Below are 57671 nucleotides of genomic sequence, written 5' to 3'. Positions count from 1 at the left end.
ACGCAGCCGCTGTGCCCGCCCTCTCCGTCCTCGCCGACGGCAGCGACCACCACAGCCTCAACCCGATCGTGACCGGCGGCGGCGCGCTTCTCCTGCTGCTGATCCTGCTGTTCCTCACCACCCGCTTCAACAAGGACCGCTAGCAGCCCCCAGGGCTGTCCGGCCGCTCCCGGCCGTGCCGGAACCGTCCGGCCCGCGGCCGGGGCACTCGTCCGCAACGCGGACCACGTAGGGTGAGCGCTCATGGGAGAGCAGCCTGAGCCCGGAGACGGGCCAGCGAAGAAGCGTATCGGTGTCATGGGCGGGACCTTCGACCCGATCCACCACGGCCACCTGGTCGCCGCCAGTGAGGTGGCCAGCCAGTTCCACCTGGACGAAGTGATCTTCGTGCCCACGGGTGAGCCGTGGCAGAAGGACGGCCGGCCGGTGTCCCCGGCCGAGGACCGCTATCTGATGACGGTCATCGCCACCGCGTCCAACCCGCAGTTCTCGGTCAGCCGCATCGACGTCGACCGCAAGGGCCCGACCTACACCACGGACACCCTGCGCGACCTCCGTGCCGAGCACACCGACGCGGACCTCTTCTTCATCACCGGCGCCGACGCGCTGAGCCAGATCTTCTCCTGGCGGAACGCCGAAGAGCTCTTCGACCTCGCACACTTCATCGGAGTGACCCGTCCGGGGCACACTTTGTCGGACCCGGGACTGCCCGAGGGCGGCGTTTCGCTGGTCGAGGTGCCGGCGCTGGCCATCTCCTCCACCGACTGCCGCGACCGGGTCGCCGCCGGCGAGCCGGTCTGGTACCTGGTCCCGGACGGCGTCGTGCGCTACATCGACAAGCGCAGGCTCTACCTCGACCTGTGAAGCACGAGCACCAACTGAAAGGGGCTGGGTCGCCGTGACCGGAACCGCAGACCGCCGGGGGCCGGAGGGCGAGCCGCAGCCGCAGTCCTACGGCTACGAGCAGCAGGCGTACGGCTACGGTCAGTACCAGGACTACCCGCCCCAGCAGCAGGAGCCCCAGGAGCACCAGGAGCACCAGGAGCCCGTCTACCAGCCGGAGTACGGCTACGACAGCTACGGCCGGCCGATCCAGCAGCAGGGGTACGCCGACCCCGGGTACCAGGACCCGGCCTATCAGGACCCCGCGTACCAGGGCTCCGGTTACCAGAACGCCCCTTACCAGGACCCGGCGTACGGTTACCAGCAGCAGGGCTACCAGCAGCCGCAGTACCCCGACCCGGCGGCGTACCCGTCCCAGTACGGGCAGCCGCAGCAGACCGGGCAGGCGCAGCAGACCCAGCAGTACGGCGCCGACCCGTACCCGATCCCGCAGCAGCAGCCGGCCCCGTCGGTGGAGTCCGTCCCGACCGCCAGGACATCGCCGGCCTCGGGAGCGACGGGTGCGGCTCCGGCGCCGACCTCGGAGGAGTTCGCCTTCGTCGACGACGCGGAGGAGTCCGACGACGTCATCGACTGGATGAAGTTCAGCGAGACCCGCGGCGAGCGCCGGGACGAGCGCCGCAAGCAGCTGCGCACCCGGCTGATCGCGCTCGCGGTGGTGCTGGTGCTGCTGGCCGCGGGCGGGGCGGGCTATCTGTGGCTGCGCGGCAGCTCCTCCTCGGGGGCCGTCGCCGCCTCGACCAAGCGCACCGTCATCGCCGTCCACCTGCACGACCTCAACAAGAACATCTACACCGCGCTGCTGGTCTCCAACCCGGCCACGGGTCAGGGCAGCACGCTGCTGCTCCCCGGCACCCTGGCCGTCCCCACCGACAGCGGCGGCGCCTCGGTGAGCCTGGCCTCCTCGGTGAACGCCCAGGGCAACGCCGCGACCCGGGACGGGCTGCACGCGCTGCTCGGCGCGGACGTCTCGGCCACCTGGTCGCTCTACACCCCGTTCCTGCAGAACCTGGTCGACCTGCTGGGCGGTGTCAGCATCGACTCCAACACGACGATCACCCAGAACGGCAAGACCCTGGTGAAGCCGGGCAAGGCCATCGTCAACGGCGCCGCGGCGATCGCCTACGCGGACTACCAGGCCGCGGGCGAGAGCGCCGGGGCCCAGCTGGCCCGCTACGGGCAGGTGCTGGCCGCCCTGGTCACGGCGATGCCCCAGGACGCGACCTCGGCCGCGAGCGACATCACCAAGATGGGCGCGGTCGCCGACCCCTCGCTCCCGGACGCCACCCTCGGCGCGCTGATGGCGGCCCTGTCCAAGGACGCCGCGGCCGGCAAGTACGACACCCGGACGCTCGCGGTGAACGCCAACGGGACGCCGGCGAGCAGCGCGGCCGACATGGTGAAGCAGTTGCTCGGCGGCACGGTCACCTCCAGCAGCGGGGCGACTGCGGCGCGGGTGGCGATCACCGACGCCACCGGCAGCGGCAACAAGGTCAACCTCGCCGAGGCCGCGGTGGTCAACGGCGGCTTCACCCTGGTCCCCGGCAGCTCCAAGGCCCCGTCGACGCAGAGCACCAGCAGCATCACCTACAGCGACGACACCCGAGCCGCCGACGCCAAGCAGCTCGCCCAGGACCTCGGCCTCCCGGCCACGGTGGTGACGAAGGTCACCAGCTCCCAGTCGGCAGACCTGACGGTGGTCCTCGGCAAGGACTACGAGGGCTGAGCAACCCGGGGGTCTGCCGTCGATGAGATCGTGGAGGGCTGCGATCTCCCGGGGGGCGACCCCCCGTACCCCTGCGTGAACCCGTGGGGGTTCTCGTCCGGTGGGGTGGGAAACGCCGGAGCGGGCCCTCTGCCGTCCATGAGATCCTGGAGGGTACCTGTGTCCCCGAACCGAGAGCATCCTGTGACCGCGACAGACCGGGCCGTAGCACTTGTCACCACCGCCGCCCAGGCGGCAGCCGACAAGCTGGCCCAGAACATCATCGCCTTCGACGTCAGCGACGTGCTGGCCATCACCGACGCCTTCGTGATCGCGTCCGCGCCCAACGACCGACAGGTCAAGGCCATCGCGGACGCCATCGAGGAGCAGTTGGCCGAGCAGCACCAGACCAAGCCGGTGCGCCGCGAGGGCGAGCGTGAGGGCCGCTGGATCCTGCTCGACTTCCTGGACATCGTGGTCCACGTCCAGCACTCCGAGGAGCGCTCCTACTACGGCTTGGAGCGGCTGTGGAAGGACTGCCCGGAGATCGCGCTGCCCGAGGACGCCATCGCCAGCCGGAACCGTCCCGGCGACGAGGAGTACGTGCGCGAGCCCAACGAGTTCGACCACGTCGAGGCCGTGCTGCAGGCCGAGGCTGATCGGAGCATGCGCTGAACGGGAGCACCCGCGGTCACGGCAGGCGTGTCGTCTTCTGGCGGCACGGCCAGACCTCCTGGAACCTTGAAGGCCGCTTCCAGGGCAGTACCGACATCCCGCTGACGGAGACCGGCAGGTCGCAGGCGCAGCGCGCCGCCCGCCTGCTCGCGGCCCTCAGGCCGGACGCCGTCGTCTCCTCCGACCTCCAGCGCGCGGCGCACACCGCCGCCGAGCTGTCGGCGGTCACCGGGCTGGATGTCGCGCACGACGCCGGGCTGCGTGAGACGTACGCGGGCAGCTGGCAGGGCCTGACCAACGAGGAGATCCAGCGGCAGTACGGCGAGGAGTACCGCGCCTGGAAGCTGGGCGAGCCGGTCCGCCGGGGCGGCGGCGAGCTCGGCACCGAGGTCGCCGACCGTGCCGTGCCGGTGGTGCTGGACGCGGTGAAGCTGCTTCCGGACCGCGGCACCGTGGTCGTGGTCAGCCACGGCGGGACCATCAGGATGGCCATCGGCCGGCTGCTCGGTCTCGACCCCGCGAACTGGGAGGCCCTCGGCGGCCTCAGTAACTGCTGCTGGTCGGTGCTGGGAGAGGGCGCCCGCGGCTGGCGGCTGCTGGAGCACAACGCCGGGACCCTCCCCGAGCCGGTGATCGGGGACGACACCTGAGTGGTCCGGACCGGTTCGCCGCCCGGGGACAGGGGCCGGAGTGGGGCCGGATTTCGCAGTTCGGCCCTTCTGCCGCTAAAGTTTCCTTCGTTCGCACCGCCGGAAACGGCCGGGGGAACAGCGGGGCTGTAGCTCAGTTGGTAGAGCGCTTGCATGGCATGCAAGAGGTCCGGGGTTCAATTCCCCGTAGCTCCACGCAGTACAGAGCAGCATCGGCAAGACAACGTCATACGGGGCTGTAGCTCAGTTGGTAGAGCGCTTGCATGGCATGCAAGAGGTCCGGGGTTCAATTCCCCGTAGCTCCACAGCAGTTCGAGAGGGCCGCCCCATCGGGGCGGCCCTCTCGGCATTCCGGGCCGGGTTCTCAGTGGGTGTGGTCGACCACCGGGAGGCCCGGGTTGGCCAGCAGCCACTCGATCCGCTGCCGGCTCTCCTCGTCCTGCGGGGTGTAGACGACGATCCGCCCCTCGGGCATGCCCATCGCGTTGAGATTGGTCGCCGACATCCGCACCTCGCCGACGGCCGCGTGCCGGAAGATCTTGTGGCGGACGGAGTGCCCGGCCACGTCCTGCTGGGCCCAGAGCCGGGCGAACTCCGGACTGGCCGCGACCAGGTCGCGGATGAAGTCCTCCCAGTACGGTTCGCCGACGTGCTTCCCGTAGCCGGAGCGCAGCACCGCGACCATCCTCGGCAGCTCCTCCGCCCGGTTGACGAAGGCGTTGCAGCACTCCGGGACCGTCGCGGTGCACCACATGCTGTTGTGCCGCCCGGCGTCGGTGAGGGTGGCGCCGGGGAACAGCGCCTCATAGGCGGCGTTCCAGCGCAGGATGTCGAAGCGGGCGCTGCTGACCGCGGCGGGGAGCGGGGAGAGAGCGTCCAGGATGGTCTGGATCTCCGGGGTCAGCGGGCAGAAGTCGTTCGCGGGGGTGACGGGCTGCAGACCGGCGAGGACGAAGAGATGGCTGCTCTCGGCCGCGTCCAGCTTGAGGGTGCGGGCGATCGCACCGAGCACCTGTTCGCTGGCGTTGATGGGGCGCCCCTGCTCCAGCCAGGTGTACCAGGTGACACCGACACCGGCGAGCTGCGCGACTTCCTCGCGGCGCAGCCCGGGCGTGCGACGGCGCAGGCCGGGGGCCATGCCCACGTCCTCGGGGGTGACCCGGGCCCGGCGGGCCTTGAGGAAGGCGGCGAGCTCGGTGCGGCGCGGGGCGGCCGCCGAACGGTTGCTGAGAGGTGCGTCCATCACGCTCATGGACCCATGCTGCCGCATCGGCGCATCCGCTGACAGGTACTCCCAGTACCAGCATCGGCAGGCTCTAACTACCTGTACCAGGCGGCCGCCACGATAGTCGCATGGCCGATACGCAGATCACTCACGCAGCGACAACCTCCGTCTCCACCAAGTCAGTTGGCTCCAGCAGCCGCGGTGCGGCGCCACCGGGGACGGCGACCGCCCGTCCTGGACGGCTGCTGGCGCTGATCCTGGTCGGGCAGTTCATGGCCGTCCTGGACGTCTTCATCGTCAATGTCGCGGCGCCGGTCATCCGCACCGATCTGCACGCGTCGGGGGCGGCCCTGCAACTGGTCATCGCCGGCTACACGATCGCCTACGCCGTGCTGCTGATCACCGGCGCCAGACTGGGCGAGCGGCACGGCTTCAGCCGGATCTTCCGGTTGGGTGTGGCCGGCTTCACCCTCGCCTCGCTGGCCTGCGGGCTGGCGCCCGGCGCCGATACGCTGATCGGCTTCCGGGTGCTGCAGGGGGTCGGCGCCGCGCTGATGGTGCCGCAGGTGATGAGCCTGATCCAGCGCACCTTCGAGGGCCCGGCCCGGCTGCGCGCCCTCGGCGGCTACACCGCGGTGATCGCGGGGGGCGGGGTCGTCGGCCAGGTGGTCGGCGGGATCCTGGTCAACGCGAACCTCTTCGGCTCGGGCTGGCGGCCGGTGTTCCTGGTGAACGTCCCGGTGGGGGTGGTGCTGCTGGCGGCCGGGCGCAAGCTGCTCCCGGAGATCCCCGGCAACCGCGAGCGCAAGCTGGACCTGGCCGGCCTGGTCACCCTGGCGGCGGCGCTGGGCCTGCTGGTGGTGCCGCTGGTGATGGGGCACGAGGAGCACTGGCCGGTGTGGGGCTGGCTGATGCTCGGCGCGAGCGTGCTGCTGTTCGCCCTGTTCGGACTGGTCGAACGCCGGGTGGCGGCCGGTGGCGGCAGCCCGCTGATCCGCGGCCGGGTGCTGCGCTCGCCCGGACTGCTCACCGCGGGCACCGCGCTCTTCCTGATCATGTGCTGCGTCGGCAGCTTCATGTTCGCCATGGCGATGCACGTCCAGGCCGGGCTCGGGCTGAGCCCGCTCAGCGCGGGGCTGGTCTTCCTGCCGATGTCGGTCGGGTTCGGGGTCTCCGGGATGTACTGGCAGCGGCTGCCGAAGCGGCTGCACCAGCAGCTCCCGATCGCCGCCCTGGCCCTCTGCGCAATCGGCTACGCCTCGGTCGGCCTGCTGCTCCGGGACGGCCAGCGGGTGGGCGCCGCCGTCGAGATCGCGCTGCTGCCGCTCGGCCTGATCGGCGGCTGCGCGTACGGCCCGCTGATGGGCCGGGCCCTGGGGCGGGTCGCCCCGGTCGACGCGGCGGACGCCAGCGGGGTGCTGGTCACCATGATCCAGCTGGGCAGCGTGGTCGGCGTGGCCACCCTGGGCACGCTCTTCCTCAGCCGGGTGAGCTACCCGGCCTCCGCCTCGACCTCCGGCCACGCCCTCGCGACCACGACCGCAGGGGTCGGCATCCTGATGCTCGTCGGAGCGGTCCTCGCAGGTCGGAGGCGTGACAAGTAATTGGTGGGGCGCCTTCCCGACCGTGTACAGTGAGAGTCGTCGCCAGGGGAACCGGATTCGGGACTCCGACGCGGCGATCCGGGGCTGTAGCTCAGTTGGTAGAGCGCTTGCATGGCATGCAAGAGGTCCGGGGTTCAATTCCCCGTAGCTCCACAGCAGATCCCGCCCGGTCCACGGACCGGGCGGGATCTTTGCGCTGCGCTCAGGACGCCCGCGAGGCGGGGGCAATCTCACCCTGCCCTGATTCGACGTCGGAGGCGGCAGCAAGGCTCTGCTCCAGATGACCGATTTCAGCCTCGTTCAGTCCCAGCCCCATGACCCGCGCGATGCTGGCCGGTGCCGCGCCGGCCTGGAACGCGCGAAGCGCGAGCTCCCAGAGTTCCTGCTTTTGCTCGCGAGCGCGCGTGTGAATCTGCGCCAGCAGCGGGATGGCTTCGGAAGCGTCGATTGGCATGTCCCCATCTTCCCCGGTCGGTGGTTGTGAGGGAAGTAGCTTCGTACCCGAGTCTTGCTGCAAACCCCGGATCGTGGTGGCACAGTGGCAACTGCTGAAGGTACATCAGTCACCAGTGGAAACCCGGTCCCTGTACCGAATTGTCACTGTTCCTCGGACCTATCGGCTGCGTGCGATCATGGGCTATCGTTGTGCGCGTACTGGCATGATTGTCGGATTAGAGCCGACATGACGGGGCGCCCTCGGCCCCACCGAGAGGAGTCAAGCACGTGAAGCGCAGCCGAATTGGGATGAAGGTCGCATCACTACTCATGGTCGGCGCTGCTGTCGTCGGTGTTGGGATTGGGGTAGTTGCGCCAGGCGTGAGCGCGCAAAGTGTCAAGTCGCAGAGCCACAGCACCGTCCAGGCCGACTCGTCCTGGCCGACGGAAGCAGGGCGGCTCACCCAGTAGACGTACGCAGATCTTCGGTGGGGCGGCGAGTTGGTGGCCGCCCTACTTGATTCCATTGGGGTAGCGCTCGCGAAGCAGCCAGCCGAGGCGGACCGCCGAATCGGTGTCGTACTCGTCGCTGATCTCTGCACGAAGACGCGTGACCATTCGCTCGCTGAGTCCAAGCTCTCTCGCGATCTGTCGAGTGCTGGCCCCTTCGACCAGCATGCGCATCACGGTGAGCAGTGTCTCCTCCACCTGCTCCTCGCGGCTTGTGCGTGGCGTGAAGTCCTCACCGAGAGTCCACAGCAGTTCGAAGACCTCGACCATGGCGGCGACGGTTGAGGGGTCCTGAATGAACACGGCTGCGCTCACGTCACCCTGGTAAGGGACGATCACGACGTTGTCGATGACGAACTGGCGCAGCGGCAGGCGCGGAAGTGTCCGTACCCGGGCCCCGACGGCGGTCACGGCTTTCACATACGCCTGCACGGCGACCTGGCGTCGCACCGGGGCCAGATAGAGGATTCTGACATCGGCACCGCGTTGGATCACATCCAGATCGCGCCCCAGTACTGACTCGATCTCAGGCGCCCTACGGCTCGCTTCGGGATGGACCGTGAGCATTCGAGTTCGGCAACTGTCCAACAACAGTTCCAGCCGCTGGCCGATGGCCGGAGCACCTCTGACTACTTCAATCAGACCGCTCTGCGCCTTTTGGGCCGTCCAGTACTGCTGGGCAAGCGTGGCAGTGTTCTGGGGTAGCCGAGATACCCATCCCAGGTCGCGAGCGATTTCCTCCAGGACCCGCGATGACTGGCGGGCGACGGCAAGCGCCGGATCAACCGCGACGACAACATCAGGGTAGAGGGGATTGGTGGCCAGCAGCCCGAAGGCCATCAGATGCGTCAGGGCCTCTTCCCCGTTCGGCTGTGACTTGACCTCGGCCACGGGAACTTTGCCCTGCTCGAGTACCAGCCCGTAGACCGCCTCTTCCTGGGGCGTCAGATCACGCCGCTCCACCGCCAGCTCTCCCCAACCTTCGCTGCCGGCCAGTGCCAGGCCGCGTAAGCCAGACCTTAGCTGGTCGGAGCGGAAGTCGCACCCATCTCGTCGGCGCTCGGCCAGATGGTGTTGTCCGCCCAGTCCAGTGCGGTGACGAGGATCTGCTGGAGCGCCGTGGCCGACCAGGAATTGTCGTAGGCGAGGGGGAAGACCGGGCAGACCTCCTCAAGGGATTCCACGAGGGGGTTGTGCTCGACGGCGCGGTCGACCAGCAGGATGATCGGCTTGCGCATGGCAGAGGCCCAGCCGAGTTCGAGGGCCACGCCCGACGACAACGGCGAGCCGACACAGGCGACCACCACGTCGGCGGTCATCACCGCACGGTGCGTGGAGGGGACCCGGGGGCTCTCGGCGGCGCCGCGGGCGACCCAGGACTGGTCGTGATGCGAGGAGAACACCCGCACGCCGCTGCCCAGCAGCGCCTCGCGCAGGGCGGTGACCCGGGCCCGGAGGGCCAGGGGGAAGACGCCGTCGGCAGGACCGGTCAGGCGCAGCGAGGGGGTGGCCAGAAAAACCCGCAGGAGCTGTGGCTCCACAGCTGCGGTCCTGTCGGCTGTGCCGTCCTCGACCAGGTACTCACTCATGCTCAGCTCCGTCGAGACAGCCGACAGCCCCGACCGGGTACGAAGTACCGAGTCGGAGTGTCGGTGGGACTGGGTAGAGCGGCCGGCGCCGGCGGCCCTTCGGGGGGATGAGCAGATCCTCGCCCGGATCTCGCACGTGTGTCCAGATAATCCCACCGGCCACCGATGGCATGGCAAGCAATGGCCACAGCCGCCCCGCCAGTGCCCTCGACCTCGCCCCTGCCGTCACGGGGGGCGGGAGTGACTGTGGTGACTGGCAAATGTTGGCCTGGCACATGCTAGCCGTTCAGAGGGCATGGACGCGCCAAGTTGGCGTACGCAATTATCGAGTCACACCCAGGGCCGACCCTCCTCGGCGGTCCAGGTACGAGGCGCCGCGTCACCCCCGGTCGCGGCGCCTCGCTTTCAATCGGCGTCGGCGTCGGCGGCCCCCGGGTCTCGCGGCCCCGGGATGGATTGGCTGTCCTGCAGGGCCTGCCAGCGGCTGCCCAATGCGTACAGACTGGTCACGTTGAACTTGCCCTTCAGCTGGGCCAGCCGGTTGCTCAGCGTGCGCTCCGAGACGCCGAGACGGTTCGCGATGGCGTCCATGGTCAGCCCCTGGTCGAGGAAGCGCAGGATCGCCAGCTCCTCGTCGTCCAGGGTGATCGGTAGGAGGTCGCCGGACGTCGCTGCCCCGTCCCAGTGCTGCCCCATGGCCCACAACAGCTCAAAGTGGTCGACGAAGTGAGCCACGATGTTGGGGTTGGGGATTTTCAAGTGGCGTCCTGCCGAGCCGGTCGGCCCTGACCTGTCAGGTACCTGAGAGGCAACGGCTTCCGGCAGGAAGGCGATGTGGCGATCGATGATCAGTGCCTGAGTGAACAGCCAGGGGACAGTACGGACTTGCGCGCCTCTCCGGGTCACCGCCTCGATATGACTGCGCAAATGGTCCTGTTGGCGTGCCACATTGGGATAGATCGCCCGGACCGGGAGCCCCCTTGCCAGTGCAGTGCGCACGCCCGTGGCTACCTGGGATGCGGCGATGTCTGGTGGCCCTTGGGGGAGGCAGGCGAGGATCTCGTGTCCTACGCCGTTGAGAGCCTCGGCGATTGCCTGCTCCATCGATTGCGCCTCGTGCAGGTACAGGACTTCTCCGCGCTCTCTGGTGAGGCGACGATGCTCGCGCGTGAGCCTTTGAAGAGCCGTCAGTAGAGGTGCGGCTTGGTGAATCAGAGTCTCGGCGGTGGCAGTGTTGCGCCCGCTCAACTCCGCTGCAACCATGCCGGGATCCACCGGTGACAGCCCCGAAGCGGCCGAATTGGAACGCCGCGTGAGGCCGAAAGCCAACAGTTCTTCCACGTCCGAGGCCCTGGCCTCCAACTCTGACGTGAGGAGAGGATGCCAAGGCGCCAGCAAGCGCGAGAACAACTCCTCGGCCCCGGCGCCGAGGATGGACTCCGGCTGACCCTCAGTCACTCGTGCACGCTCCCTCTCAGCTCGGAGGATTCGGGTACCGGAGCAGGGAAGGGCTGCTTCTTCAACCCCTGCCACTTGCGGCCGAGGCCGTAGAGCGAGTTCACCTCCATCTTGGCCCTGAGAGCTGTAAGGCGTTTTCCGAGAGTGCGTTCGGAGATCGAGAGTCGTGCTGCGATCGCTTCCAGGGACAGGTCCTGGTCCAAGTACTCCAGGATCAACCGCTCCCACTGATCCAGAGGCGGGGCGGCGTGCTCTCCGGTTACTGCCCCGTCCCACTGCTGCCCCAGCGCCCAAGAGAACTCGAAATGCTCGACGAAATGTGCAACGAGCAACGGATCATTCACACAGAGTGCTGAACGGTAGGGGTCCCTGCGGATCCCCGTGTCCTGAAAGACGTCGCTGAGTCCGGTGTTCGGCATGAAGGCGACTTTGCGATCGATGATGATGGCTCGAGTGAACGGCCAGGGCACTGTACGCACGAGCTCGCCGGCCTTCGTTGAGCGCCGGACGTGGTCACGCATCATCGGCTTCTGCCGTTGGTTGGTCTGGTAGATCGTACGGATGGTCACACCCCGGTCCAGGGCAGGCTTGTCACGCCGGTAGGAGAGATCCAGGTTCTCCTGGCTGCGCGTGCCATGGGGTTGGGCGCAGAGCATCTCGAACTCGATCTTTCCGACGGCGTTCCCGATGGCATCGTTGATCACTTCCAGGCCGTGGAGGTAGGTCACCGGTCCGGCAGAGTCCCTTTGCGCCTCATGGAATTCGTCGCTGATGTCAGCCAGGCGTTGCTGTACTGCTGCGGCCTCCTGCAGCAGCGTGCTGACCTCCGAGGACAGGCGTAGGCTCAATTGGAGGCTGACGGATGCCGGATCGTTCAGCACGAGACCGCCCTCCGCGTGCCTGCTCACGAGTCCCAGCTCCAGCAGCTCTTCGAGCGCCTCGGACGGGGCGGGCTCCTGCCCCGCGACGCCGTTGCGGACCAGCTCGGCGTACAGCAGTTCCGCGTGCTCGCTGACGCCCGACGTACCAGTCTCCACCGGCGTTCTCCCCGATCGATCGGCTGCCTTCCCCGGAAAGGCGTTGCCGATCCTAGTCATGTCGCCTGTGTGCGTCCGATCGGACGGGGAGGCAGGTGCGTTCTGGTTCCCGCAGTTTCCGATTCAGGCACCCGTCAATCACTTGTTCGAGGCCGCTTTGATGATCATTGTTGGCGGCACGGCGCGTGCCGGGGGCAGTGGCACCAGCGACCCGCTGCCCCCGCGCGCTCGGCGTCCTGCCGGCCCGCCGCCTCGCCTTTCGGCCCTCCAGCCGTCACCGCGGCTTGCGGGCCTCGATCAGGAAGCGCGCGGCGGTCGCCACGAACGGGCCGTCCCGGCGGATCTGCTGGTCCAGTTCGCGCAGCCGCTCGCGGTACTGGTCGACGGTGAAGCCGGGGACCATCCAGATCACCTTGCGTAGGAAGTAGACGACCGCGCCGATATCGAAGAACTCGGTGTGCAGGGTCTCCACTCGCAGGTCCACCACCTCGAGGCCGGCCGCCTCTGCGGCCTTGCGGGCGTCCTCCGGGTGGCGCCCGCGACGTGACTCCTGGGGCTGCGGGCCGAGGAAGTACTCGACCACCTCGAACACACTGGCGGGGCCCACTTGCCGGGAGAAGTAGCTGCCGCCGGGCACCAGCACCCGGGCGATCTCGTCCCACCAGGTACGGACCGGGTGGCGGCTGGTCACCAGGTCGAAGGCGGCGTCGGCGAAGGGCAGCGGGGGCTCGCCGCTGTGGGCGACGACCACGATGCCGCGCGGGTTCAGCAGCCGGGTGGCCTTCTCGATGTTCGGCGGCCAGGATTCCGTGGCCGCCGCCGCTGGCGGCACGGCGGGCGCCCCGGCGAGGACCTCGCCGCCCCCGGTCTCGATGTCGAGCGCCGCGCCCGCCCGGGCCCAGCGCTCGCCCATGGCGCGCTGGTAGCCCCAGGAGGGGCGCTGCTCGGTGGCCCTGCCGTCCAGCCAGGAGAAGTCCCAGCCGTCCACGGACACTGCGTCGGCCTCCGCCACCAGCTCTTCGAAGTTTCGCATCGCGGTCATGGTTGCGATCGTCGCCCAGCGACCCGCCGATGGCGAAGCCATTTACGTCAGCACGAACCCCCGAACCCGAACCCCCTACCCCTACCCCTACCCCAGGCTGAACCTGGCCCCGGCCCCTACCCGGCCCGGCGGCTGAGCCGCAGCGCGAGCGCGGGGCACTGGCTGACGGCACGTCGGGCGCTGTGCTCCAGCCAGGGGGCGATCGGGGTGGTGCCGATCACCGGGTAGCCGTGCGGGCCGAGGGCGACCAGTTCGGGGGCGACCGCCGCGCACAGCCCGTGGCCGTCGCAGCGGGACCAGTCCACCTCCAGCGTCGCCTCCGCGTTCGCCCCGCCCGCTGCGGGCAGCGCCGAGGCGGTCTCGCCGGGCAGCGGCAGCAGCCCCCGGACCGGGCGGCCGCAGCCGCGTCCCGACTCGTGCACGGCCAGATCCTCGGCGAAGACGGTCAGCGCCGACAGCACGAAGCGCGCGGTGCCGTCCGGGTGCGCGCAGGCGCCCCGGCCGCGGACCGCCGCCACCGTGCGTCGGGCCTGGTCCAGGGCGGACGGACCGCCGCCGCCGGTGGCCAGCTGGGTCAGTGCGTCGGCGGTGTTCGGCAGGCCGAGGCGGCAGGGGCCGCACTGCCCGGCCGACTGCGCCGCCAGCCACGCGGCGATCCGGGCCACCTCGCCGATCGGGCAGGTGTTGTCGGGCAGTGAGGCGATCGCCCCGGCACCGAGGGTGCCGCCGACCCCGGCGAGCCCGGCGCGCGACAGGGGCGTGTGCGCCGCGTCCTCGGGCCGGAGCCACGCGCCGTGGTAGCCGCCGACCAGCAGCCCCTGGCCGGGCGGGATGCCGCAGGTGTCCAGCACCACACCCATCGGAGCGCCCGCCGGGACCTCGACCACCAGCGGGGGGAGCGCGGTGCGGGTGAGCGTGAGCAGCAGCGTCCCGGGTTCGGCCGGGGTGCCGACCACGGCGTAGGCGTCGGGACCGAGCCGTCCGGCGACCGCGAGCTGGGCGAAGGTCTCGGCGTTGGACAGCAGCGTGGGCCTGCCGCGCACACCGCCCCTGCCGCCGTCGCTGGCACGCGCCTTGCGCTCGGGGGGGACGGCGGGCAGGCCGGAGATGCCCCGGATCAGCGCGCCCGACTCCCCGGCGACAAAGCGCTCGGGCAGGCAGACGGTGCGGATCCGGCAGGGGAGCAGCGACTTGGCGCCCTTCCGCTGCCGCTCGTCCACGGCACGCGGGATCGCGGTCTCGCCGGGCCCGCCGGCGCTGACGCCGACGACGATCTCCTCGGCGCCGAAGGCCTCGGCGGCCAGGCAGGCGCCGTCCAGGATCAGGTGCGGGGTGCGGGCCAGCAGCATCCGGTCCTTGGCGCTGGCCGGCTCGCCCTCGGTGGCGTTGACGACCACCACCGGGCGGTACCCGGTGCGGTCGGCGGTGGCCAGCACGGCCCGCGCCTTGCGGGCGAAGGGGAAGCCGGCCCCGCCGCGGCCGCGCAGGTCGAGGCGGTCGGCCAGGGCGAGCAGATCGTCGCGTTCGTAGCGCGGCAGCGGTCCGTGCGCGGTGCGGTGGTCCTCCAGGCCCAGTCGTACGTGCTGGTCGAGGCCGGCGGTGAGTCTGGCCGGTCCCAGCCGCATGACCTCGGGGGCCGTCACCAACCGCCTCCGTGCTCGCGGCCGGGGGCGGCCTGGACCGGGACGCCGTAGGGCGGGGTGTCCCAGGTGAGCGCGGACCAGGCGCCGCTGTCGTCGATCGAGTCGGGGACGTAGTAGGGGGTGGCGAAGAGGTTGGTGGGGACGGCGAAACCGTGCGGCGGGGTCTCGGCCAGCGCGGGGTGCGGGCGGGCGTTGCCGTCCCCGGCCCACGGGGAGGGCGCCGAGGGGTAGCCGTAGCCGCCGACGGGGCCGTAGCCGCCCAGGGCCGAGTAGGCGTCGGCGTACTCGGGCTGGTACCCGTACTGGTCCGGCCCGGGGTACTGCACATGCTCGGCGTAGGCCACGGGTTGCGGGTACGGGACCTGCTCGGCGTAGGGCACGTACTGCGGCTGAGGCTGAGTCATGTACTGCTGCTGATACTGGTCCGGAACGTACTGCGGCTCCGGCATCGCGACGGGCACGGCGACCGGCATCGTGGCGGTGACCGGCTCCGGTACGGCCACCGGCTCGACCAGCGGAACGGTCACCGGCTCGGTCACCGACTCGACCGGATCCTTCGCGGCGGACGGCAGTTGGGCGTGGACCGCGAGCGTCAGCTCCTCATCGGCCGCGCCGCTCCAGGCCGACCGGGACGGCTCGTGCGCCAGCAGCGTCCGGTCCGTGCGCTTCCGGGCCGAGCGGCGCTCGGCCGAGCTCAGCACCCGGACCATCAGCGCCAGCGCGACCAGTGCCGCGCACGACCCGTAGCTCCAGAGCACGTAGGTCGCTGCCGCCCGGCCCGCGGTCAGGCCGTGGGCCAGGGCTATCGGCCAGCAGGCGTAGGCGCCGCCGTGCAGCAGCCGCCAGAGCCAGGGCCGCCGGCTGTTGGCGAAGCGTCCGCGGACCGCGCCGGTCGCGGCGGTCAGCACCAGCAGGTCGGCCGAGATCGTGCCGATGCTCACCGCGAAGGTGGCCCCGCCGCTGAACGGCAGCAGCACCACCAGCGGCGAGGCCTCCTGCTCGGCGACCTTCACGGCGATGTGGACGACCAGGAAGCCCAGTGCGGCCACCGCCGTCGCCCGATGGACCGACTGCATGGCCACCCGCTGCTTGATGCTGAGCACCAGCCGGTCGGTGGCGGCGAGTCCGCAGACCACGGCGGCGGTCAGGGACAGCAGGCAGAACACCCCGGCGAAGTAGTCCAGGAAGGCCATCACCCGTCCGGCCGTTCCGGCGAGTGCGCTGGTCATGCTGGGGGCGCCCGCACCACCGCCGAGCGCCCGCAGTGAGGTGGCGCCGATGGTCACCGCGGCGCAGACCATGAGCAGGAACAGCGGGAAGGGGATCGAGCGCGCAGTTGCGGTGCGCTTCTTACGGGCGGTCATCGTGATTGCCTCCGACTCGTCCAACTCTCGTTCCAGGTCGTGCCGGTCCACGGCCCACCCGGAACACGCGTCCCCCGATTCGCTTGCGTGGCCGTGATGCTACCGAGATGTTCGGGTCGCTCCGGGGTGTCCGTCGAAACCCATACCGAGGTGAGTGTCGTGGCCTACCGTTCGCGCACCCGGGTCATCGCGATGACCGAGCGAGGACCGATTGAGGACGGTGACGATGACCCGATCTGATGATTATTCAGCTGATGATCCGCCAATCGGATGCAGTCAGACGTTAGAGCGGACCCCTGGTGCACATCGTCATGAGGACACGCCCCTGCCAGAGAGGTCCCCATGCGTCCCCCCAGAGAACGATCGCTCCCGTCCGGATCCCCCCGGCGTCCGCGCTTCCGTACCGCCGCCCTGCTCGCGCTGCCGCTGGTCATGGCGGGCGCGGTCGTGCCCGCCGCTGCGGCGCAGGGTCGCCAGGACCGGGTGGTGCTGCCGGCCACCCTCCCGTCCTGGGCCGCGCCCTCCGCGGACCGCGGCGAGGTGGCGCCGGCGGCGCCGGTAACCGTGCGGGTCTACTTCGCCGGGCGGGACCGGCGCGGTCTGGAGGCGCTGGCCACGGCGGTCTCGGACCCCCGATCGCTCTCCTACGGCCGCTATCTGACGCCGGCCCAGATCAAGCAGCGGTTCGCGGCGACGCCCAAGCAGGTGCAGGCCGTCCGCGGCTGGCTCACCGGGGCCGGGTTCCGGGTGCTGTCGACCACCCCGCACTTCCTCTCGGTGCAGGGAGACGCCAAGTCGGTGCGGCAGGCGTTCGGCACGCAGCTGCACTCCTACCGGAAGGACGGCAGGACGTACCGCGCGCCCGCCGCGGCGGCCACCGTTCCCGCTGCCGTCGCCCCGTCGGTGCTCGCGGTGACCGGTCTGGACGACGCCCCGCACATGGCCGGCCCGGCGAGCGCCGGCGTGAACCCCCGCACGGGCGCCCCCTCCGGTGTCTCCGCCACCACCCCCACCAAGGTCCCCACCAAGGTCCCCGCCGGGGCCTCCGCCGTGCCGCAGACCGGGCACGACCGGCGCGACCTGCTGCCCCCGCCCGAGGCGGCGTTCGCCAACTCCGGTCCGTTCTCCGACTACTTCGGCGCCACCCCCGCCACCGGCACCCCCGCCGCCTACGGCAAGGTGCAGCCCTACGCGCTGCGCGGCTACACTGGCAAGCAGCTGCGCCACGCCTACGGTGTCGACAACAGCAAGCTCACCGGCGCGGGCGTCACCGTCGCCATCGTGGACGCCTACGATTCGCCGACCATCGGCTCGGACGCCGCCACCTACGCCGCCGCCCACGGCGACCCCGCCTACCGCCCCGGCCAGCTGAGCCGCACCGGCCCGGAGACCTGGACCGACACCCAGGACCCCAGCGCCGCCTTCCCCAACGGCTGCGGCGCCTCCGGCTGGTACGGCGAGCAGTCGCTGGACGTGGAGGCGGTGCACGGTGTCGCACCCGGTGCCGACATCCTCTACGCGGCGGCCGCCTCCTGCCAGGACCCCGACCTCAGCGACGCCCTGGACCGGATCGTCGACGGCCGGCTCGCCGACATCGTCAGCAACTCCTGGGGCGAGCCGGAGAGCGGCAGCGACCCGTCCTCGGACCCGGTCTACGACGACATCTTCATGCGCGGTGCGGCCGAGGGCATCGGCTTCTACGCCGCCACCGGCGACGACGGCGACTACAAGGCCAAGACGGGTGTGCGGGAGACCGGGATGCCGGCCTCGCTGCCCTGGGTGACCGCGGTCGGCGGGACCTCGCTGGCCACCGCCAAGAACGGTGACTACAGCTTCGAGACCGGCTGGGGCACCGACAACGCGGCCCTCGCCAAGGGCGGCCGCAGCTGGGTGAAGCTACCGGGAACCTTCAGCGGCGGCGCCGGCGGCGGCACCAGCGGCCGGGTGGGCGAGCCGCTCTACCAGCACGAGATCGTCCCCTCCACCCTGGCCCGGGCGAAGGGCAGTCGGCACCGGGTGGTCCCGGACGTGTCGGCCGTCGCCGACTCCGGGACCGGCTTCCTGGTCGGCCAGACCGAGACCTGGCCCGACAACAGCGTCCACTACGGCGAGTACCGGATCGGCGGCACCAGCCTGGCCACCCCGGTGATCGCCGCCATCCAGGCGCTGGCCCAGCAGGCCCAGGGCGGGCTGCCGCTGGGCTTCGCCAACCCGGCGCTCTACGCCCGCTACGGCACCCCGGCGTTCCACGACGTCACCGACACCCCGCTCGGCGCGAACACCACCCTGGCGATGGTCCGCAAGGACTTCCGCAACGGCGCCGACGCAGCCGACGGCATCGTCACCACACTGCGGACCATGGGCCACGACACCTCCCTGCACGCCGTGGCCGGCTACGACGACGTGACCGGCGTCGGCACCCCCACCGGCCAGTACCTGGCGTCCTTCCGGCCGGGCTTCCCCGGCTTCGCCAGGACCCACGGCGGCGTCATCGGCGCGCCCCAGCGCTAGCCGGGACGGGCCGCAGGAGCGGCAGGGGCTCCGGCAGGCCGACGCGGACGCGGACGGACGCGGACGGACGCGGACAGAAGCGGATAGAAGCGGACAGGAGCAGACGGGACGCAGACGACAGCGGACGACAAGGGGCGGGCGGGCGGATCCGGCACTGCGGTACCCTGTGCCCATGCGATCCGTGCGCCTGCTTCTTAGCCGGCCGCGCTGACGAGGACCGGCTTCAGGCCGGAGTCAGCGTGGCGACCCCTCATGTAGAGGGGTCTTTCTGCGTTCTGCTCCGATTTTCCGGGGAGCGACCCCCGTACCCCCACGCAGACCCCAGGTGGGCGGCGCGCAGCGGGCCGTGACTCCGCGGAGGACGGGAGCGGAACCGTCGGCCGTCGGAACAGTAGGCAGCGAGCAACCCCTGATGGAGTCTGAAGACGATGAGCGAGACCACACCCGAGGCGCCCGAGGCGTACCGCTACACGCCCGCACTGGCTGCGAGGATCGAGAGCGACTGGCAGGACCGCTGGGAGCGCGAGCGCGTCTTCGAGGCCCCCAACCCGGTCGGCGACCTGGCCGGTGACGGCGGCGCCGCGGAGGTCGGGTCCCGCCCGCACGCCTTCATCATGGACATGTTCCCGTACCCCTCGGGATCCGGCCTGCACGTCGGCCATCCGCTGGGCTACATCGCCACCGACGTCTACGCCCGCTTCCTGCGGATGACCGGCCACAACGTCCTGCACACCATGGGCTTCGACGCCTTCGGGCTGCCGGCCGAGCAGCACGCGGTGGCGACCGGCACGCACCCCCGGGTGTCCACCGAGGCCGCCATGGAGATGTACCGCAGGCAGCTGCGCAGCCTGGGACTGGGTCACGACAAGCGCCGTTCGATCGCCACCATCGACCCCTCGTACTACCGCTGGACCCAGTGGATCTTCCTGCAGATCTTCAACTCCTGGTACGACCCCGAGGCGGGTGCTGTCGGTCCGTCGGGCCCGGTCGGTGCCGCGCGTCCGATCACCGAGCTGGTCGCCCGCTTCGAGCGCGGCGAGCAGGCGACCCCGGACGGCCGCCCCTGGGCGGAGCTGAGCGCGGTCGAGCGCGGCGAGGTGCTGAGCGACTACCGGCTGGCCTACATCAAGCAGGCCCCGGTCAACTGGTGCCCCGGGCTGGGCACGGTGCTGTCCAACGAGGAGGTCACCGCGGACGGCCGCTCCGAGCGCGGCAACTTCCCGGTGTTCAAGTCCAATCTGCGTCAGTGGATGATGCGGATCACCGCGTACGGGGACCGGCTGATCGAGGACCTGGACCTGCTGGACTGGCCGGACGCCATCAAGCTGCAGCAGCGCAACTGGATCGGCCGCAGCGAGGGCGCCAAGGTCGACTTCGCCGTCGCCGGGCACCCGGATGCCGCGGTCACCGTCTTCACGACCCGTCAGGACACCCTGTTCGGCGCCACCTACATGGTGCTGGCCCCCGAGCACGAGCTGGTCGACGCCATCGTCCCGGCCGCCTGGCCCGGTGCCGACCTGCCGCAGGAGTGGACCGGCGGCCACGCCACCCCGGCCGACGCCGTCACCGCGTACCGCAAGCTGGCCGCCAGCAAGTCCGACGTTGAGCGCCAGGCCGACGCCAAGGCCAAGACCGGCGTGTTCACCGGCGCCTACGCGGTCAACCCGGTCAGCGGCGAGCAGGTCCCGGTGTTCATCGCCGACTACGTGCTGATGGGCTACGGCACCGGCGCGATCATGGCGGTCCCGGCGCACGACGCCCGTGACTTCGCCTTCGCCCGCGCCTTCAGGCTGCCGGTGCGCTGTGTGGTGCAGCCCTCCGACGACCGCGGCACCGACGCCTCCAGCTGGGACGAGGCCTTCGTCTCCTACGACGCGGCGCTGGTCAACTCCGCCAACGACGAGATCTCGCTGGACGGTCTGGGCGTCGCCGACGCCAAGCGGGTGATCACCGAGTGGCTGGCGGGCCGCGGCATCGGCGAGGGCACCGTCAACTTCAAGCTGCGCGACTGGCTGTTCAGCCGCCAGCGCTACTGGGGCGAGCCCTTCCCGATCGTCTACGACGAGGACGGCGTGGCGCACCCGCTGCCCGACTCGATGCTGCCGGTCGAGCTGCCGGAGATCGACGACTACTCCCCGCGCACCTTCGACCCGGACGACGCCGACACCTCCCCGGAGACGCCGCTGTCGCGCCGCGAGGACTGGGTCACGGTCGAGCTGGACCTGGGCGACGGTGCGGGCCTGCGCACCTACCGCCGCGAGACCAACACCATGCCCAACTGGGCCGGCTCCTGCTGGTACGAGCTGCGCTACGTCGACCCGGACAACGCCGAGCAGGTCGTCGACCCGGTCAACGAGCAGTACTGGATGGGCCCGGACGCGGCCAAGCCGGCGGGCGGCGTCGACCTGTACGTCGGCGGCGCCGAGCACGCGGTGCTGCACCTGCTGTACTCGCGGTTCTGGCACAAGGTGCTGTTCGACCTGGGGCATGTCAGCTCCAAGGAGCCGTTCCACAAGCTGTTCAACCAGGGCATGATCCAGGGTCAGGTCTACCGCGACGCCCGCGGCTTCCCGGTCCCGGCGGCCGAGGTCGAGGAGCGCGACGGCGCCTGGTTCTACCAGGGCGAGCAGGTCAGCCGGGAGATCGGCAAGATCGGCAAGTCGCTGAAGAACGTGGTCGCGCCGGAGGAGGTCACCGCCGAGTACAGCGTGGACACCCTGCGGCTGTACGAGATGGCGATGGGCCCGCTGGACGTCTCCCGCCCCTGGGACACCCGGGCCGTGGTCGGCTCCTACCGCTTCCTGCAGCGGCTGTGGCGCACGGTGGTGGACGAGGAGTCCGGGGCGGTGGTCGTCACCGACGAGGTGCCGGACGAGGCCACCCTGCGGGCGCTGAACAAGGCCATCGACGGCATCCGCACCGACCTGGCCGGGCTGAAGTTCAACACGGCGGTCGCCAAGGCCACCGAGCTGAACAACTTCCTGGTCAAACGGGGCTCAACGCCGCGGGTGGTGGCCGAGCAGGCGGTGCTGCTGGTCGCGCCGCTGGCCCCGCACATCGCCGAGGAGCTGTGGCGCCGACTGGGCCACGACACCTCGCTGGTGCACCAGCCGCTGCCGGTCGCCGACCCGGAGTACCTGGTGGACGAGACGGTCACCTGCGTGGTGCAGGTCAAGGGCAAGGTCAAGGCCCGCCTGGAGATCCCGCCGGCCATCTCGGACGCGGACCTGGAGGCGCTGGCGCTGGCCGACCCGGCCGTGGTCGCCGCGATCGGCGGCGCCGACGTGCGCAAGGTGATCGTCCGGGCGCCGAAGCTGGTGAACATCGTCACCGGCTGATCCGCAGCATCGGCCGGTTCATCAGCCGGTTCATCAGCGCCCGGCTCAGGGGGACCCCGTTCGGGGTCCCCCTGAGCTTTCCCTGGCTTTCCCCGCCTTCGGGGCGGATCGGGTAGGCGGCCGGTCGGTCGCGGCTTACCGTGGGGGAGAGCCCCTTGGGAGGAGACCGCGGTGGAACTGCTGCTCGTACTGATCGGACTGCTGGTGCTGGTGGCGGGCACGGTCGTCGGTGTGGCGGCGCTGGCCGTCGTCAAGACCAAGCGCGCTGTGGTGAAGGCCGCCCCGCAGGCCCGGCGGGCCGTCGAGGACGTCGGGATCAAGGCCAGATCGCTGACCAGGGGCGGGGTGCAGGGACAGGTGTCCGCGCTGCGGGCCGAGGTCAGGGGAGCGCTGGCGGCCTCACGCCGGGTGCTGGAGGCCGGCTCGGCCGATGACCCGCAGCTGGTCGACGCGATGGCACTGCTCGGCCGACTGGAGGGGCACGCCTCCGTCCTGGACGGGGAACTGCGGTTGCTGGAGCGGGAGCCCGAGCCGGGAAGGGTCGAGGCGAGGTTCGCGGTGGCGAAGGAGCGGGGCGAGCGGATCGTGCATCTGGCCTCCTCGCTGCGCTGGGCCGCGCAGGACCGGCTGCACCGGTTCGCGGACGAGGACCTGCTGCGGTTGGGGGAGGAGTGCGAGGCCGAGGCCGGGGCGCTGCGGCACTGGGCGCCGGTCGAGGACGCGACGGCGAAGCGCCTTCCGGGCTGAGCTGTCAACAGGGGTTTCGGCCCTGTCCCTGGTAGGTCCTGGCAGGTAATCTCCCCGATATGCCCGTCGCTCTGGTCACCGATTCCACCGCCTATCTCTCCGACGAGGTGGTGGCGCGGCACGGCATCGACGTGGTGCCGCTGAGCGTGGTGGTGGGCGACCGGGTGCTGCAGGAGGGCGTCGAGGTCAGCCCAGGCGACGTGGCGGAGGCCCTGCGGAAGAAGGTGCACGTCACGACATCGCGCCCGAACCCGGAGGCCTTCGCGGCGGCCTATCGGGCCGCAGCCCGACGGGGTGCCGAGGGCGTGGTGTCGGTGCATCTGTCGGCGGAGCTGTCCGGCACCTACCAGGCGGCGGTGCTGGCGGCGGAGGCGGCGGACATTCCGGTGCGGGTGGTGGACACCCGGATGGTCGCCATGGCACTCGGGTACTGCGTGCTGGCCGCCGCCGAGGTGGCCGAGCGCGGCGGCGGCGTCGACGAGGCCGCCACCGCCGCGGAGAAGCGGGCCGGGGCGACCGCCGGGTTCTTCTACGTGAACACCCTGGAGTACCTGCGGCGCGGCGGACGGATCGGCGCGGCCCAGGCGATGCTGGGGTCGGCGCTGGCCGTCAAGCCGCTGCTGCACATCTCCGGTGGCCGGATCGAACCGCTGGAGAAGGTGCGCACCTCCAGTCGGGCGATCGCGCGGCTGGAGGAGATAGCGATACGGCACGCCGGGACCGGCGAGGTCGATCTGGCGGTGCATCATCTGGCGGCGGAGGCCGGGGCGCAGCAGCTCGCGGAGCGGCTGCGGGAACGGGTGCCCGGTCTGGGCGAGCTGTACGTCGGCGAGGTGGGCGCGGTGATCGGGGCGCATGTGGGGCCCGGACTGCTGGCGGTCGTCGTCTCTCCCCGCTGATTCCAGCCTGGGTGTTCACCCCTGCGGGTGAGCGGCTTTTCCCCATCCCCCGGTTTGTCCACAGGGCGTCAGCAACCGTGCGGCGGGCGGCCTCCGCAGGTCTAGCGTCGGCGCCATGAGGACCTTGACGCGGGACCGGGACACCACGACACAGCTGGTGCGACAGCGGATGGACACGCTGTTCGAACCTGCGCCCAGGGGGCGCGGACGGGAGGACGAGACAACGGCGCGGGCGCCGGTGGCGGCTGCGACGGCGACGCCGATGGCGGCGGCAGGACCTGGGCCGGTGCCTTCGCCCGGGCCTTCGCCCGGGCCGGCGCCCGGGCCGGTGCCGGCTCGGCGTCGGCTGCCGCTGGCCGTGCAGGAGCGGCTGGACCTGGACCGCCGGGCCGTGGTCGGCCTGTCGGTGCTGCTGGTGCTCGGTCTCGGCTACGGCGCGCAGCAGTTCTGGGCCGGGCGCCCCGAGCCGGTCGCCGTGCCGACGGCCGAGGCGAGCGCCGGGGCCTCGCTGTCACCGCCGCTCTCGTCCGAGCCGTCGGCGGCGGCACTGTCGCCCTCGGCAGCGGCCGGCGGCGGGGTGATCGTGGACGTCGCCGGGCGGGTCCGGGAGCCCGGCGTGCGGACCCTCCCGGCCGGGGCGCGGGTCCAGGACGCGCTGAAAGCCGCCGGGGGAGCGGCACCGGGCACGGATCTGACCGGTCTGAATCTGGCGCGCCGGCTCAACGACGGCGAGGAGATCATCGTCGGCGCCGCCCCGGCGGCCGCCGCCGGCGGTTCCGCGGGCAAGCCGGCCGGTCCGCTCAGCCTGAACTCGGCCACGGTCGAGCAGTTGGACCAGCTGCCCGGCATCGGACCGGTGCTGGCCCAGCGGATCGTCCAGTACCGGGACCAGCACGGCGGGTTCACCTCGGTCGACCAACTGCGCAAGGTCAGTGGCTTCGGCGAGCGACGGCTGGCCGATCTGCGCGCCAAGCTCCAGCCGTGAACGGGGGCGGGGGCGGGGGCGGTGGCGATGGCGATGGCGATGGCGCCGCAGCGGAGCAGCAGCAGCGGCCGCTGCCCGACCTGCGGTTGGTCGGCCCGGCGCTGGTGGTGTGGGCGACGACGGCCGTTGTGCTGAAGACGGCTCCCGCCGGCGCGTTGTGGCTGGTCGGCGGGGTGCTGGTGACCGCCTGCGGGGCGGTGCTGCTGCGGTGGCCGGGGCACGGTCCGCGGGGCCGTCAGGCCGCCGCGCTGCTGCTGAGCGTCGGCGCCGCCGGGCTGGCCTCGACCCTGGCCACGGCCGACCTGCACCGGGGGCCGCTGCCGGGGCTGGCGAGGCGTCAGGCCGCGGTGGCGGTGCGGCTGACGGTCACCCGGGATCCCCGGGAGGGCGCGGGCGGCGGCGCGGCGCCGTATGTCGTGGTCCGGGCGACCGTCGACCGGGTCGAGGGCATGTCGGTGCGAACACCCGTCACGGTGCTGGCCGAGGGCCCGGACTCCGGTCGCTGGTCGGCGCTGCTGCCGTCCACCCGGCTGGTGGTCTCCGGACGGCTGCGCGCGGTGGACGGCGGGGACGTCGCGGCGCTGCTGGTGGTGCGCGGACCACCGGAGGTGGTGGCCGGCCCGGACGCGGTACAGCGGGCGGCCGGGTCGCTGCGGACCGGCCTCCGCTCTGCGGTCCGGCCGCTGGACCCGGACCCCAGGGCGCTGCTGCCGGGCCTGGTGGTGGGTGACACCAGCGCACTGCCGGCGGAGCTGCAGGAGGCCTTCCAGGCGACCGACCTGGCGCACATCACCGCCGTCTCCGGCGCCAACCTGTCGATCGTCCTGGTGCTGCTGGTCGGTGCGGCGGCCCGGGCGAGGACGGCGGAACGCGGCGGGCTGGCCGCCCGGGCGGGGCTGCCGCTGCGGTTCACGGCCGGCTGCGGTGCGGCGCTGACGGTGGGGTTCGTGATCCTCTGCCGGCCGGACCCCAGCGTGCTGCGCGCCGCCGCCACCGGCCTGATCATGCTGCTGGCGCTGGCCACCGGCCGCAGGGCGGCCCCGCTGGCCGCGCTCGCGGGGGCGACACTGCTGCTGATGCTGGTCGACCCGTGGCTGGCGCTGTCCTACGGCTTCGCCCTCTCGGCCATGGCCACGGCCGGACTGCTGACCCTGGGCCCGCGCTGGGCCGAGGCCCTGACCAGGCGCGGCTGGCCGCCCCGGCTCGCCGAGGCGGTGGCCTGCGCGGCGTCCGCGCAGGCACTGTGCGGCCCGCTGCTGGTGGTGAAGGCGGCGCGGGTGAGCCTGGTGGCCGTCCCGTGCAATCTGCTGGCCGAGGCGGCGGTCGCCCCGGCCACTTTGCTGGGCTTCGCCGCGCTGGCCGTCGCCCCGGTATGGATGGCAGCAGCCGAGTTCCTGGCCTGGCTGGCCTCCTTCCCGGCGGACTGGATCGTCTCGCTGGCCCGCTTCGCCGCCGCGCTGCCCGGCGCGGAGCTGGCCTGGCCCGGCGGCTGGGGCGGTGCGGCCCTGCTGGTCGCCGTGACCTGCGCCGCGGCGGCCTGCCTGCCCGTACTCCGCAACCGCCTGGTCGCCGCACTCCTTGCGCTGTCGCTGCTGGCGGTGCTGCTGCGACCGGCGCCGCTGACCCGGCTGGTCACCGGCTGGCCGCCGGACCACTGGCGGGTCGTCATGTGCTCGGTGGGGCAGGGCGACGCGGTCGTCGTCTCGGCCGGCCCGGGCACGGCGCTGGTCATCGACACCGGCCCGGACCCGCGCCCGGTCGACCAGTGCCTGCGCGACCTGGGGGTGGTCCGGGTCCCGCTGCTGCTGCTGACGCACGATCACGCGGACCACGTCGAGGGCCTGCCCGGGGTGCTCCACGACCGGCAGGTGGGCGCCATCGAGGCGACCCCCAGCCAGGACCCTCCCGGCGAGTGGGCCAGGGTCCGCCGCTGGGCCGGCCAGGCGCGGGTCCCGCTGCTCACCGCGGCGGTCGGCGAGCGCCGCAGCCTGGGTGAGCTGCACTGGCAGGTGCTGTGGCCGGACGGCCCGACGGACTCCGCCGTCCGCGGCCCCAACAACGCCAGCGTCGCGCTGCTGGTGACCGCCCCGGGGCTGCGCATGGCCTTCCTCGGCGACCTGGAGCCCCCGGCCCAGTCGCGCCTCCTGGACCACCTCGACGCCTACCCCGGCCTGCGCCACGTGGACGTCCTCAAGGTCGCCCACCACGGCTCCGCCAAGCAGGACGCCGACCTGCTCCGCGCTCTCTCCCCCCGCGTCGCGCTGATCTCCTGCGGCGTCGGCAACTCCTACGGCCACCCGGCCCCGGCCACCCTCTCCCTGCTCCACACCCTCGGCGCCACCGTCCTGCGCACCGACCTCCAGGGCGACCTCGCCGTCCTCGACACCGGCGGCCACATGTCCGTCACCACCCATGAGCGATAATTCCGGGGTGCAGAACGATCACGACCCCTTCGTCCTGGTGCTTCCCGACCGCGATGCCGCCGAGGCCGTCGCCGAGCGGCTGAGCGAGGAGCACCCGTCGTTGCCGGAGCCCGAGCTGCACCGGGAGGCGCTGGCGGGGGAGGACGACGCGGAGGACGCGCAGTGGCTGGTGGTGCTGCAGCCGCCGCTGCCCGCGGCGCTGACTGCGGCCGGGCTCGACGCACTGGCGTCGGCCGAGGACGGGTGGCTGGAGGGGTATCAGCCGGAGTGACGGCCGGGAGCCGAGCGGGGCTGTCGGTGGCGGCCGATAGTCTGGTCCGCGATGGCCAAGAAACCGACTGAAGACCTGCTCGCCCCGCTGACGGTAGTCGTCGGCCAGGAGGAGCTGCTGCTCGACCGCGCCGTCGCGCAGGCCACGACCGCCGCCCGCCAGGCCGACCCGGACACCGACGTACGGGACCTGCAGCCCGGGGCGCTGCAACCCGGCATGCTCAGCGAGCTGACCAGCCCGTCGCTGTTCTCCGAGCGCAAGGTGATCGTCGTCCGGGCCGCGCAGGACCTCGCCGCCGACACCGTCAAGGAGGTCAAGGCCTACCTGGACGACCCGGCCCCCGAGGTGATGCTGGTCCTGGTGCACGCCGGCGGGGCCAAGGGCAAGGCCCTGCTGGACGCGGCCAAGAAGGCGGGGGCCCGCGAGGTCACCTGTCCCAAGCTCACCAAGCCGGCCGAGAAGCTGGCCTTCGTCCGCGCCGAGTTCCGGGCGACCGGGCGCTCGGCCAGCGAGGACGCCTGCAAGGCGCTGCTGGACGCGGTCGGCAGCGACCTGCGCGAGCTGGCCTCGGCCTGCAGCCAGCTGGCCGCCGACACCGAGGGCACCATCGACGAGACCGTCGTCGCCCGGTACTACACCGGCCGCGCCGAGTCCTCCGGCTTCCAGGTCGCGGACCTGGCCGTCACCGGCCGCACCGCCGAGGCGCTGGGCCAGCTGCGCTGGGCCCTGGCGGTGGGGGAGAAGCCCACCGGCATCGTCTTCGCCCTGGCCTCGGGAGTCCGCTCGATCGGCCGGGTCGCCACCGCGGACCGCGGCATGCGCCCCGGCGACCTGGCCCGCGAGCTGGGCATGCCGCCGTGGAAGATCGACCGGGTCCGCCAGCAGCTCCGCGGCTGGAGCGGGGACGGCGTCGCCGCAGCCCTCCGCGCCATCGCCGACGCCGACGCCGCCGTCAAGGGCGGCTCCGGCGATCCGGCCTACGCCCTCGAACAGTGCGTCGTAGCGGTCTCCCGCGCCGCCCGCTCCCAACGCTGAGCAGCACCCACCGCACCGGGCCGCACACCACAGCACGAAGGCCCCCACCTCGATGAGGTGGGGGCCTTCGTGTCGTCTGAAGCCTTCAAACGGCACCGCACCCGCGTGGCGAACGCAGGCCGCGTGCGGTGCAGATGTCGTACGGGGTCCGGGTAGAGGGCCGGACGGGTTCCGTGCGACGGGTCGGGACGGTGCGGTTGAGAGGGACCGCTGGGCCGTTCCGGCCTTTGCTGATCAAAAAAGGCAGATCAAAGCAGGGAGTGTCAGCCCTGGAGAGCCGAGACCTTGGCGCTGAGCGCCGACTTCTTGTTGGCGGCCTGGTTCTTGTGGATGACACCCTTGCTGGCGGCCTTGTCGAGCTTCTTGTTGGCCTCACGGGTCAGCGCGGTGGCCTTCTCGAAGTCGCCGGCCTCCACGGCCTCACGGGCCTTGCGGATCGCGGTCTTCAGCGAGGACTTGACAGCCTTGTTGCGCTGACGAGCCTTCTCGTTGGTCTTGATGCGCTTGATCTGGGACTTGATGTTCGCCACGAAATAGCCTCAGTCTGGGTCGATTGGTTGTGCTGGGTTGTCTGTGCTGCAGTCGCGTCCGCTCACCCCCGCCCCGAGGGCATGAGGTATCGCAGACGCGGTGGCCCAGGCTATCAGCCGTTCGGGGCTCGGCCCAAACCGGTCAGTCCAGACCGGGGATCGGTTCGCCGTAGTGCTCGACCAGCGGGAAGGGGTCGTAGTAGGGGTGCAGCAGCCGGCCCCACTCCGGGTACTCGGCGGAGCGGCGGAAGCCCTCGGTGTGGTCCTCCAGGCGCTCCCACTCCACCTGGAGCAGGAAGCGCGAGCGGCGCCCCTCGTCCAGGCAGGGCAGCAGTCTCAGGGCCAGGAAGCCGCGCTGGGCGGCGATCAGCGGGCGGGCCCGGCGGAAGTCGGCGAGGAACGCCTCCTCCCGGCCCGGGACGACGTCCAGCCGTGCGGATTCGAGGATCATGGCCCGGATCCTGCCCCATCCCGTCCGGATCCCGCGCGGCGCCCCCGTACGGGCCGCCCGGGAGCGCATGAGCGCCGGGGTCCCCGGTCATGGGACGATGGGGGCAGTCGCAATCGCTAGCCTCTTGCTCTCTCGCCACCGACACCATTGGATCCTGAGTGCCCGCCATCCCCGTCAACGTCCCGGAGCCCAGCCGCACCGACCCGGCGCTGATCCGCAACTTCTGCATCATCGCCCACATCGACCACGGCAAGTCCACGCTCGCCGACCGGATGCTGCAGATCACCGGCGTCGTCGACCCGCGGCAGATGCGTGCCCAGTACCTCGACCGGATGGACATCGAGCGCGAGCGCGGGATCACCATCAAGTCGCAGGCGGTGCGCCTCCCCTGGGCCCCGCTCAGCGGCGAGCAGCAGGGCAGCACGCACATCCTCAACATGATCGACACGCCGGGCCACGTCGACTTCACCTATGAGGTGTCCCGGTCGCTGGCGGCCTGCGAGGGCACCCTGCTGGTGGTGGACGCGGCCCAGGGCATCGAGGCGCAGACTCTCGCCAACCTCTACCTGGCGCTGGAGAACGACCTCACCATCATCCCGGTGCTCAACAAGATCGACCTGCCGGCCGCCCAGCCGGAGAAGTACGCCGAGGAGCTGGCCCGGATCATCGGCTGCGAGCCCGAGGACGTACTGCTGGCCAGTGCCAAGACCGGGCTGGGCGTCGAGGCGATCCTGGACGAGGTGGTCAAGAAGGTCCCGGCCCCGGTCGGCGTCAAGAACGCCCCGGCCCGCGCGATGATCTTCGACTCGGTCTACGACACCTACCGCGGCGTGGTCACCTACGTCAGGGTGGTCGACGGCGAGCTCACCAAGCGCGAGCGCATCCAGATGATGTCCACCGGCGCCACCCACGAGCTGCTGGAGATCGGGGTGATCTCCCCGGAGCCCAAGGTCGCGGACGGCCTGGGCGTGGGCGAGGTCGGCTACATCATCACCGGGGTGAAGGACGTCCGGCAGTCCAAGGTGGGTGACACCATCACCTCGATGCACAAGGGCGCCACCGAGCCGCTGGGCGGCTACAAGGACCCGCGGCCGATGGTGTTCTCCGGGCTCTACCCGCTGGACGGCTCCGACTACCCGCTCCTCCGCGACGCCCTGGACAAGCTGCGGCTGAACGACGCCGCGCTGGTCTACGAGCCGGAGACCTCGGTGGCCCTGGGCTTCGGCTACCGCTGCGGTTTCCTCGGCCTGCTGCACCTGGAGATCATCCGCGAGCGGCTCGAGCGCGAGTTCAACCTGGACCTGATCTCCACCGCGCCGAACGTGGTCTACCGGGTGGTCATGGAGGACGGCAGCGAGATCACCGTCACCAACCCCAGCGAGTTCCCCGGCGGCAAGATCACCGAGGTCAACGAGCCGGTGGTGCGCGGCACCATCCTGGCGCCCAACGAGTTCGTCGGCGCGATCATGGAGCTGTGCCAGGCCCGGCGCGGCAATCTGCAGGGCATGGACTATCTCTCCGAGGACCGGGTGGAGCTGCGCTACACGCTCCCCCTGGCCGAGATCGTCTTCGACTTCTTCGACCAGCTGAAGTCCAAGACCCGCGGCTACGGCTCCTTCGACTACGAGCCGATCGGCGAGCAGAGCGCCGACCTGGTCAAGGTCGACATCCTGCTGCACGGCGACGCGGTGGACGCCTTCTCCGCCGTGGTGCACAAGGACAAGGCCTACAACTACGGCGTGATGATGGCCGGGAAGCTGCAGAAGCTGATCCCGCGCCAGCAGTTCGAGGTGCCGATCCAGGCCGCCATCGGCTCGCGCGTCATCGCCCGTGAGACGGTCCGCGCCATCCGCAAGGACGTCCTCGCCAAGTGCTACGGCGGTGACATCTCCCGTAAGCGGAAGCTGCTGGAGAAGCAGAAGGAGGGCAAGAAGCGGATGAAGATGGTCGGCCGGGTCGAGGTCCCGCAGGAGGCCTTCATCGCGGCGCTGTCGACGGACGCCGACGCTCCCTCCGAGAAGAAGAAGTAGCCGCACGGACCAGCCACAGGCACGGAAGCAGGCGCCCGCCGGAGACCCGGCAGGCGCCTGTCGTCTTCCTTCCCCCGCCCGGGCGGGGCCTAGGCGGCGCTCCAGTTCGGGTCGCGGCCGGAGAGGGCGAGGGCGCGGTCGAACATGGTCATGTCGGGCTCGGTGGGCCTGGCCTCGGCGAAGCCCTCGTACTGCCGGTACATCTCGGCGTACTCCTCGACCAGGCCGAGGACGGCGGCGTCCACCGTGCCCGGGACCCGGATCTCCTGGCCGGTGGCGACAGCCAGTTCCCAGCCGTGCAGCACCAGTTCGAGCAGGATCATGCCGGCGACAGCGGAGGCCGGCATGGACGAGTCGCCCATCTTGACCTCGCCCTCCCACACCTTCGGGTCGGACCAGGCGGCGATGGCCCGGTCCAGTTGCTGGGCGTACGCCTCGGCCCAGCCGGGCTCGGCGGTGAAGTCGCGCTGCTGCCAGTCGTCGGGGACGGACTCGCCGCGGGCGCGGAGCTCGAAGTTGTAGGACGTCCAGAGCACCAGGTGATTAGTAAGGGTCCTGACATCCCACTCGGTGTCGGGGGTGCGGCCGGTGAGCTGGTCGGGGGTGACGCCGCGGGCGATCCTGGCGGCCTCGTCGGCGGCGGCGGTGAGCTGGGGAAGAAGATTCGTCATGCGGTCCACGCTAGGCGCGCCGGGCCCACCTGTCTTGAAGAAACGCGACACCCTAGGCTTTCCCTGTGACCAGTACGGACGCGGACGGGACGCAGGACGGCGGGCCGGAGGCGACGCCGGCCGCCATCGAGCAGGCCCGCGGGGTGCTGCGCCCGCAGAGCGCGGCGGCCCGCGCCGTCCTGACCACGGTTCCCCCGGTGCCCGACCTGGCCCCCTTTGTGGAGTTCCACTGGAATGTCCGCTGGGACCTGCGCGGGCAGCCCCCGTACGACCAGAAGGTGCTCAGCCACCCCAGTGTCCATCTGGTGTTCGAGGAGCCCGAACCGGTCCTCTACGGGGTGGACCGCGGACTCTTCGTCCGCCGGCTGGAGGGGCAGGGCCAGGTGCTCGGGGTGAAGTTCCGGCCCGGCGGCTTCCGCCCGTTCTGGGGACGCCCGGTGCAGGAGCTGTCGGACCGGACCGTGCCCGCGCACCGGTACTTCGGTGCCGAGGTCGACGAGGCCAACGGCCGGATCCTGGCCCAGTCGGAGCCTGCCGCGATGGCCGCCCTGGCCGACGCCTTCCTGCTGGACCGCCTGCCCGAGCCCGATCCGCAGGCGGCCGAGGTGGCCGCCATGGTCGAGACGGCGACCGGTGACCACGCCCTGGTCCGGGTGGAGCAGTTGGCCGACCGCTGCGGGGTGTCGGTCCGCACCCTGCAGCGGCTGTTCGCCGAGTACGTGGGCGCCTCGCCGAAGTGGGTGCTGCGCCGCGCCCGGCTGCACGAGGCCGCCCAGCGGGCGGGGGAGGGGTCCGTCGACTGGGCCGCCCTGGCAGCCGACCTCGGCTACGCCGACCAGGCGCACCTCAGCCGGGACTTCACCGCGGTGGTCGGCCTGCCGCCGACCACCTACGCGCGCTACTCGGCGACCGGCGGCTCCGTAACCTGAAGCGCCGACTGACGGACGATCAGCCCCCGGGTCTCCTCCTCCTGGTGGGCCACCGCCAGGTCCCGCGCGCCCTCGCCGTCCTTCGCCTCGATCGCGTCCAGGATCGCCACCTGCCGCTCGTCGACCCGCTTCCGGGCCGTGACGGACTCCGGGGCGGCCTCCGCGACGGACCATCGCAGCGGGGCGAACTCGCCCACCAGCTGCACCAGTTGGACGGTCAGTCGGGGGGAGCGGGCGGCGACGCCGAGGTGGATCCGGAAACGGCTGTAGCTGCGCCGGCAGGCACCGAGGTCGTTGGTGACCACCGCGGTGCGGAAACGGGCCGCATGGCTGCGCAGCTCGTCGAGGTCCTGCTCGCAGGCCCGGGCGGCGGCCAGCCGCGCGGCCGCGCCCAACAGGGCCGCGCAGTGGTCGCCGAGGTCGCGGAGGTCCTCGCTGCTGCGACTGCGCACCTGGTCGGCGATCGACTCCGCGGTCTCGGCGGCCGAGCTGTCGACGACGCTGCCGCCGTTGCGTCCGGGCCGGGTCCGGATCACCCCGCGCTGCCGCAGGATGGTCAGCGCCTGGCGCAGGCTGCCGGTGGAGACGCCCAGCTGCCCGGCCAGCTCGGCCTCGGGGGGCAGGCGCTGGCCGTGCACCAGCAGACCGATGGAGACGGCGGTCTGCAACTGCTGGACGACGAGCTCGGCACGGGCCGCCGTCTCCGACCCGGGGAGTCTGAGGAACGCCGAGAGGTCGGACACCGCACCCTTTCCCTGGTGTTCCCCTCCGGACGGACCGATGCGGTCCCGGTCCGGAGGGGGTGGAGCTGAGGCTCCGATGGTAACCAGTGGATCACCCGGTGACCGTGTCCAGGTCGGTGACCGGGTCGATCGTCTGCCGGGGCCCGGTGAAGGTCTTCTTCACCGAGAGGTGCCAGGCCGCCCAGAGCAGGATCAGCGCACCGCCCACGACCAGCGGGGTGTAGTTGACGTACTTCCAGCTGAACCCGGAGTTGCCGGGCACCCCTCCCGGGGAGGTGGGCAGCACCGCGATCACCGTGGTGACCGCGATCTCGGCGAGCGCGAGCACGCACAGCCACTTGTACTTGGCGCCGAGGGTCCAGCCGCCCGGGGTGAAGGCGGACCCGGCCCGCCGGCGCAGGAAGATCGGGATGGCGAAGGAGAGGTAGAGCCCGACCACGCCGATGGAGATGATGGCGTTGAAGGCGACCGGTACCGGGGCCCCGTTGATGTCCACGGTGACCAGCGCGGGCAGGGTCAGCAGCACGGCCAGGACCGCGATCGCCAGCATGCCGTAGACCGGGACCTGCTTGCTGGTCAGCTTGGTCCAGTAGCGGGCGCCGGGCACCGCGCCGTCCCGGCTGAACGCGTACAGCATCCGGGTGATGCTGGTCATGCAGGCGACGGCGCAGAAGAACTGGCCGACCGAGGAGACCAGCAGCACGAACCCGGCCCAGTTGGGGCTGAGCGCCTGGGTGAGCACGGTGGCCACGCCGCCGCCGGCCGCGGTGACCTTGGCCGGGTCCTGCACCGCGAAGAGGAAGCTGAGCATCAGCACCCAGCCGCCGATGGCGGAGTAGAGGATCGACTTCCAGATGCCCTTGGCGGCTGAGTCGGCCGCGCCGACGGTCTCCTCGGACAGGTGGCAGGAGGCGTCGTAGCCGGTGATGGTGTACTGCGGCAGGATCGCGGCCAGCGGCAGCACGTAGAAGAGGAAGCCCAGGCCGCCGGTGTGTCCGCCGAAGAAGCCGGTGTTGTTGACGGTGTGGGTGAACACCGCGGCGACGCCCTGGTGGTGGTGCGGCAGGGCGATCAGCACGACGATGATCACGGCCACACCGAGCACGTGCCACCACACCGAGATGTTGTTCAGCAGCGCCAGCAGATGGCTGGAGAAGATGCTGATCAGCGCGACCGCGGCGAGCACTCCCAGGAAGATCAGGAAGACCCGGTTCAGCGAGTAGTGCGAGGCCCAGCTGCTGCTGAAGGTACCGATGGTGGAGTCGATGAAGGTCGCGCAGCCGTAGGAGACGGAGGCGGTGATCGCCAGCAGGCCGATGAAGTCCAGCCAGCCGGTGTAGTAGCTGGCCTTGATGCTGCCGAGCTTCGCCGACCAGAAGTACATCCCGCCCGAGGTGGGATAGGCCGACACCAGTTCGGACATGCAGACGCCGATGACCAGGATGAATGCCGAGACGATCGGCCAGCCCCAGGCGATGGCCACCGGCCCGCCGCTGTTCCAGCCGACGAAGAAGCTGGTGAAGCACCCGCTGAGGATGGAGATGACGGAGAAGGAGATGGCGAAGTTGGAGAACCCGGACCAGGAGCGGTTCAGCTCCGGCTTGTAGCCGAGTTCGGCGAGTTGTCTGTCGTCGTCCTGCGTGACTGATTCGTGGCTCGAAGTGGCCATGGTTGGTCCTCGTGGCGGAGTCGGGACGTGACGGTGGATCAACCGGCGGGTGGGCGCGGCAGAATGCGCTGGTGAGCGAGGCTGCGGCTCATTGGGGCGTTAACCTACAAGGTTAGATGTTTTGCTGACAAGGCTTTGCGCAGAAGGTTTTCGCGCAGGAAACAGGTGCGGAACAGCTCCGGACCGCCCGTCAGAGGACGGCGCGGATCGCTGCCTCGAAACCGGTCACATGGTCCGTCGCACAAGCAGCGGCCCGCTCCGCGTCGCCGTCGATCACCGCACGCAGCAGGGCGCTGTGCTCGCCGACATGCCCGGCCAGCCCGGGGAGCCGGTCCAGGAACAGGCACCAGATCCGGGTGGCCAGATTGTCGTAGCTGATCAGCGTGGACTCCAGGAACGGATTGCCGGTCGCGGCATAGACGGCGCGGTGCAGCCGCAGGTCAAGCCGCATCAACTCGACCGGCTCGACCGCCGGCCGGCTGCTCTGCTCGGCGGCCGACTCGGCCAGCCCGGCCAGCAGTTCGCGGTCCCCGGCGGATGCCCTGCGGGCCGCCGCCGCAGCCGCCAGCGGCTCCAACTGCCGCCGCACCTCCGAGACATGGCCGAGGTCGGTGAGGTGTACCTCGGTGGCGAAGGTGCCGCGCCGGGGATAGGCCACGACCAGGCGGTCCGCCTCCAGCCGCTTCAGCGCCTCCCGGACGGGGGTCCGGCCGACGCCCAGCTGCCGCGCCAACTGCTCGTCGTTGAGCGGCGATCCGGGCCGGATCTGCAGCGTCACCAACTGGTCGGTGAGGGTCCGGTACGCATGCTCGGCCAGCGAGGGTGAGGCGGTACCGCTGCTGACGGTCATGGTTCGGTGTCCCTCCTCCGGCTCTCGCGGCCCGCTCGACCCGCTCGACTCCTTGACGCCGTTCCGGCGGCGGACCTACCGTAACGCAGCAACTGGTATATCAGTCGTCGCATGCTGGGATTCCAAGGAGCCGCATGACGCTGGCCGACGTTGAGCACCCGGACTTCCTCTGGCGCAACCCCGACCCCGCGTCCGGCTACGACGTGGTGGTGGTCGGCGGCGGTGGACACGGCCTGGCGACCGCCTACTACCTGGCCCGCAACCACGGCATCCGCCGGGTCGCGGTGCTGGAGAAGGGCTGGCTGGCCGGCGGGAACATGGCCCGCAACACCACCATCATCCGCTCCAACTACCTCTGGGACGAGAGCGCCGCGATCTACGAGCACGCGCTCAAGCTCTGGGAGGGACTGGAGCAGGACCTCGGCTACCCGCTGCTGTTCAGCCAGCGCGGAGTGCTCAACCTGGCGCACACCCTGCAGGACGTCCGCGAGAGCCGACGGCGGGTGTACGCCAACCGGCTCAACGGGGTGGACGCCGAATGGCTGGAGCCCGAGCAGGTCGCCGAGGTCTGCCCGATCGTCGACATCTCGCCGGACGTGCGCCATCCGGTGCTCGGCGCGACCTACCAGCCCCGCGCCGGGATCGCCAAGCACGACTACGTGGCCTGGGGCTTCGCCCGTCGGGCCGACGAGTACGGGATCGACCTGATCCAGGACTGCGAGGTGACCGGACTGGACATCCGCGCGGGACGGGTGGTCGGCGTGAACACCACCCGGGGCCGGATCGCCGCCGGAAAGGTCGCGTTGGCGGCGGCCGGACACACCTCGGTCCTGGCCGCGATGGCCGGGCTGCGGCTGCCGTTGCAGAGCCATCCGCTCCAGGCCCTGGTCTCCGACCTGCTGGAACCCGTGCACCCCACCGTGGTGATGTCCAACGCGGTGCACGTCTACGTCTCCCAGGCGCACAAGGGCGAACTGGTCATGGGCGCCGGCATCGACAGCCAGAACGGCTACGGCCAGCGCGGCTCCTTCCACATCATCGAGCGGCAGATGGCGGCGGCCCTGGAACTCTTCCCGGTCTTCGCACGGGCCCATCTGCTGCGGAGCTGGGCCGGAATCGTGGACACCACTCCGGACGCCTCACCCATCGTCGGCCTCACCCCGGTCGCCGGCCTCTACCTCAACTGCGGCTGGGGAACCGGCGGTTTCAAGGCGACACCGGGCGTCGGCTGGTGCTTCGCCCACACCGTCGCCAACGACGAACCGCACCCCTACAACGCCCCGTTCACCCTGGACCGCTTCACCACCGGCGCGCTGGTCGACGAACACGGCGCCGCAGCCGTCGCCCACTGACCCCGGTCGCCGTCCCGGCAACGCCTCGCCACTGGCCCGCCGCTGCCCCCGCCACACACCATCCCCCGTCGACAGGAGGAACCGCATGCAGCTCATCCCCTGCCCCTGGTGCGGACCGCGCGAGGAGGCCGAGTACCACTACGGCGGCCAGGCCCATATCGCCTACCCCGACGACCCGCAGGGCCTGACCGACCAGGAGTGGGCCCAGTACGTCTTCTTCCGCGACAACCCCAAGGGCCCCTTCGCGGAGCGCTGGATGCACAGCGCCGGCTGCCGCCGCTGGTTCAACGCCGTCCGCGACACCGCCACCCACCGACTGCTTACCGTCTACCGGTCCGGCGAGCCCCGCCCGGAGGTTCCCACCCCATGACCGCACCCTTCCGCCTGCCCGGCCGCGGCCTGGTCGACCAGGGCACCGACCTGGAGTTCAGCTTCGACGGCCGGAGGTACACCGGCCACCCCGGCGACACCCTGGCCTCCGCGCTGCTGGCCAACGGCGTGCACCGGGTGGCGACCGGCATCGCCTACCGGCGTCCGCGCGGCATCATGTCGGCCGGCGTCGAGGAGCCCTCCGCCCTGGTGCAGATCGAGGAACCCTTCCCCGAACCGATGCTGCAGGCCACCACGGTGGAGCTGTACGCCGGACTGGTGGCGCGGGGCCCGGCCGGACGCGGCCGGCTCGCCACCGCCGCCGACCCGGCGCGCTACGACGCCGTGCACGCCCACTGCGACCTGCTGGTGGTCGGCGCCGGCCCGGCCGGGCTGCTGGCGGCGCTGGCCGGCGCGCGCGACGGACAGCGGGTGGTCCTGGTCGACGACCAGCCGCGGCCCGGCGGATCGCTGCTCGGCACGGCGGAGCGAGTGGACGGCCTGCCGGGCCCGGAGTGGGCCGCAGGTGTCGTCGCCGAACTGGCCGCCCTCCCCGATGTCCGCGTGCTAAGCCGGACGACGGCCTTCGGCCACTACGACGACGACTTCGTCCTGGCCCTGGAACGGCGCACCGACCACCTGGGTTTCGACGCCCCCGCCGGGACGTCCCGGCAACGGGTCTGGCGACTGCGCGCCCGCCGTACCGTCGTCGCCACCGGCGCCCACGAGCGCCCTCTGGTCTTCCCCGACAACGACCGCCCCGGCATCATGCTGGCCGGCGCGGCCCGCACCTATCTGCACCGCTACGGCGTCCTGACCGGCCGTCAGGCCGTCGTGTTCACCACCGACGACAGCGCCTACGCCGCCGCGACCGACCTCGTCGACGCCGGTGTCACCGTCGCGGCGGTGGTCGACGCCCGCACGACGGTGCCCGAGGCGTGGGCGGAACAGTGCGCCCGGCGCGGCATCGAAATCCGCGCGGGGGAGGTGGTGACCGGGACCAGCGGATCGGAGCGGATCACCCGCGCCCACACCGCACCGTACGCGGGCGGACGCCTGCACGGTCCGCGCCGTGGCGTGGACTGCGACCTGCTGCTGGTCTCCGGCGGCTGGAACCCGGTGGCGCACCTCTACAGCCACGCGCGGGGCGCCCTGCACTACGACCCCGCGCGCGGCGCCTTCCTCCCCACCGGCGACCTGCCGAACCTACGCGTCGCCGGAGCCGCCAACGGCCGTGCCACACTGGCCGACTGCCTGGCCGACGGAGCACAGGCGGCCGACGCCCCGGCATCGACCCGGGCATCGATCCCGGTGTCGGCCCCGGTTCCCGCCACCGAGCCGGTCCCGGATCAAACCCCCGGCCTGGTCCTCTGGTCGGTCCCCGACCCCGCCGAGACGGACGGCGGCGAGCCCCGCCCCCGCTTCGTCGACCTCCAGCGCGACGCCACCGTCGCCGACGTGCTCCGGGCCACCGGGGCCGGGCTGCGCTCGGTGGAGCACGTCAAGCGCTACACCACCATCGGCACCGCCCACGACCAGGGCCGCACCTCCGGCGTGATCGCCTCCGGCATCGTCGCCGATGCGCTCGGCGCGGACATCGCCACCCTCGGCACCACCACCTTCCGCCCCCCGTACACACCCGTCGCCTTCGCCGCGCTGGCCGGACGCGACCGGGGCGCGCTCTTCGACCCGGTGCGGGTCACCCCGCTCCACGCCTGGCACACGGCCCACGGCGCCGAGTTCGAGAACGTCGGCCAGTGGAAGCGCCCCCGCTGCTACCCGCGCCCGGGCGAGTCCATGGACCGGGCCGTGCTGCGCGAGTGCCGGGCGGCCCGGGAGGGCGTGGCCCTGATGGACGGCTCCACCCTGGGCAAGGTCTCCGTCCAGGGCCCGGACGCGGGGGAACTGCTGGACCGCCTCTACACCAACCTGATCAGCACGCTGAAACCCGGCGCGGCCCGCTACGGCGTGATGTGCGGCGTCGACGGCATGGTGCTGGACGACGGCACCGTCATCCGGGTGGCCGAGGAGGAGTTCCTGCTCACCACGACCACCGGCAACGCCGCCAAGATCCTGGACTGGATGGAGGAATGGCTGCAGACCGAGTGGCCGCACCTCCGGGTGACGCTCACCTCGGTGACCGACCACTGGGTGACCGTCCCGCTGGTCGGCCCGGACTCCCGCGCGGTGCTCGCCGCCGTCGCCCCCGACCTGGATGTCGCCAACGCCGCCTTCCCCTTCATGACCTGGCGCGACGCCACCGTCGCCGGCATCCCGGCCCGGATCTGCCGGATCAGCTTCTCCGGCGAGCTGGCCTACGAGGTCAACGTCCGCGGCTGGGAGGGACCGCGGCTCTGGGAGGCGCTGATCGCAGCGGGGGAGCCGTACGGCATCACCCCTTACGGCACCGAGACCATGCACGTCCTGCGCGCCGAGAAGGGGTATCCCATCATCGGCCAGGACACCGACGGCACGGTCACCCCGCAGGACCTCGGCCTGGGCTGGGCGGTCTCCAGGAAGAAGCCCGACTTCATCGGCAAGCGCTCCTTCACCCGGGCCGAGAACCTGCGCCCCGACCGCAAACAACTGGTCGGCCTACTGCCGGAGGACCCTTCCCTGCGCCTCCCCGAGGGCGCCCAACTCATCGCCACCGCAGCGGTCCCGGCCCCACCCGTCCCCATGCTGGGCCATGTCACCTCCAGCTACCGCAGCGCCGCCCTCGGCCGGACCTTCGCCCTGGCCCTGGTCAAAGCCGGCCGCGAGCGCATCGGCGATACCCTCTACGCCCCTCTGGAGGAAGGCGTGCACCCAGTCCGGATCACCGACCCGGTGCTCTACGACAAGGAGGGAACCCGCCGTGACGGCTGATCAGTTGGCCCGCGTCGCGATTACCGAGACCCCCCGCCTCACCCAGCTCTCCCTCCGCCTGGACCCGGCCGGCTCCTCCTCAGCCCCAGTGGCCGCCGTCCTCGGCGCGCGACTGCCGACCGCGCCATGTACATGGGCTGCCGCCCCCGAGGCCGACCTGCTCTGGCTGGGCCCCGACGAGTGGCTGCTGCTCGCCCCGCCCGACACCGCCGACCTGGCACCGTCCCTGCGCCACGCCATCGCCCCCCACTTCGGCACGGTCACCGACGTCTCCTCCCAACGCACCGCCTTCGACCTCACCGGCCCCGGCGCACCCGACCTCCTCGCCCACGGCTGCGCCATCGACCTGCACCCCAGAAGCAGCCCCACCGGCACCTGCGTCCAGACCCTGCTGGCGCAGACCGGCGTCACCCTGCTGGTCCTCGACGACGCGCCGCAGGCCCCGACACTCCGCCTGCTGGTGCGCACATCGTTCGCTCCGTACCTGCGCTCCTGGCTCGGTGACGTGGCGTCAGGCACGTAGGCCGGGGGCGCCGGGCCCGGCGGGGTCGGCCTTCGCCGTTGCGCGATCTGACTGCCCGTCTCGCGGCTCCGCCGCAGAGCAGCAACAAGCGGGGAGCCGCGCCCCGCCCCCTCAGTCCACCTCCGCCACCGCCTGCGAGAACTGCGCCGCGTACAGCCGCGCGTACGCGCCCTCCGCCGCCAGCAGCTCGCTGTGGCTGCCCTGTTCGACGATCGCGCCGTTCTCCATCACCAGGATGGTGTCCGCGTCGCGGATGGTGGAGAGCCGGTGCGCGATGACGAAGGCCGTGCGGCCGCTCCGCAGGGTGGCCATGGCACGCTGGATCAGCACCTCGGTACGGGTGTCGACCGAGCTGGTGGCCTCGTCCAGGACCAGGATGGACGGCTCCGCCAGGAACGCCCGGGCGATGGTGATCAGCTGCTTCTCGCCCGCGCTGACGCCGGTCCCCTCGTCGTCGATGACGGTGTCGTAACCCTCGGGCAGGGTGCGGACGAAGCGGTCGACGTGGGCCGCCTTCGCCGCCCGGACGACCTCCTCCCGGCTGGTGCCCTCACGGCCGTAGGCGATGTTCTCGGCGATGGTCCCGCCGAACAGCCAGGTGTCCTGGAGCACCATGCCGATGTTGCCGCGCAGCTCCTCGCGGGACATCCGGGCCACGTCCACCCCGTCCAGGGTGATCCGGCCGTCGGTCACCTCGTAGAACCGCATCAGCAGGTTCACCAGGGTGGTCTTGCCGGCGCCGGTGGGGCCGACGATGGCGACCGTGTGGCCGGGCTCGGCGGTCAGCGACAGGTCCTCGATGAGCGGCTTGTCCGCCTGGTAGCGGAAGGCCACGTTCTCGAAGGCGACCCGGCCGCGGAGCTCGGTCGGGCGCAGCGGCTCGATCGGGTCCGGGTCCTGCTCCTTGGCGTCCAGCAGCTCGAACACCCGCTCGGCGGACGCGACACCCGACTGCAGCAGGTTGGACATGCTCGCCACCTGCGTCAGCGGCTGGCTGAACTGCCGCGAGTACTGGATGAAGGCCTGCACGTCGCCGATGGACAGGGCGCCGGAGGCGACCCGCAGCCCGCCGACCACCGCGACCAGCACGTAGTTGATGTTGCCGATGAACATCATGCAGGGCTGGATCAGACCGGAGATGAACTGCGCCTTGAAGCTGGAGGCGTAGAGCTTCTCGTTCTGCTCCTTGAAGATCTCCGCGGACTCCTCCTGCCGGCCGAAGACCTTGACCAGCGCGTGCCCGCTGTACATCTCCTCGATGTGGGCGTTGAGCTTGCCGGTGGTCTTCCACTGGGCCACGAACTGCGGCTGGGCCCGCTTGCCGACCTTGGCGGCGACCACGACCGAGGCCGGCACGCTGATCAGGGCGATCAGGGCGAGCAGCCAGGAGATGTAGAACATCATGGTCAGCACGCCGATGATGGTCAGCAGTGAGGTGACGATCTGACTGAGCGTCTGCTGCAGGGTCTGGCCGATGTTGTCGATGTCGTTGGTGACCCGGCTCAGCACCTCGCCGCGCGGCTGCTGGTCGAAGTAGCTGAGCGGCAGTCGGCCGATCTTCTCCTCGACGTCGGTGCGCAGCCGCTTCACCGCGCGCTGCAGGGCGCGGTTGGCCAGCCGGGCCTGGATGATGCCGCAGATGCCGGCCACCACGTAGATGGCGAGCACCCACAGCAGCACCGTGCCGACGTTGCCGAAGTCGATGCCGTGGCCGGGGTGGATGTTCATCGAGGCGAGCAGGTCGGCCTGCTTGGTCTCGCCCTTGGCCCGCAGCCCGGCGACGACCTGGGCCTGGGTGGTGGTGGCGGGGATCTGCCGGCCGAAGACCCCGGCCAGGATCAGGTCGGTGGCATGGCCGAGGATCTTGGGCCCGATCACCGACAGGGTGACGCTGACCGCCGCCAGGGCCAGCACCATGGCGATCAGATGGCGCTCGGGGCGCAGCAGCGCGAGCACCCGCTTGCCCGAGGCCTTGAAGTGCATGGACTTCTCCACGGGCGCGCCGCCCATGAAGCGTCCGGGGCCGGGCATGGCCGCGGGGCCGCGGCGCTTGGCCGCTGCCGCCTGCTCGCTAGCCTGTTCGGAGTCGCTCATGCCGCCTCCTCCTCGGTGAGCTGGGAGAGGACGATCTCGCGGTAGGTCTCGTTGCTGTCCATCAACTCGTGGTGGGTGCCGGTGCCGACGACCTGGCCCTCGTCGAGGACGATGATGCGGTCGGCGTCGCGGATGGTGGAGACGCGCTGGGCGACGATGACGACGGTGGCGTCGGCGGTCTCGTGGGCGAGAGCGGCGCGCAGCCTGGCGTCGGTGGCGTAGTCCAGGGCGGAGAAGGAGTCGTCGAAGAGGTAGATCTCCGGACGGCGGACCAGCACCCGGGCGATGGCCAGGCGCTGCCGCTGGCCGCCGGAGACATTGGTGCCGCCCTGCGCGATCGGCGCGTCGAGGCCCTCGGCGAGCGCCTCGACGAAGTCCTTGGCCTGCGCGGTCTCCAGCGCGGCCCAGAGCTCCTCGTCGGTGGCGTCCGGGTTGCCGTAGCGGAGGTTGGTGGCGACGGTGCCGGTGAACAGGTACGGCTTCTGCGGGACCAGGCCGACGGTCTTCGCCAGCAGCGCCGGGTCCAGGTCGCGTACGTCCACGCCGTCCACGAGCACGGTGCCGTCGGTGACGTCGGAGAGCCGGGGGATCAGGGTGAGCAGGGTGGTCTTGCCGCTGCCGGTGCTGCCGATGATCGCGGTGGTCTCGCCGGGCCTGGCGCTCAGGCTGATGTTGCGCAGCACGGCCGACTCGGCGCCGGGGTAGCGGAACTCGGCGTCGCGCAGCTCCAGGTAGCCGGCCCGGCGCAGTTCGCGGACGGGGGCCAGCGGGGGCACCACGGTGGTCTCGGTGTCCAGCACCTCCTCGATGCGCTCGGCGCAGACCTCGGCGCGCGGCACCATCATGAACATGAAGGTGGCCATCATCACCGACATCAGGATCTGCATGAGATAGCTGAGGAAGGCGGTCAGCGCGCCGATCTGCATGCCGCCGCTGTCGATCCGGTGCGCGCCGAACCACATCACCGCGACGCTGGAGATGTTGACCACCATCATCACCATCGGGAACATCAGCGCCAGCAGCTTGCCGACCTGGACCGCGGTGTCGGTGAGGTCGGCGTTGGCCTTGTCGAACCGCTGCCGCTCGTGGGTGTCCTTGACGAAGGCGCGGATCACCCGGAGGCCGGTGATCTGCTCGCGCAGGATCCGGTTCACCGAGTCGATCTTGACCTGCATGGCCCGGAACAGCGGGCGCAGCCGCTTGACGATCAGCGCGATGATCACCCCGAGGATCGGGACGATGGCGACCAGCAGCGAGGACAGCGGGACGTCCTGGTTCAGCGCCAGGATGATGCCGCCGATGCACATGATCGGCGCGGAGACCATCAGCGTGAAGGTCATCAGCACCAGCATCTGCACCTGCTGCACGTCGTTGGTGCTGCGGGTGATCAGCGAGGGGGCGCCGAAGTGGCCGACCTCGCGGGCGGAGAAGGACTGCACCCGGTCGAAGATCGAGGCACGGATGTCGCGGCCCAGGGCCATGGCGGTGCGGGCGCCGAAGTACACCGCGCCGATGGCGCAGACGACCTGGGCCACCGTCACCGCCAGCATGATCCCGCCGGTCTGCAGGATGTAGGTGGTGTCGCCCTTGATCACGCCTTTGTCGATGATGTCGGCGTTGAGGGTCGGCAGGTACAGGGTGGCGATGGTCTGGATCAGCTGCAGCAGCACCAGGACGCCGATGGGCCTGGTGTAGGGGCCCAGATGGGCCCGCAGGAGTCGGATCAGCACGCGAGTCTCTCAGGACGAGGGCGGGTGTGGGTGGGGGCGTCGGTGTGGGGTGGCGGTGGGCCATCGCCCGCAGGGGTGACGGCGTTACAGGGACAGGCACCGGGCTTCGGGGGTCGGAGCCCGGCGTCGGGTGCAGCATAGTCACATTCTGCGTACGCCGTACCCGGTTTTATGCCGCCGGTAGGGCATCGCTCCAGGGATGACATCCTAGGTTCCTTACTTGCCGACCGGCAAGCAAGATTGCCCCCGGTCGGGCCGCCGCCCGACGGTCTCCTCCGTATCGCCCCGTTTCCCCCTTACGCACAGGTCCCGAACGTCCTAGTCTGATCGTGCCCGCTAGTTACTCGTGAGTTAACAACCGCATTGGCCCCGCCGCTGGGCCCCCGGAGGTAGCCGTGAGCCCCACCCCCACCGCAGCAGTGACCACCGCAGTGTCCGCGGCGGCGAAGTCGCTGATCGACAACCGCCCCGACTCGGTGGCCCAGCTGTTCCTGTCCCGGGTGGCGGAGACCCCCGACCGGGTCGCCTACCGCTACCCCGTGCCGGTGGACGAGCACGCCGCGGACGGTGCGCCGGGCGCGGAGCAGTGGCGGACTATGACCTGGGCCCAGGCCGCGGAGCAGGTCACCACCATCGCGGGCGGGCTGATGGCGCTGGGGATCCGTCCCGAGGAGCGGGTCGCGATCTCCTGTTCGACCAGGATCGAGTGGATCCTGGCCGACCTGGGCGTCATGTGCGCCGGCGCCGCCGTCACCGCTGTCTACCCCAGCACCAACGCGGACGAGACCGCCTACATCCTGGCGGACTCCGGGAGCCGGGCCGTGATCGCCGAGGACGCCGGCCAGCTCGACAAGATCCTCGGGGTGAGCTCGCAGCTGCCCGAGCTCAAGCACATCGTCGTCATCGACGGCGGCGGGGCCGTCGAGTCGCAGCCGGCGCCCGAGGGCGTCGAGGTGCTGACCCTGGCCGAGCTGGAGGCCCGCGGCGCCGCCCACCTCAAGGAGCACCCGGACGCGGTCTCCTCCGCCGTCGCTGCCATCGAGCGCGAGCAGTTGGCCACCCTGATCTACACCTCGGGCACCACCGGCCGCCCCAAGGGCGTGCGGCTGGTCCACGACTGCTGGTCGTACCAGGCGGCGGCCCAGTCCTGCACCGGGCTGCTGACCGCCGACGACGTCCAGTACCTGTGGCTGCCGCTGTCGCACGTCTTCGGCAAGACGCTGACCTCCGGCCAGATCCAGCTGGGCTCGGTCACCGCGGTCGACGGCCGGGTGGACCGGATCATCCACAACCTTCCGGTGGTCAAGCCGACCTACATGGCCTCGGCGCCGCGGGTGTTCGAGAAGGTCTACAACGGCATCGCCGGACGGGCCCGGGCCGAGGGCGGCGCCAAGTACAAGATCTTCCTGTGGGCCGCCAAGGTCGCCCGCGACTACGCCCGCACCGGCCAGGAGAGCCTGATGGCCACCGGGACCCGCTCGGTCCCGTTCGGGCTCAAGGTCCAGCACGCCGTCGCCGACAAGCTGGTCTACGCCAAGATCCGCGACGCCTTCGGCGGCCGGATGCGGGCCTGCGTCTCCGGCAGCGCCGCGCTGGCCCCAGAGATCGGCTACTTCTTCTCCGGCGCGGGCGTGCACATCCTGGAGGGCTACGGCCTGACCGAGTCCAGCGCCGGATCGACGGTCAACCCCGGCGAGGACTACCGGATCGGTACCGTCGGCACGCCGCTGCCCGGCACCGAGGTGCGGATCGCCGAGGACGGCGAGGTGCTGCTGCGCGGTCCCGGCGTGATGCGCGGCTACCACAACCAGCCGGAGAAGACCGCCGAGGTGCTGGAGAGCGACGGCTGGTTCCACACCGGCGACATCGGTGAGGTCGACAAGGACGGCTTCGTCAAGATCACCGACCGCAAGAAGGACATGTTCAAGACCTCCGGCGGCAAGTACGTCGCCCCCAGCGAGGTCGAGGGCAAGTTCAAGGCGGTCTGCCCGTTCGTCAGCAACATCCTGGTCATCGGCAACGGCCGCAACTACTGCACCGCGCTGATCACCCTGGACGAGCCGGTGATCATGCAATGGGCCGAGGCCCACGGCATGGCCGGCCGCTCCTACGCCGAGGTCTGCTCCTCGCCGCAGGTGCACGAGCTGATCGGCGGCTTCGTCCAGCGGCTCAACGGCGACCTGCAGCGCTGGCAGACGGTCAAGAAGTTCACCGTGCTGCCGCGGGATCTGGACATCGAGCACGGCGAGCTCACCCCCAGCCTCAAGGTCAAGCGCCCGGTGGTGGAGCGGGAGAACGCCGACGCCATCGCCAGGATGTACGAGGGCGCCAACGAGGCCTGACGGCCGCGGAGGGCGGTGCGGCACCAGCCCCGTCGGCCGGTCGTCGGCTACTCGTCCGCCGCGTCGGCCGCCGGGGCGGAGCCGCCCCGGCGGCGGCGCAGCCACAGCACCACCGGCACCGCGCCGACCAGCGCCACCAGCCCGGCCAGGGCGTAGGGGGCGGCGCTGCCGTGCTCGGACGGCAGCGCCGCCTGGTCGAAGGTGGAGGGCACGGAGAGGGTGGCCCAGTGGCTGACCGGCCAGGCCACCACCATGGCCCGCCCCACCACGTCCTTCAGCGGCACCAGGCCGCGGTCGGTGTTGTGCAGCCGCTGGTAGCGGGAGTCCTCGGAGTCGTTGCGGTGGTCGCCCATCACCCACAGGTAGCCGCTGGGGATCTTCACCGTGCCGACCGGGTCGTCGTCGCAGGGTGTCGCGCCCGGATAGATGTAGGGCTCGTTGAGGGCCACCCCGTCGACCGAGACCGGCGCGCCCGCGTTGCACTGCACGGTGTCACCGCCGACCGCGATCACCCGCTTGATCAGGTCCGCCTCGTTCGCCGAGGGCATCAGCCCGATCCAGCTCAGCGCCGACTGCAGGTCCCGCACGGTCGCGCTGCTGCTCGGTTTCGGCAGCTCGGACGGGTTCAGCCAGTTGCCGGGGTCGTGGAAGACGATCACCTGGCCGCGCTGCGGGGTCACCCCGAACCACGGGCTGAACTTGTCCACCAGCACCCGGTCGTGCTGGACCAGAGCGTTGTTCATCGAGTCGGAGGGGATGGAGAAGGCCTGCGCGAAGAAGGTCTTGATCAACACTGACAGCACCAGCGCGACCACGATGAGCAGCGGCAGCTCCTTCCAGAGCGGTCTGCGCGGCCTCCCCGCCGGCTCGGCCGCGTCCTGCTCCGCCGACAGCCCGCCCGCAACCTGCTGGTCCACCGAGACTCCCCCTCCGACACCGACCACACCCATCACCCCAACGATCGGGAGTTCCCGACTGCGGGTGAGCCCGGTCGCGGTGCAGCCGGGGTGGGCGGCGAGGGTGATCGCCGCAGCGAACCGTGCCGGTCCCGCGATAACGGACAATGGGCCCATGCCCTCCGCACTTCCCGCCGGCGAAGCCGTCCCCGCCGACGGGGCCCTGCCCGAGCACGCGCTGAGCGAGCTCGGACGGCGGCCCTTCGGCTTCTACGTCCACGTCCCGTACTGCGCCACCCGCTGCGGGTACTGCGACTTCAACACCTACACGGCCACCGAGCTGCGCTCCTCCGGCACGGTGGCCTCGCAGGACACCTACGCGGACAACCTGGTCGCCGAGATCCGGCACGCCCGCCGGGTCCTGGGCGACGCGGAGCTGCCGGTCGAGACGGTGTTCCTGGGCGGCGGGACGCCCACCCTGCTGCCGGCCGCCGACCTGGTCCGGATGCTGGCCGCGATCCGGGACGAGTTCGGGCTCGCCGACGGGGCCGAGGTCACCACGGAGGCCAACCCGGAGTCGGTCGACCCGGCGTACCTGGCGCAGTTGCGCGAGGGCGGCTTCAACCGGCTGAGCTTCGGCATGCAGAGCGCCCGCCCGCACGTCCTGGAGCTGCTGGACCGCCGGCACACGCCGGGCCGCCCCGAGGCCTGCGTGGCCGAGGCCCGCGCGGCCGGCTTCGAGCACGTCAACCTGGACCTGATCTACGGCACCCCGGGGGAGAGCGACGACGACTGGCGCGCCTCGCTGGAGGCGGCGCTGGGCGCGGAGCCGGACCATGTCTCGGCGTATGCGCTGATCGTCGAGGAGGGCACGAAACTTTCAGCGCGGATCCGCCGCGGCGAGATCCCGATGACCGACGACGACGTGCACGCCGACCGCTACCTCGTCGCCGAGGAACTGCTCGGCGCGGCCGGACTGAACTGGTACGAGGTCTCCAACTGGGCCACCGCCCCCGAGGCCCGCTGCCGCCACAACGAGCTCTACTGGACCGGCGCCGACTGGTGGGGCGCGGGCCCCGGCGCGCACAGCCATGTCGGCGGCGTCCGGTGGTGGAACGTCAAACACCCTGCGGCGTACGCGCAGGCGCTCGCCGAGTCGCGCACCCCCGCGCAGGGGCGTGAGCGCCTCGCGGACGAGGACCGCCGGGTTGAGCGGATCCTGCTGGAGCTGCGGCTCTCCGAGGGCTGCCCGCTCGATCTGCTGCACGAGGCAGGCCGGAAGTCCGCCGACCGCGCCCTCGCCGACGGGCTGCTCGCGGCGGAGCCCTATGCGGCCGGCCGGGCAGTGCTGACGCTGCGCGGGCGGCTGCTGGCCGACGCGGTGGTGCGGGACCTCGTCGACTGATGCGTGGTTCGAAGCGTCGGCTGATGGTCATCTGATGGTCCGGGACCTGACGGTCCACGACCACAGCCGGATCCGCTACTGTTTCCTACTTCTTGTCCTACGGTGCGACAAGAGGCGGGAGGGGCAGGGGTGGCATTCGGCACGACGACACCGCGCAATGCCACCGCCGAAGCCGCGTTCCACGCCTTCTTCGAGCAGCGCCACCGCGAGCTGTCCCGCCTCGCCTACCTGCTCACCGGTGAGGCCGACGCCGCCGACGACCTGGCCGCGGACGCGCTGCTGGAGGTCTGGAAGCACTGGGAGCGGGTCAGCACAGCGGACAGCCCGGCGGCCTACGCCCGCGGGGTGGTCGCCAACCTGTGCCGCAACCGGATCCGCAGGCTCACCCGCGAACGGGCCGGGCTGCGCGGCTGGGGCGCGCTCTGGCGGGACCGGGAGTCGGTCGAGGGCGCGGACGTCCCCGCCGTCGTCGACGTCCGCGGCGCGCTGCGCCGGCTGCCGCACCGGCGGCGGGCCTGCGTGGTGCTCCGCTACGCCTTCGACCTGTCCGAACGGGAGACCGCGCAGGCGCTGGGGATATCGGTGGGCACGGTGAAGAGCCAGACCTCCCGGGGAGCCGCGCAGCTCGCCGAGCTGCTGGCCGGGTGGCCTGAGGCACAATGGCTGGTCGCGGCAGGGGAGGAGGGCTGATGTCCCAGCAGAGGTCCCGGCAGGACCACGACCAGGACCAGGTGCTCGTCGGCGCTGCGCTGCGGGCCGAGGCCGAGCAGTACCAGCCCGACCGTGCGGCGATACTGGCCAGGATCGAACGCGGGCAGTTCAGCGGGGCTCCGGTGCGGGGGCGGCGGCGCCGGAGCAGCCGGTCCGGGCTGCGGCTGGCCGGCATCGTGATGGCCAGCGCGGTCGGCTTCGGTCTGAGCGTCGCCGGGACCTGGGCCGCGGTGGGGGAGTTCAGCGGGCCCAAGCCGAGCGAGCCGGTGGTCGCGGTGACCACCCCCAGCGCTGTGGGCACGGCGGAGGCGACGCCGTCGCCGTCGACTCCTCCCTCGCCCACGACCCCGGCCGGTTCCTCGTCGGCGGGCAGCTCCTCGCCGTCCGCGGCCGCCGGCGCCACCCGGGCACAGCAGGGCTTCCTCTGGTCGGACGGCTCCATCGACCCGCACAGCACCAGTAGTTGGTCGCAGAGCGACATCACCCTGAAGAACCACTACACCGTCACCGCGCTGGACGTGACGGTCACCCTGGCGGACACCCCCGGCCTCAGCAGCACCGGGGTCTGGTCCTCCGTCCCGGCCGCCGACCTGGACATGACGGTCACCCACCGGGACGGCACCCTGGTCTACGAGTTCCGGCTCAAGCCGGGGGCGACGCTGGCGCCGGGGACCTATGTCTTCGCCGGCCAGTACAACCACGCCGCGGGGGGCCGGGACGCCGGCCAGGACACCTATCGGGCGACGGCCACCGGGCACGGGTCTCCGGTCGAGGTGTACGGGAACTTCGCCGCCACCCATTAGCTCCCGGGCGTCCGTCTGTTCGCGGGTGCGGACCGTAGCCGGCCGGGGCGCAGTTCCCCGCGCCCCTATGGGGTCGCAACGCAGCCGAAGATCCGTCAGCGCTCGCTAATTCCCTTGCGGCGCAACACGTTCGATACAAGGCTCAGGTCCCCGGGGCGTGTTGAAGCGCTTCGACGTTCGGAGACCGCGAGCCCGGGGAGAACTGCGTGCTGTTGACCAACGAGGACCGCAGGCTGCTGCTGCGGCCGTTGCGCACTGCCGGGTGGCCCCTGATCGCCGGAATGCTGGGGCTGCAGTTGGCGAGCACCCTGGTCCCGGCCGGAACCGCGGTCACCGTGGCCGCGCTGGTGGCGGACCTCGGCTCCAGCAGCCGGGCCGACCTGTTCCGGGCGGCCCTCCTGCCGCTGTGCCTGTTCGGCGTGGTGCTGGGGGTCGGCCATCTGCTGGAGGCCCTCAGCGATCCGCTGCAGTTCGCCGTCAAGGCCAGGATCGACGGCCGGCACCGCGCCGCCGTCGCCGAACTCGCCGCCACCAGTCCCACCATCGGAACCCTGGAGCAGCCCGAGGTGCAGGAACTGGTCCGGCTGGCCCAGGCCTACCCGGACAACTGGACCGAGCGCACCCCCGGCGACGGTGCGATCACCCAACTGACCGTGCTGGTCGGCTCGATCGGGGTGCTCGCCTCCTGCGCCGTGCTGGCCCGCTACGCCTGGTGGCCGGTCCCGCTGGTGCTGGCCGCGGCCGCGCTCGCCCGGGCGGTCGGGATCCGCCAGGGCCTGGCCTTCTTCCGGGTCTGGCGCAGCGGCATCAAGGAGGGGCAGAAGGCCAGAGTCTGGGCTGACCTGCTCACCGATCCCGCCGAGGGCAAGGAGGTGCGGGTGTTCGGCCTGGCCGACTGGGCGGTGCTGCGGATGCGCGGCCACATCCTGGCCATGTTCGAGCCCGCCTGGGCGGTCAGCACCAAGGACCTGCGGCGGCAGTGGCCCATGGTCTGCCTGGTGGTCGGCAGCCTGGGCACCACCTACGCGGCGGTCGCGCTGTCCGCCGTGCACGGACACACCACCGTCGCTGTGGAGACGGCGGTGTTCGCCGCCGCCTGGTCGGTGCAGCAGGGCTTCTTCGGCTTCGACCCGCGCAACCAGATCGGCGCGCTGCCGGGGCTGCGGGCGTACGAGGAGCTGAAGCAGAAGCTGGCGCCGCGGACCACCGTGCGAGCCGACGTGCCACCCGTACCCGTGCCGCGGACCCCACCGGATCCGGCGGTCCCACCCCTGGTGCGCTTCGAGAAGGTCGGCTTCACCTACCCCGGCACCGAGCGCACCGTCCTGGACGGCCTGGACCTGGAGATCCGCCCCGGCGAACTGCTGGCCCTGGTCGGCCTCAACGGTGCCGGCAAGTCCACCCTGATCAAGCTGCTCGCCTCGCTCTACGAGCCCACCAGCGGTCGGATCACCGCCGACGGCCACGACACCGCCGACCTCGGCCCGGACCTGTGGCGGCGTCAGGTCTCGGTGGTGTTCCAGGACTTCGTCCGCTATCAGCTCCCGCTCGCGGACAACATCACGCTGGGCCAGGACACCGGCGCTGCCCCGGACCGGGCCGTGATCGAGGCCGCCTCGCGGGACGCCGGGCTGGAGGAGGTGCTGGCCCGGATGCCCGACGGCTGGGGCACCCCGCTGGCCCGCTCCCGCACCGGCGGGGTGGACCTCTCCGGCGGCCAGTGGCAGCAGGTGGTGCTGGCCAGGGCGCTGTACGCGGTCCGCAGCGGGGCGCGGCTGCTGGTGCTGGACGAGCCGACCGCGCATCTGGACGTGCGCACCGAGTTCGAGGTGTTCCAGCGGCTGGCCGAGCACCGCGGCGGCAGCAGCGTGGTGCTGATCTCGCACCGGTTGTCGACGGTGCGTCAGGCGGACCGGATCGCGGTGCTGGACGGCGGCCGGATCAGCGAGTCCGGCACCCATGAGGAACTGATCGCCCGCGGCGGCTCCTACGCGGAGATGTTCGCGATCCAGGCCGAGCGCTTCGCCTCCGGCTACCAGGACCACATCGAGGAAGGAGAACTGCTGTGATGCGTGTGCTGCGCTACCCCGCACTCTGGTGGGAGCTGCTGCGGCTCTGCCGGCGACGCGTCCCGGGCCTGGTCGCGGGCATGTTCGCGGCCCATCTGCTGACCATCGCCGCACTGGTCGGCAGCGCGCTGTCGCTGCGCACCGCCGTGAACGCCACCCTTCAGCACCACACCGCCCTGGCGGTCTCCGGCGCGCTGGGCGCGGCCGCCGCCTACGGCATCAGCGCCGGGCTGACCGGCTGCCGCGGCATCTTCCGGGTGCTGCTGGTGGAGAAGGTCGGGCTGACCGACCTGCACGAGCAGATCCACCGCGACATCGCCGCGGTCGAGGGTCTGGACCATCTGGAGCGCACCGACTTCCTGGACCGGGTCACCGTGGTCAAGCACTCGGCCTGGGCCATCATGGACGGGCTGTGGGCCGCGGTCGAGTCGGTGTTCAACACCGGGCAGGTGGTGGCCTCGCTGCTGCTGCTGGGCACGCTCAGCCCCTGGCTGCTGTCGCTGCTGGTGTTCGCCGCGGTGCCGCTCTGGTTCGACCAGCGCGGGCAGAGCGCGGTCAAGCGCGCCGAGACCGACACCGCCGAGGCCTTCCGGCTGCAGCAGCACCTGTTCGAGCTGGCCACCTCGGCGGCGGCCGGCAAGGAGATCCGGGTGGCCGGCACCGGCGCCGAGCTGTCTCGCCGTCAGACCGCCGCCTGGGAGGCCGCGATGCGCGGCCGGGGCCGGGCCAGGATGGTCGCCGCGGCCTGGAAGTGCGGCGGCTGGAGCGTGTTCACCGTCGGCTTCGTCGCCGGGCTCGGACTGATCGCCTACCGGGCGGCGCACGGCAGCGGCACCGTCGGCGACATCGTGCTGACCGTCACCGTGGCCAACAGTCTGCGCGAGTCGGTCCACGCGGCGGTGTCCCGGGCCACCGTGGTGGCCGGCTCCGGGCGGGTGATCGAGCCGTACCTGTGGCTGCGCGAGCAGGTGGCCCAGGACCGGGCCAGGACCCGGGGCAGCCTGGCCGCACCCGAGGTGCTCCGCGACGGCATCGAGTTCCGGGACGTCTGCTACGCCTACCCGGGCACCGACCGGATGGCGCTGGACGGGGTGACCGTACGGATCCCGGCCGGCTCCGTGGTGGCGATCGTGGGCGAGTACGGCTCCGGCAAGACCACCCTGGTCAAGCTGCTGGGCAAGTTCTACCGCCCGGACTCGGGAGCCGTCCTGGTGGACGGGACGGACCTGGCCGAGCTGGAGACCGAGGGATGGCGGGCCCGTTCCAGCGCGGCCTTCCAGGACTTCGCCCGGCCCAGGACCGGCTTCGCCGAGGCGGTCGGTCTCGGCGACCTGCCGCATCTGGAGGACCGCGAGCGGATCGCGGAGGCCGTCCGCGCCGCCGACGCCGAGTCGCTGGTGGCCCGGCTGCCGCAAGGCCTGGACACCCAGCTGGGACGGAAGTTCGGCGGGGTCGACCTGTCCGAGGGCCAGTGGCAGAAGACCGCGCTGGCCCGGGCCTCGATGCGGCAGGACCCGCTGCTCTTCGTCCTGGACGAGCCCACCGCCTCGCTGGACGCCCCCAGCGAGGACGCCATCTTCACCCGCTACATGCAGCGGGCCCGCGAGCTGGCGCGGCGGACCGGCGCGGTCACGGTGATCGTCTCGCACCGCTTCTCCACCGTGACCGGCGCCGATCTGATCCTGGTGCTGGACCGGGGCAGGCTGGTGGAGTCGGGACGGCACGAGGAGCTGATGGAGCTGGGCGGCCGCTACGCGGACCTGTACTCGATCCAGGCCACGGCGTACGCGCCGATCGGCTGAACGGGGCCGAAGGAAAACCTGGAAGCGCGGCAACCTTTTTCGGGTCCCGGACCACTGGAGGACAGGGCAGCACCGGGACGCCGGTGCTGCCGCCTCCCCCAGACCTCCGTACGAAGGGCCGCTCCGGTGCCATCCCCCAGCCGAACTCCCCAGCAGCAGCACCGCCGTTCCCGTGCCACCCGGCGCCGGCTGATCGCCGCCGGCAGCGTGTTGGTCGCGATCGGCGGCGCGGCGGCCGTGCCGCTGTTCGCCGACGCGGCGAGCACCACCGCCCCCACCGCGGCCACCCTCACCGTGGCCGAGGACGGCAGCGCGAAGTACACCACCGTCCAGGCGGCGGTGAACGCGGCAAAGGCCGGCGACACCATCAGCATCGCCAAGGGCACCTACCACGAGACGGTGAACGTCCCCAGCAGCAAGACCGGGCTGAGCATCGTCGGTGCCACCGGCAACCCCGAGGACGTCGTGATCACCTACGGCAACGCCTCCGGCACCACGAAGCCCGACGGCACCACGTACGGCACCCTCGGCAGCGCCACCGCGACCTTCGCCGCCGCCGGGATGACGGTGAAGAACGTCACCGTCACCAACTCCTTCTCCAAGGCCGCCAACCCGAAGGTCACCAACGGCCAGGCCGTTGCGCTGGCGGCCGAGGGCGACCGGCAGGTCTACCGGAACGACCGGTTCATCGGCCACCAGGACACCCTGCTGGCCTGGTCGCCGACGGCCACCGCGCAGACCCGGCAGTACTTCGGCTCGGTCTTCATCAAGGGCGACACCGACTTCATCTTCGGCAACGCCACCGCCGTCTTCGACCACGCCAACATCCAGCTCATCGACAACGGCGCCAAGGCCGGCGGCCTCAACGGCTTCATCACGGCGGCCAACACCGAGAAGTCCAAGCCCTACGGCTTCCTCATCAGCAACTCCACTGTCACCAGCAGCGCCAGGGCCAACACCTACTACCTGGGCCGCCCCTGGCACCCGACCGGCACGGCGGTGGCGCAGGTGGTCTTCCGCAACACGGTGCTGCCCGCCGCGGTCAAGTCGGCCACGCCCTGGACCGACATGAGCGGCTTCGCCTGGACCTCGGCGCGCTTCAAGTCCTATCTGAACACCGGTGCGGGCGCGGCCGTCAACTCCAACGCGCCGCAGCTGACGGCCGCCACGGCCGCCGACTACACCGCGCAGAAGTACCTGGCCGGCACCGACGGCTGGAACCCCACCACGAGCTCCGGCAGCGGCCCCACGGCCGGCTCCACGACAGCCGCCGCGGCCACCACCGCGGCGGCGGCGTCGACCGGGACGACCGCCTCGGCCGTCTCGGTCGGCGCCACCGGCGACACCCGTACGGTCACCCAGCCGTCCGTGCCCACGACCGTCTGCAGGACCGTCAGCTCCACCCTGGCCATGAGCAGCCGGGTCTCCAGCACCGCCAACGAGACCACCCCGCCGGACACCGCGCGGATCCAGGCGGCCCTGGACGCCTGCACCCAGAGCGGCTCGGCCACCGTCGCCGTCAGGCTCACCGCCGCCGACAGCACCCGCAACGCCTTCCTCAGCGGTCCGCTGACCGTGCACAAGGGGGAGGTGCTGCTGCTGGACGGCGGGGTCACCCTCTACGGCTCGCGCAACCCCAAGAGCTACCAGGTCAGCGGCAAGTCCACCTGCGGCACCCTGTCCAGCTCCAACAACGGCTGCAACCCGCTGATCACCGTCTCCGGCGCCAATGCCGGCGTCGAGGCGGTCCGTTCGAGCAGCGGCAGCCAGGGCCGGATCGACGGCCGCGGCGACCTCACCATGCTGGGCAGCAGCACCACGTGGTGGGGCCTGGCCACGGCGGCGCAGTCGGCGGGCAAGAGCCAGAACAACCCCCGGCTGATCCAGGCCAACAGCTCCGACAACTTCACCCTCTACGACATCGACCTGCTGAACTCCACCAACTTCCACGTGGTCTACAACGGCGGCAACGGCTTCACCGCCTGGGGCGTCAGGATCAAGACCCCGGCCGGCGCCCGCAACACCGACGGGATCGACCCGGCCGGCGCCACCAACGTCACCATCGCCGACTCCTACATCCAGGACGGCGACGACGGCGTGGCCATCAAGGGCGGCTCCAAGGCCAGCAGCAACATCACCGTCAGGGACAGCCACTTCTACGGCACCCACGGCATCTCCATCGGCTCGGAGACCTACAGCGGTGTCACCAACGTCCTGGTCGAGAACAACACCGTGACCGGGACCGACAGTTCGGGCACCGCCAGCGGCAGCAGCACCGGCCTGCGGATCAAGTCCTCGGCCGCCAGCGGCGGCAAGGTCTCCAAGGTCGGCTACCTGAACAACTGCCTGACCGCGGTCAAGGCCCCGCTGGTCTTCGACACCCACTACTCCTCGGGCACCGGCTCCTACACCCCGTACTTCACCGGGATCGTGATCAACGGCCTGAGGTCCACCAGCTCGGTGAGCAAGGCCAAGTCCACCCTGGTCGGCCTGAACGCCACCTACCCGCTCGGCCTGACACTGGCCAACGTCAGCCTGGACACCACCTCGGCGACCTCGTCCTACGCCGACGTCGGCCTCTACAACAGCAACCTCAAGCCGACCGGGACCGGCGTCTCCACCAGCACCGTCAGCGCCGCAGGCTCCGTCCCCAGCTGCAGCTTCCCCGCCTTCCCGACCCTGTGACGTGAGGACCAGGCCATGAGCAACCCCAAGCACCGGCTCGACCGGCGGCAGTTCCTGGTCCGCGCGGGCGGGGCGGGACTGGCCGTCGGCGCGGCGGGGG

43 protein-coding genes, 3 tRNA genes and 1 pseudogene (1 of these 47 cut by a window edge) are annotated in these 57671 nt (G+C 71.4%); 29 read left to right on the top strand and 18 right to left on the bottom strand.

Translation table 11 applies throughout. From position 1 onward, the window contains the following. The 7 genes from TR46_RS43140 to TR46_RS19750 form a co-directional block, all read left to right on the top strand. Positions 1-143, top strand: the 3' portion of a protein-coding gene (locus TR46_RS43140) for a hypothetical protein (RefSeq protein ID WP_169790657.1). 10 nt of this gene lie to the left of the window's left edge; 143 of the gene's 153 nt are visible here — the last part of the coding sequence; its start codon lies off the left edge, out of view; its stop codon occupies positions 141-143. A 100-nt stretch (positions 144-243) separates the two neighbouring features. Beyond that, complete coding sequence (gene nadD, locus TR46_RS19775; RefSeq protein WP_042402986.1) at positions 244-864, top strand: nicotinate-nucleotide adenylyltransferase; 621 nt, start codon at positions 244-246, stop codon at positions 862-864. Between the two features lie 34 nt (positions 865-898). After that, a complete protein-coding gene (locus TR46_RS19770) occupies positions 899-2629 on the top strand; it encodes an LCP family protein (RefSeq protein ID WP_042402984.1) in 1731 nt (576 codons plus the stop codon). A 183-nt stretch (positions 2630-2812) separates the two neighbouring features. Further along, complete coding sequence (rsfS, locus tag TR46_RS19765) at positions 2813-3283, top strand: ribosome silencing factor (protein WP_042402982.1); 471 nt, start codon at positions 2813-2815, stop codon at positions 3281-3283. Continuing rightward, positions 3280-3933: a histidine phosphatase family protein gene (locus tag TR46_RS19760; protein ID WP_042402979.1), complete on the top strand. Its 654-nt coding sequence runs from the start codon at positions 3280-3282 to the stop codon at positions 3931-3933. Before rsfS ends, TR46_RS19760 begins: the two co-directional genes overlap by 4 nt. 122 nt (positions 3934-4055) lie before the next feature. After that, positions 4056-4128 (top strand) — tRNA-Ala (locus TR46_RS19755). Between the two features lie 37 nt (positions 4129-4165). Continuing rightward, positions 4166-4238: transfer RNA gene (locus TR46_RS19750), tRNA-Ala, on the top strand. Positions 4239-4297: 59 nt separating this feature from the next. On the opposite strand, the gene TR46_RS19745 is transcribed toward TR46_RS19750, so the two are convergent. Next, positions 4298-5185 carry a helix-turn-helix transcriptional regulator gene (locus tag TR46_RS19745; protein WP_084718733.1) on the bottom strand — a complete coding sequence of 296 codons (888 nt, stop codon included), beginning with the start codon at positions 5183-5185 and terminating at the stop codon, positions 4298-4300. Between the two features lie 101 nt (positions 5186-5286). Between TR46_RS19745 and TR46_RS19740 the strand changes: the two genes are divergently transcribed. Both TR46_RS19740 and TR46_RS19735 read left to right on the top strand, forming a co-directional pair. Further along, entirely contained in the window at positions 5287-6762 is a 1476-nt protein-coding gene (locus TR46_RS19740) for an MFS transporter (protein WP_084718732.1), read from the top strand. Positions 6763-6842: 80 nt separating this feature from the next. Then, a tRNA-Ala gene (locus TR46_RS19735) sits at positions 6843-6915 on the top strand. A gap of 49 nt (positions 6916-6964) precedes the next feature. Here TR46_RS19735 and TR46_RS19730 read toward each other — a convergent pair. The 8 genes from TR46_RS19730 to TR46_RS38105 all read right to left on the bottom strand — a co-directional run bounded on the left by TR46_RS19730 (position 6965) and on the right by TR46_RS38105 (position 15840). Further along, positions 6965-7216: a hypothetical protein gene (locus TR46_RS19730; RefSeq protein ID WP_042402973.1), complete on the bottom strand. Its 252-nt coding sequence runs from the start codon at positions 7214-7216 to the stop codon at positions 6965-6967. A 494-nt stretch (positions 7217-7710) separates the two neighbouring features. Beyond that, positions 7711-8670 (bottom strand): LuxR C-terminal-related transcriptional regulator, encoded by a 960-nt coding sequence (locus tag TR46_RS19725; RefSeq protein ID WP_042402971.1) that lies wholly within the window; start codon positions 8668-8670, stop codon positions 7711-7713. A 56-nt stretch (positions 8671-8726) separates the two neighbouring features. Further along, positions 8727-9296, bottom strand: a complete 570-nt coding sequence (locus TR46_RS38110; RefSeq protein WP_052432934.1) for a nucleoside 2-deoxyribosyltransferase — start codon at positions 9294-9296, stop codon at positions 8727-8729. A gap of 405 nt (positions 9297-9701) precedes the next feature. Further along, on the bottom strand, positions 9702-10754 hold the full coding sequence (locus TR46_RS19715) for a helix-turn-helix transcriptional regulator (protein ID WP_042402967.1): 1053 nt from the start codon (positions 10752-10754) through the stop codon (positions 9702-9704). Continuing rightward, entirely contained in the window at positions 10751-11791 is a 1041-nt protein-coding gene (locus TR46_RS19710) for a LuxR C-terminal-related transcriptional regulator (protein WP_042402965.1), read from the bottom strand. The genes TR46_RS19715 and TR46_RS19710 overlap by 4 nt, the downstream gene beginning before the upstream one ends. Positions 11792-12065: 274 nt before the next feature. Continuing rightward, the gene (locus tag TR46_RS19705) at positions 12066-12833 is read right to left on the bottom strand and encodes a methyltransferase domain-containing protein (protein ID WP_042402962.1); all 768 of its coding nucleotides are present in this window, start codon (positions 12831-12833) and stop codon (positions 12066-12068) included. Between the two features lie 116 nt (positions 12834-12949). Then, positions 12950-14476: an NADH-quinone oxidoreductase subunit NuoF family protein gene (locus TR46_RS19700; protein WP_042402958.1), complete on the bottom strand. Its 1527-nt coding sequence runs from the start codon at positions 14474-14476 to the stop codon at positions 12950-12952. Beyond that, positions 14473-15840, bottom strand: coding sequence for a hypothetical protein (locus tag TR46_RS38105; RefSeq protein WP_152626573.1), 1368 nt, complete (start codon positions 15838-15840; stop codon positions 14473-14475). The genes TR46_RS19700 and TR46_RS38105 overlap by 4 nt, the downstream gene beginning before the upstream one ends. A 342-nt stretch (positions 15841-16182) precedes the next feature. Between TR46_RS38105 and TR46_RS19690 the strand changes: the two genes are divergently transcribed. The 8 genes from TR46_RS19690 (at position 16183) to holA (ending at position 28049) form a co-directional block, all read left to right on the top strand. Continuing rightward, positions 16183-18351: a S53 family peptidase gene (locus TR46_RS19690; RefSeq protein ID WP_063770627.1), complete on the top strand. Its 2169-nt coding sequence runs from the start codon at positions 16183-16185 to the stop codon at positions 18349-18351. A 428-nt stretch (positions 18352-18779) separates the two neighbouring features. Beyond that, positions 18780-21689 (top strand): leucine--tRNA ligase, encoded by a 2910-nt coding sequence (gene leuS, locus TR46_RS19685; protein ID WP_042402955.1) that lies wholly within the window; start codon positions 18780-18782, stop codon positions 21687-21689. 171 nt (positions 21690-21860) lie between these two features. Then, complete coding sequence (locus TR46_RS19680) at positions 21861-22436, top strand: hypothetical protein (RefSeq protein WP_042402952.1); 576 nt, start codon at positions 21861-21863, stop codon at positions 22434-22436. 59 nt (positions 22437-22495) lie between these two features. Next, positions 22496-23335 (top strand): DegV family protein, encoded by an 840-nt coding sequence (locus tag TR46_RS19675; RefSeq protein ID WP_042402949.1) that lies wholly within the window; start codon positions 22496-22498, stop codon positions 23333-23335. Between the two features lie 115 nt (positions 23336-23450). Further along, positions 23451-24320 (top strand): ComEA family DNA-binding protein, encoded by an 870-nt coding sequence (locus TR46_RS19670; protein WP_152626572.1) that lies wholly within the window; start codon positions 23451-23453, stop codon positions 24318-24320. Beyond that, positions 24317-26743, top strand: coding sequence for a ComEC/Rec2 family competence protein (locus TR46_RS19665; RefSeq protein ID WP_042402946.1), 2427 nt, complete (start codon positions 24317-24319; stop codon positions 26741-26743). Before TR46_RS19670 ends, TR46_RS19665 begins: the two co-directional genes overlap by 4 nt. Next, positions 26733-27014: a hypothetical protein gene (locus tag TR46_RS19660; protein ID WP_042402941.1), complete on the top strand. Its 282-nt coding sequence runs from the start codon at positions 26733-26735 to the stop codon at positions 27012-27014. The genes TR46_RS19665 and TR46_RS19660 overlap by 11 nt, the downstream gene beginning before the upstream one ends. A 51-nt stretch (positions 27015-27065) precedes the next feature. Then, on the top strand, positions 27066-28049 hold the full coding sequence (gene holA, locus TR46_RS19655; RefSeq protein ID WP_042402938.1) for a DNA polymerase III subunit delta: 984 nt from the start codon (positions 27066-27068) through the stop codon (positions 28047-28049). A 263-nt stretch (positions 28050-28312) separates the two neighbouring features. On the opposite strand, the gene rpsT is transcribed toward holA, so the two are convergent. Both rpsT and TR46_RS19645 read right to left on the bottom strand, forming a co-directional pair. Beyond that, a complete protein-coding gene (gene rpsT / locus TR46_RS19650) occupies positions 28313-28579 on the bottom strand; it encodes a 30S ribosomal protein S20 (protein WP_042402935.1) in 267 nt (88 codons plus the stop codon). A gap of 142 nt (positions 28580-28721) precedes the next feature. After that, on the bottom strand, positions 28722-29030 hold the full coding sequence (locus TR46_RS19645; protein ID WP_042402932.1) for an antibiotic biosynthesis monooxygenase family protein: 309 nt from the start codon (positions 29028-29030) through the stop codon (positions 28722-28724). Positions 29031-29188: 158 nt separating this feature from the next. Between TR46_RS19645 and lepA the strand changes: the two genes are divergently transcribed. Continuing rightward, on the top strand, positions 29189-31060 hold the full coding sequence (lepA, locus tag TR46_RS19640) for a translation elongation factor 4 (RefSeq protein ID WP_042402929.1): 1872 nt from the start codon (positions 29189-29191) through the stop codon (positions 31058-31060). A gap of 89 nt (positions 31061-31149) precedes the next feature. On the opposite strand, the gene TR46_RS19635 is transcribed toward lepA, so the two are convergent. Then, a complete protein-coding gene (locus tag TR46_RS19635; RefSeq protein ID WP_042402925.1) occupies positions 31150-31731 on the bottom strand; it encodes a TIGR03086 family metal-binding protein in 582 nt (193 codons plus the stop codon). Positions 31732-31796: 65 nt separating this feature from the next. Here TR46_RS19635 and TR46_RS19630 point away from each other — a divergent pair, with 65 nt between their 5' ends. Further along, positions 31797-32660: a helix-turn-helix domain-containing protein gene (locus TR46_RS19630; protein WP_236655398.1), complete on the top strand. Its 864-nt coding sequence runs from the start codon at positions 31797-31799 to the stop codon at positions 32658-32660. Here the strand turns inward: TR46_RS19630 and TR46_RS19625 are convergent. The 3 genes from TR46_RS19625 to TR46_RS19615 all read right to left on the bottom strand — a co-directional run bounded on the left by TR46_RS19625 (position 32630) and on the right by TR46_RS19615 (position 35922). Continuing rightward, on the bottom strand, positions 32630-33403 hold the full coding sequence (locus tag TR46_RS19625) for a FadR/GntR family transcriptional regulator (protein ID WP_042402924.1): 774 nt from the start codon (positions 33401-33403) through the stop codon (positions 32630-32632). The genes TR46_RS19630 and TR46_RS19625 overlap by 31 nt on opposite strands. Before the next feature lie 91 nt (positions 33404-33494). Beyond that, on the bottom strand, positions 33495-35072 hold the full coding sequence (locus TR46_RS19620; protein WP_042402922.1) for an amino acid permease: 1578 nt from the start codon (positions 35070-35072) through the stop codon (positions 33495-33497). Positions 35073-35262: 190 nt separating this feature from the next. Further along, positions 35263-35922: a GntR family transcriptional regulator gene (locus tag TR46_RS19615; protein WP_042402908.1), complete on the bottom strand. Its 660-nt coding sequence runs from the start codon at positions 35920-35922 to the stop codon at positions 35263-35265. Between the two features lie 134 nt (positions 35923-36056). On the opposite strand from TR46_RS19615, the gene TR46_RS19610 reads away from it, so the two are divergent. The 3 genes and pseudogenes from TR46_RS19610 (at position 36057) to TR46_RS19595 (ending at position 41034) form a co-directional block, all read left to right on the top strand. Then, positions 36057-37274, top strand: a complete 1218-nt coding sequence (locus TR46_RS19610) for a sarcosine oxidase subunit beta family protein (protein WP_042402906.1) — start codon at positions 36057-36059, stop codon at positions 37272-37274. An 85-nt stretch (positions 37275-37359) separates the two neighbouring features. After that, positions 37360-40511, top strand: a pseudogene (locus TR46_RS19600) (sarcosine oxidase subunit delta family protein). After that, complete coding sequence (locus TR46_RS19595) at positions 40501-41034, top strand: sarcosine oxidase subunit gamma (RefSeq protein WP_042402901.1); 534 nt, start codon at positions 40501-40503, stop codon at positions 41032-41034. The pseudogene TR46_RS19600 and the gene TR46_RS19595 overlap by 11 nt, the downstream one beginning before the upstream one ends. Positions 41035-41145: 111 nt before the next feature. Here the strand turns inward: TR46_RS19595 and TR46_RS19590 are convergent, their stop codons facing one another. Then, positions 41146-43128 (bottom strand): ABC transporter ATP-binding protein, encoded by a 1983-nt coding sequence (locus tag TR46_RS19590; RefSeq protein ID WP_042402898.1) that lies wholly within the window; start codon positions 43126-43128, stop codon positions 41146-41148. After that, positions 43125-44858, bottom strand: coding sequence for an ABC transporter ATP-binding protein (locus TR46_RS19585; protein WP_042402895.1), 1734 nt, complete (start codon positions 44856-44858; stop codon positions 43125-43127). The genes TR46_RS19590 and TR46_RS19585 overlap by 4 nt, the downstream gene beginning before the upstream one ends. A gap of 431 nt (positions 44859-45289) precedes the next feature. Between TR46_RS19585 and TR46_RS19580 the strand changes: the two genes are divergently transcribed. After that, a complete protein-coding gene (locus TR46_RS19580; protein ID WP_042403045.1) occupies positions 45290-47200 on the top strand; it encodes an AMP-dependent synthetase/ligase in 1911 nt (636 codons plus the stop codon). A 47-nt stretch (positions 47201-47247) separates the two neighbouring features. Here the strand turns inward: TR46_RS19580 and lepB are convergent, their stop codons facing one another. After that, positions 47248-48117 (bottom strand): signal peptidase I, encoded by an 870-nt coding sequence (lepB, locus tag TR46_RS19575; protein WP_236655396.1) that lies wholly within the window; start codon positions 48115-48117, stop codon positions 47248-47250. A 154-nt stretch (positions 48118-48271) separates the two neighbouring features. On the opposite strand from lepB, the gene hemW reads away from it, so the two are divergent. The 6 genes from hemW (at position 48272) to TR46_RS43680 (ending at position 57571) form a co-directional block, all read left to right on the top strand. Then, on the top strand, positions 48272-49501 hold the full coding sequence (gene hemW, locus TR46_RS19570) for a radical SAM family heme chaperone HemW (protein ID WP_042402892.1): 1230 nt from the start codon (positions 48272-48274) through the stop codon (positions 49499-49501). A 129-nt stretch (positions 49502-49630) separates the two neighbouring features. Beyond that, positions 49631-50191, top strand: coding sequence for a SigE family RNA polymerase sigma factor (locus tag TR46_RS19565; RefSeq protein ID WP_042402888.1), 561 nt, complete (start codon positions 49631-49633; stop codon positions 50189-50191). Next, positions 50191-51015, top strand: a complete 825-nt coding sequence (locus TR46_RS19560; RefSeq protein ID WP_042402885.1) for a hypothetical protein — start codon at positions 50191-50193, stop codon at positions 51013-51015. Before TR46_RS19565 ends, TR46_RS19560 begins: the two co-directional genes overlap by 1 nt. Positions 51016-51221: 206 nt before the next feature. Beyond that, positions 51222-53084 carry an ABC transporter ATP-binding protein gene (locus TR46_RS19555; RefSeq protein ID WP_201776424.1) on the top strand — a complete coding sequence of 621 codons (1863 nt, stop codon included), beginning with the start codon at positions 51222-51224 and terminating at the stop codon, positions 53082-53084. After that, the gene (locus TR46_RS19550) at positions 53084-54886 is read left to right on the top strand and encodes an ABC transporter ATP-binding protein (RefSeq protein WP_042402883.1); all 1803 of its coding nucleotides are present in this window, start codon (positions 53084-53086) and stop codon (positions 54884-54886) included. Before TR46_RS19555 ends, TR46_RS19550 begins: the two co-directional genes overlap by 1 nt. A gap of 126 nt (positions 54887-55012) precedes the next feature. Continuing rightward, entirely contained in the window at positions 55013-57571 is a 2559-nt protein-coding gene (locus tag TR46_RS43680) for a pectinesterase family protein (RefSeq protein ID WP_201776423.1), read from the top strand. Positions 57572-57671 lie beyond the last annotated feature (100 nt).

It is taken from the genome of Streptacidiphilus carbonis, from assembly GCF_000787775.1.
GTDB lineage: Bacteria > Actinomycetota > Actinomycetes > Streptomycetales > Streptomycetaceae > Streptacidiphilus > Streptacidiphilus carbonis.
Note: the sequence above shows the minus strand (reverse complement) of the source record. Positions and strands in the feature narration are given on the sequence as shown.

What these genes read in the sequence shown, in the direction of transcription:
- nadD (WP_042402986.1), top strand. Translation starts at nt 244, where the DNA reads ATGGGAGAGCAGCCTGAGCCCGGAGACGGGCCAGCGAAGAAGCGTATC.
- TR46_RS19745 (WP_084718733.1), bottom strand. Translation starts at nt 5,185, where the DNA reads ATGAGCGTGATGGACGCACCTCTCAGCAACCGTTCGGCGGCCGCCCCG.
- TR46_RS19740 (WP_084718732.1), top strand. Translation starts at nt 5,287, where the DNA reads ATGGCCGATACGCAGATCACTCACGCAGCGACAACCTCCGTCTCCACC.
- TR46_RS19730 (WP_042402973.1), bottom strand. Translation starts at nt 7,216, where the DNA reads ATGCCAATCGACGCTTCCGAAGCCATCCCGCTGCTGGCGCAGATTCAC.
- TR46_RS38110 (WP_052432934.1), bottom strand. Translation starts at nt 9,296, where the DNA reads ATGAGTGAGTACCTGGTCGAGGACGGCACAGCCGACAGGACCGCAGCT.
- TR46_RS19705 (WP_042402962.1), bottom strand. Translation starts at nt 12,833, where the DNA reads ATGACCGCGATGCGAAACTTCGAAGAGCTGGTGGCGGAGGCCGACGCA.
- TR46_RS38105 (WP_152626573.1), bottom strand. Translation starts at nt 15,840, where the DNA reads ATGACCGCCCGTAAGAAGCGCACCGCAACTGCGCGCTCGATCCCCTTC.
- TR46_RS19690 (WP_063770627.1), top strand. Translation starts at nt 16,183, where the DNA reads ATGCGTCCCCCCAGAGAACGATCGCTCCCGTCCGGATCCCCCCGGCGT.
- leuS (WP_042402955.1), top strand. Translation starts at nt 18,780, where the DNA reads ATGAGCGAGACCACACCCGAGGCGCCCGAGGCGTACCGCTACACGCCC.
- TR46_RS19675 (WP_042402949.1), top strand. Translation starts at nt 22,496, where the DNA reads ATGCCCGTCGCTCTGGTCACCGATTCCACCGCCTATCTCTCCGACGAG.
- TR46_RS19670 (WP_152626572.1), top strand. Translation starts at nt 23,451, where the DNA reads ATGAGGACCTTGACGCGGGACCGGGACACCACGACACAGCTGGTGCGA.
- TR46_RS19660 (WP_042402941.1), top strand. Translation starts at nt 26,733, where the DNA reads ATGAGCGATAATTCCGGGGTGCAGAACGATCACGACCCCTTCGTCCTG.
- holA (WP_042402938.1), top strand. Translation starts at nt 27,066, where the DNA reads ATGGCCAAGAAACCGACTGAAGACCTGCTCGCCCCGCTGACGGTAGTC.
- TR46_RS19645 (WP_042402932.1), bottom strand. Translation starts at nt 29,030, where the DNA reads ATGATCCTCGAATCCGCACGGCTGGACGTCGTCCCGGGCCGGGAGGAG.
- TR46_RS19635 (WP_042402925.1), bottom strand. Translation starts at nt 31,731, where the DNA reads ATGACGAATCTTCTTCCCCAGCTCACCGCCGCCGCCGACGAGGCCGCC.
- TR46_RS19620 (WP_042402922.1), bottom strand. Translation starts at nt 35,072, where the DNA reads ATGGCCACTTCGAGCCACGAATCAGTCACGCAGGACGACGACAGACAA.
- TR46_RS19615 (WP_042402908.1), bottom strand. Translation starts at nt 35,922, where the DNA reads ATGACCGTCAGCAGCGGTACCGCCTCACCCTCGCTGGCCGAGCATGCG.
- TR46_RS19610 (WP_042402906.1), top strand. Translation starts at nt 36,057, where the DNA reads ATGACGCTGGCCGACGTTGAGCACCCGGACTTCCTCTGGCGCAACCCC.
- TR46_RS19590 (WP_042402898.1), bottom strand. Translation starts at nt 43,128, where the DNA reads ATGAGCGACTCCGAACAGGCTAGCGAGCAGGCGGCAGCGGCCAAGCGC.
- hemW (WP_042402892.1), top strand. Translation starts at nt 48,272, where the DNA reads ATGCCCTCCGCACTTCCCGCCGGCGAAGCCGTCCCCGCCGACGGGGCC.
- TR46_RS19560 (WP_042402885.1), top strand. Translation starts at nt 50,191, where the DNA reads ATGTCCCAGCAGAGGTCCCGGCAGGACCACGACCAGGACCAGGTGCTC.
- TR46_RS19550 (WP_042402883.1), top strand. Translation starts at nt 53,084, where the DNA reads ATGCGTGTGCTGCGCTACCCCGCACTCTGGTGGGAGCTGCTGCGGCTC.